Source organism: Micromonospora sp. NRRL B-16802 (assembly GCF_001279555.1).
In the GTDB taxonomy this organism is placed as follows: Bacteria; Actinomycetota; Actinomycetes; order Mycobacteriales; family Micromonosporaceae; genus Micromonospora; species Micromonospora profundi.
This window is the reverse complement of sequence record NZ_LGEB01000056.1, coordinates 1-56863: the sequence shown is the minus strand read 5'-3', so window position 1 is coordinate 56863 and position 56863 is coordinate 1. Positions and strand designations below refer to the sequence as shown.

At 72.0% G+C, this 56863-nt stretch carries 57 protein-coding genes and 1 pseudogene (1 of these 58 cut by a window edge); 8 read left to right on the top strand and 50 right to left on the bottom strand.

What is annotated here, in order from left to right; genetic code table 11:
* The 9 genes from pheT to ADK66_RS14075 all read right to left on the bottom strand — a co-directional run.
* Positions 1-476, bottom strand: partial view of a phenylalanine--tRNA ligase subunit beta gene (gene pheT / locus ADK66_RS14115; protein WP_053655497.1) — the start only. It extends 2104 nt beyond the left edge of the window; 476 of the gene's 2580 nt are visible here — the first part of the coding sequence; the start codon lies at positions 474-476; its stop codon lies off the left edge, out of view.
* 41 nt (positions 477-517) lie between these two features.
* Complete coding sequence (gene pheS, locus ADK66_RS14110; protein WP_053655496.1) at positions 518-1585, bottom strand: phenylalanine--tRNA ligase subunit alpha; 1068 nt, start codon at positions 1583-1585, stop codon at positions 518-520.
* A gap of 219 nt (positions 1586-1804) precedes the next feature.
* Complete coding sequence (locus ADK66_RS14105; RefSeq protein WP_053655495.1) at positions 1805-2602, bottom strand: RNA methyltransferase; 798 nt, start codon at positions 2600-2602, stop codon at positions 1805-1807.
* A gap of 83 nt (positions 2603-2685) precedes the next feature.
* Positions 2686-3078: a 50S ribosomal protein L20 gene (gene rplT / locus ADK66_RS14100; RefSeq protein WP_007458417.1), complete on the bottom strand. Its 393-nt coding sequence runs from the start codon at positions 3076-3078 to the stop codon at positions 2686-2688.
* A 32-nt stretch (positions 3079-3110) separates the two neighbouring features.
* Positions 3111-3305: a 50S ribosomal protein L35 gene (gene rpmI, locus ADK66_RS14095; RefSeq protein WP_007458415.1), complete on the bottom strand. Its 195-nt coding sequence runs from the start codon at positions 3303-3305 to the stop codon at positions 3111-3113.
* Between the two features lie 20 nt (positions 3306-3325).
* Complete coding sequence (gene infC, locus ADK66_RS14090) at positions 3326-3973, bottom strand: translation initiation factor IF-3 (RefSeq protein ID WP_053655494.1); 648 nt, start codon at positions 3971-3973, stop codon at positions 3326-3328.
* A gap of 395 nt (positions 3974-4368) precedes the next feature.
* On the bottom strand, positions 4369-4839 hold the full coding sequence (locus ADK66_RS14085; RefSeq protein WP_053655493.1) for a PH domain-containing protein: 471 nt from the start codon (positions 4837-4839) through the stop codon (positions 4369-4371).
* 225 nt (positions 4840-5064) lie between these two features.
* Positions 5065-5910, bottom strand: a complete 846-nt coding sequence (hisG, locus tag ADK66_RS14080) for an ATP phosphoribosyltransferase (protein ID WP_053655492.1) — start codon at positions 5908-5910, stop codon at positions 5065-5067.
* Positions 5911-5956: 46 nt separating this feature from the next.
* Positions 5957-6238: a phosphoribosyl-ATP diphosphatase gene (locus tag ADK66_RS14075; RefSeq protein WP_197281520.1), complete on the bottom strand. Its 282-nt coding sequence runs from the start codon at positions 6236-6238 to the stop codon at positions 5957-5959.
* 138 nt (positions 6239-6376) lie between these two features.
* On the opposite strand from ADK66_RS14075, the gene ADK66_RS14070 reads away from it, so the two are divergent.
* From ADK66_RS14070 to ADK66_RS14060, 3 genes are read left to right on the top strand one after another with little or no spacing between them, the layout of a single operon-like run.
* Positions 6377-7240, top strand: coding sequence for a transporter substrate-binding domain-containing protein (locus ADK66_RS14070; RefSeq protein ID WP_053655490.1), 864 nt, complete (start codon positions 6377-6379; stop codon positions 7238-7240).
* Positions 7237-8082 (top strand): amino acid ABC transporter permease, encoded by an 846-nt coding sequence (locus ADK66_RS14065; RefSeq protein ID WP_053655489.1) that lies wholly within the window; start codon positions 7237-7239, stop codon positions 8080-8082. Before ADK66_RS14070 ends, ADK66_RS14065 begins: the two co-directional genes overlap by 4 nt.
* Before the next feature lie 2 nt (positions 8083-8084).
* The gene (locus ADK66_RS14060) at positions 8085-8828 is read left to right on the top strand and encodes an amino acid ABC transporter ATP-binding protein (RefSeq protein ID WP_053655488.1); all 744 of its coding nucleotides are present in this window, start codon (positions 8085-8087) and stop codon (positions 8826-8828) included.
* Between the two features lie 10 nt (positions 8829-8838).
* Here the strand turns inward: ADK66_RS14060 and ribH are convergent, their stop codons facing one another.
* From ribH to rpe, 7 genes are all read right to left on the bottom strand, one after another.
* Positions 8839-9339: a 6,7-dimethyl-8-ribityllumazine synthase gene (gene ribH / locus ADK66_RS14055; protein ID WP_053655487.1), complete on the bottom strand. Its 501-nt coding sequence runs from the start codon at positions 9337-9339 to the stop codon at positions 8839-8841.
* Between the two features lie 2 nt (positions 9340-9341).
* The gene (locus tag ADK66_RS14050; protein ID WP_053655486.1) at positions 9342-10628 is read right to left on the bottom strand and encodes a bifunctional 3,4-dihydroxy-2-butanone-4-phosphate synthase/GTP cyclohydrolase II; all 1287 of its coding nucleotides are present in this window, start codon (positions 10626-10628) and stop codon (positions 9342-9344) included.
* Positions 10629-10704: 76 nt separating this feature from the next.
* The gene (pnuC, locus tag ADK66_RS14045; protein ID WP_053655485.1) at positions 10705-11394 is read right to left on the bottom strand and encodes a nicotinamide riboside transporter PnuC; all 690 of its coding nucleotides are present in this window, start codon (positions 11392-11394) and stop codon (positions 10705-10707) included.
* Complete coding sequence (locus ADK66_RS14040) at positions 11394-12029, bottom strand: riboflavin synthase (RefSeq protein WP_053655484.1); 636 nt, start codon at positions 12027-12029, stop codon at positions 11394-11396. The genes pnuC and ADK66_RS14040 overlap by 1 nt, the downstream gene beginning before the upstream one ends.
* 1 nt (position 12030) lies before the next feature.
* Complete coding sequence (gene ribD, locus ADK66_RS14035) at positions 12031-13092, bottom strand: bifunctional diaminohydroxyphosphoribosylaminopyrimidine deaminase/5-amino-6-(5-phosphoribosylamino)uracil reductase RibD (protein WP_053655483.1); 1062 nt, start codon at positions 13090-13092, stop codon at positions 12031-12033.
* A 402-nt stretch (positions 13093-13494) separates the two neighbouring features.
* Entirely contained in the window at positions 13495-14451 is a 957-nt protein-coding gene (locus ADK66_RS14030; protein WP_053655482.1) for a response regulator, read from the bottom strand.
* Between the two features lies 1 nt (position 14452).
* Positions 14453-15133, bottom strand: a complete 681-nt coding sequence (gene rpe / locus ADK66_RS14025; protein ID WP_053655481.1) for a ribulose-phosphate 3-epimerase — start codon at positions 15131-15133, stop codon at positions 14453-14455.
* A 253-nt stretch (positions 15134-15386) separates the two neighbouring features.
* Here rpe and ADK66_RS14020 point away from each other — a divergent pair, with 253 nt between their 5' ends.
* Positions 15387-16277, top strand: coding sequence for a septum formation family protein (locus tag ADK66_RS14020; RefSeq protein WP_053655480.1), 891 nt, complete (start codon positions 15387-15389; stop codon positions 16275-16277).
* Between the two features lie 84 nt (positions 16278-16361).
* Positions 16362-17252: a septum formation family protein gene (locus ADK66_RS14015; protein WP_053655479.1), complete on the top strand. Its 891-nt coding sequence runs from the start codon at positions 16362-16364 to the stop codon at positions 17250-17252.
* Between the two features lie 82 nt (positions 17253-17334).
* On the opposite strand, the gene ADK66_RS14010 is transcribed toward ADK66_RS14015, so the two are convergent.
* The 4 genes from ADK66_RS14010 to ADK66_RS13995 all read right to left on the bottom strand — a co-directional run bounded on the left by ADK66_RS14010 (position 17335) and on the right by ADK66_RS13995 (position 22821).
* On the bottom strand, positions 17335-18813 hold the full coding sequence (locus tag ADK66_RS14010) for an RsmB/NOP family class I SAM-dependent RNA methyltransferase (protein ID WP_053655478.1): 1479 nt from the start codon (positions 18811-18813) through the stop codon (positions 17335-17337).
* Positions 18768-19694, bottom strand: a complete 927-nt coding sequence (gene fmt, locus ADK66_RS14005; protein ID WP_053655521.1) for a methionyl-tRNA formyltransferase — start codon at positions 19692-19694, stop codon at positions 18768-18770. Before fmt ends, ADK66_RS14010 begins: the two co-directional genes overlap by 46 nt.
* Before the next feature lie 5 nt (positions 19695-19699).
* Positions 19700-20257, bottom strand: a complete 558-nt coding sequence (gene def, locus ADK66_RS14000; RefSeq protein WP_053655520.1) for a peptide deformylase — start codon at positions 20255-20257, stop codon at positions 19700-19702.
* A 110-nt stretch (positions 20258-20367) separates the two neighbouring features.
* Entirely contained in the window at positions 20368-22821 is a 2454-nt protein-coding gene (locus ADK66_RS13995; protein ID WP_053655476.1) for a tetratricopeptide repeat protein, read from the bottom strand.
* A gap of 249 nt (positions 22822-23070) precedes the next feature.
* Between ADK66_RS13995 and ADK66_RS13990 the strand changes: the two genes are divergently transcribed.
* Entirely contained in the window at positions 23071-24351 is a 1281-nt protein-coding gene (locus ADK66_RS13990; protein ID WP_053655473.1) for a hypothetical protein, read from the top strand.
* Between the two features lie 70 nt (positions 24352-24421).
* Here the strand turns inward: ADK66_RS13990 and ADK66_RS13985 are convergent, their stop codons facing one another.
* The 16 genes from ADK66_RS13985 to pyrR form a co-directional block, all read right to left on the bottom strand.
* The gene (locus ADK66_RS13985; protein WP_053655471.1) at positions 24422-25405 is read right to left on the bottom strand and encodes an AAA family ATPase; all 984 of its coding nucleotides are present in this window, start codon (positions 25403-25405) and stop codon (positions 24422-24424) included.
* 242 nt (positions 25406-25647) lie between these two features.
* A complete protein-coding gene (locus ADK66_RS13980; RefSeq protein ID WP_053655469.1) occupies positions 25648-27594 on the bottom strand; it encodes a primosomal protein N' in 1947 nt (648 codons plus the stop codon).
* A 59-nt stretch (positions 27595-27653) separates the two neighbouring features.
* Positions 27654-28847, bottom strand: coding sequence for a methionine adenosyltransferase (metK, locus tag ADK66_RS13975; protein ID WP_053655467.1), 1194 nt, complete (start codon positions 28845-28847; stop codon positions 27654-27656).
* An 89-nt stretch (positions 28848-28936) separates the two neighbouring features.
* On the bottom strand, positions 28937-30145 hold the full coding sequence (gene coaBC / locus ADK66_RS13970) for a bifunctional phosphopantothenoylcysteine decarboxylase/phosphopantothenate--cysteine ligase CoaBC (RefSeq protein WP_053655465.1): 1209 nt from the start codon (positions 30143-30145) through the stop codon (positions 28937-28939).
* A gap of 14 nt (positions 30146-30159) precedes the next feature.
* The gene (gene rpoZ / locus ADK66_RS13965; protein ID WP_007075826.1) at positions 30160-30423 is read right to left on the bottom strand and encodes a DNA-directed RNA polymerase subunit omega; all 264 of its coding nucleotides are present in this window, start codon (positions 30421-30423) and stop codon (positions 30160-30162) included.
* Between the two features lie 64 nt (positions 30424-30487).
* Complete coding sequence (locus ADK66_RS13960) at positions 30488-31021, bottom strand: guanylate kinase (RefSeq protein WP_053655463.1); 534 nt, start codon at positions 31019-31021, stop codon at positions 30488-30490.
* 25 nt (positions 31022-31046) lie between these two features.
* Positions 31047-31364, bottom strand: a complete 318-nt coding sequence (mihF, locus tag ADK66_RS13955) for an integration host factor, actinobacterial type (RefSeq protein WP_053655462.1) — start codon at positions 31362-31364, stop codon at positions 31047-31049.
* 178 nt (positions 31365-31542) lie between these two features.
* A complete protein-coding gene (gene pyrF, locus ADK66_RS13950) occupies positions 31543-32379 on the bottom strand; it encodes an orotidine-5'-phosphate decarboxylase (protein ID WP_053655461.1) in 837 nt (278 codons plus the stop codon).
* 74 nt (positions 32380-32453) lie between these two features.
* Positions 32454-33728, bottom strand: coding sequence for an adenosylmethionine--8-amino-7-oxononanoate transaminase (locus ADK66_RS13945; protein WP_053655519.1), 1275 nt, complete (start codon positions 33726-33728; stop codon positions 32454-32456).
* Complete coding sequence (locus ADK66_RS13940; RefSeq protein ID WP_053655460.1) at positions 33725-33952, bottom strand: hypothetical protein; 228 nt, start codon at positions 33950-33952, stop codon at positions 33725-33727. The genes ADK66_RS13945 and ADK66_RS13940 overlap by 4 nt, the downstream gene beginning before the upstream one ends.
* Positions 33953-34176: 224 nt before the next feature.
* Complete coding sequence (locus ADK66_RS13935; RefSeq protein ID WP_053655458.1) at positions 34177-35223, bottom strand: quinone-dependent dihydroorotate dehydrogenase; 1047 nt, start codon at positions 35221-35223, stop codon at positions 34177-34179.
* On the bottom strand, positions 35220-38567 hold the full coding sequence (carB, locus tag ADK66_RS13930) for a carbamoyl-phosphate synthase large subunit (RefSeq protein WP_053655456.1): 3348 nt from the start codon (positions 38565-38567) through the stop codon (positions 35220-35222). Before carB ends, ADK66_RS13935 begins: the two co-directional genes overlap by 4 nt.
* Positions 38560-39741: a glutamine-hydrolyzing carbamoyl-phosphate synthase small subunit gene (carA, locus tag ADK66_RS13925; protein WP_053655454.1), complete on the bottom strand. Its 1182-nt coding sequence runs from the start codon at positions 39739-39741 to the stop codon at positions 38560-38562. The genes carB and carA overlap by 8 nt, the downstream gene beginning before the upstream one ends.
* The gene (locus tag ADK66_RS13920; protein WP_053655452.1) at positions 39738-41015 is read right to left on the bottom strand and encodes a dihydroorotase; all 1278 of its coding nucleotides are present in this window, start codon (positions 41013-41015) and stop codon (positions 39738-39740) included. Before ADK66_RS13920 ends, carA begins: the two co-directional genes overlap by 4 nt.
* Positions 41012-41932, bottom strand: coding sequence for an aspartate carbamoyltransferase catalytic subunit (locus ADK66_RS13915; RefSeq protein WP_053655450.1), 921 nt, complete (start codon positions 41930-41932; stop codon positions 41012-41014). Before ADK66_RS13915 ends, ADK66_RS13920 begins: the two co-directional genes overlap by 4 nt.
* On the bottom strand, positions 41929-42513 hold the full coding sequence (pyrR, locus tag ADK66_RS13910; protein ID WP_053655448.1) for a bifunctional pyr operon transcriptional regulator/uracil phosphoribosyltransferase PyrR: 585 nt from the start codon (positions 42511-42513) through the stop codon (positions 41929-41931). The genes ADK66_RS13915 and pyrR overlap by 4 nt, the downstream gene beginning before the upstream one ends.
* A gap of 287 nt (positions 42514-42800) precedes the next feature.
* Here pyrR and ADK66_RS13905 point away from each other — a divergent pair, with 287 nt between their 5' ends.
* Positions 42801-43289, top strand: a complete 489-nt coding sequence (locus tag ADK66_RS13905) for a transcriptional regulator (RefSeq protein ID WP_007458348.1) — start codon at positions 42801-42803, stop codon at positions 43287-43289.
* A gap of 62 nt (positions 43290-43351) precedes the next feature.
* Here the strand turns inward: ADK66_RS13905 and nusB are convergent, their stop codons facing one another.
* The 4 genes from nusB to aroB form a co-directional block, all read right to left on the bottom strand.
* Complete coding sequence (gene nusB / locus ADK66_RS13900; protein ID WP_197281519.1) at positions 43352-43762, bottom strand: transcription antitermination factor NusB; 411 nt, start codon at positions 43760-43762, stop codon at positions 43352-43354.
* A 23-nt stretch (positions 43763-43785) separates the two neighbouring features.
* Entirely contained in the window at positions 43786-44343 is a 558-nt protein-coding gene (efp, locus tag ADK66_RS13895) for an elongation factor P (protein WP_053655444.1), read from the bottom strand.
* Between the two features lie 519 nt (positions 44344-44862).
* Entirely contained in the window at positions 44863-45294 is a 432-nt protein-coding gene (aroQ, locus tag ADK66_RS13890; RefSeq protein WP_053655518.1) for a type II 3-dehydroquinate dehydratase, read from the bottom strand.
* Positions 45291-46370, bottom strand: a complete 1080-nt coding sequence (gene aroB, locus ADK66_RS13885) for a 3-dehydroquinate synthase (protein WP_053655442.1) — start codon at positions 46368-46370, stop codon at positions 45291-45293. The genes aroQ and aroB overlap by 4 nt, the downstream gene beginning before the upstream one ends.
* A 129-nt stretch (positions 46371-46499) precedes the next feature.
* Between aroB and ADK66_RS13880 the strand changes: the two genes are divergently transcribed.
* Entirely contained in the window at positions 46500-47228 is a 729-nt protein-coding gene (locus tag ADK66_RS13880; RefSeq protein ID WP_053655440.1) for an alpha/beta fold hydrolase, read from the top strand.
* Positions 47229-47291: 63 nt separating this feature from the next.
* On the opposite strand, the gene ADK66_RS13875 is transcribed toward ADK66_RS13880, so the two are convergent.
* The 10 genes and pseudogenes from ADK66_RS13875 to ADK66_RS31880 form a co-directional block, all read right to left on the bottom strand.
* On the bottom strand, positions 47292-47795 hold the full coding sequence (locus tag ADK66_RS13875; protein ID WP_053655438.1) for a shikimate kinase: 504 nt from the start codon (positions 47793-47795) through the stop codon (positions 47292-47294).
* Positions 47795-48973, bottom strand: a complete 1179-nt coding sequence (aroC, locus tag ADK66_RS13870) for a chorismate synthase (protein WP_053655436.1) — start codon at positions 48971-48973, stop codon at positions 47795-47797. The genes ADK66_RS13875 and aroC overlap by 1 nt, the downstream gene beginning before the upstream one ends.
* Positions 48974-49105: 132 nt before the next feature.
* A complete protein-coding gene (locus ADK66_RS13865; protein ID WP_053655435.1) occupies positions 49106-50035 on the bottom strand; it encodes a glycosyltransferase family 2 protein in 930 nt (309 codons plus the stop codon).
* Positions 50032-50706, bottom strand: a complete 675-nt coding sequence (locus tag ADK66_RS13860) for a glycosyltransferase (RefSeq protein WP_053655433.1) — start codon at positions 50704-50706, stop codon at positions 50032-50034. The genes ADK66_RS13865 and ADK66_RS13860 overlap by 4 nt, the downstream gene beginning before the upstream one ends.
* Entirely contained in the window at positions 50703-51182 is a 480-nt protein-coding gene (locus tag ADK66_RS13855) for a polysaccharide biosynthesis protein (protein WP_053655431.1), read from the bottom strand. The genes ADK66_RS13860 and ADK66_RS13855 overlap by 4 nt, the downstream gene beginning before the upstream one ends.
* Positions 51183-51396: 214 nt before the next feature.
* Positions 51397-52659, bottom strand: a complete 1263-nt coding sequence (locus ADK66_RS13850) for a hypothetical protein (RefSeq protein ID WP_053655429.1) — start codon at positions 52657-52659, stop codon at positions 51397-51399.
* Positions 52656-53558 carry a sulfotransferase domain-containing protein gene (locus ADK66_RS13845; RefSeq protein ID WP_053655427.1) on the bottom strand — a complete coding sequence of 301 codons (903 nt, stop codon included), beginning with the start codon at positions 53556-53558 and terminating at the stop codon, positions 52656-52658. The genes ADK66_RS13850 and ADK66_RS13845 overlap by 4 nt, the downstream gene beginning before the upstream one ends.
* 8 nt (positions 53559-53566) lie before the next feature.
* Complete coding sequence (locus ADK66_RS13840) at positions 53567-55162, bottom strand: lipopolysaccharide biosynthesis protein (protein WP_053655425.1); 1596 nt, start codon at positions 55160-55162, stop codon at positions 53567-53569.
* Complete coding sequence (locus tag ADK66_RS13835; protein WP_053655517.1) at positions 55159-56493, bottom strand: O-antigen ligase; 1335 nt, start codon at positions 56491-56493, stop codon at positions 55159-55161. The genes ADK66_RS13840 and ADK66_RS13835 overlap by 4 nt, the downstream gene beginning before the upstream one ends.
* A 30-nt stretch (positions 56494-56523) precedes the next feature.
* Positions 56524-56863 (bottom strand): annotated as a pseudogene (locus ADK66_RS31880) (lipopolysaccharide biosynthesis protein); the annotation flags it as partial.

Sequence of the window (56863 nt, the reverse complement as noted above, 5' to 3'; positions counted from 1 at the left end):
GGCCGCGCGTCGTCGCCCGGCTTGGCGGCCACGTCCGGCGGCAGCACGATGATGCCGGAGTGGTCGTCGCCCAGGCCCAGCTCCTTCGCCGAGCAGATCATGCCCGCCGAGTTGTGCCCGTACGTCTTGCGCGCGCCGATGGCGAACCCGCCAGGCAGCACACCGCCGGGCAGGATCACCACCACCCGGTCGCCGACGGCGAAGTTGCGCGCCCCGCAGACGATCTCCTGCGGCTCACCGGTGCCGTTGGCGTGACCCACGTCGACGCGGCAGAACCGGATCGGCTTCTTGAAGCCGGTGAGCTCCTCGATCTCGCGGACCTCACCGACGACGAGCTGACCGGTGACCGACTCGCGCAGGTCCACGACGGACTCGACCTCGATGCCGAGGTCGACAAGAGCCTGCTCCAGGTCGCCGGTCGGCAGGTCGGCGGGCAGGTCGACGTACTCCCGCAGCCAGCTGACAGAAACTCGCATGACTTCAGACCACCGTTCCCGTGTCTCGTACCCGCATCGCCCTACGCTCCGGTCCCGAACGCCCGGCTGAACCGCACGTCGCCCTCGAAGAGGTGGCGGATGTCGCTGACCCCGTGCCGGATCATCAGGGTCCGGTCGATGCCCATGCCGAAGGCGAACCCGGAGTAGACCTCCGGGTCGACGCCGCAGGCGCGCAGCACCCGGGGGTTGACCATGCCGCAGCCGCCCCACTCGACCCACTGCGGACCGTCGCGGTGCTCGGGGAACCACACGTCGAACTCCGCCGACGGCTCGGTGAACGGGAAGTAGTGCGGCCGCCACCGGGTCTTGGCCTCCGGGCCGAACATGGCGCGGGCGAAGTGGTCGAGCGTGCCCCGCAGGTGCGCCATCGTGATGCCCTTGTCGACAACCAGGCCCTCGGCCTGGTGGAACACCGGGCTGTGGGTGGCGTCGATCTCGTCGGTGCGGTAGACGCGGCCAGGCACGATCACGTAGATCGGCGGCTTACGGCTGAGCATCGTGCGGGTCTGCACCGTCGACGTGTGCGTTCGTAGAACAAGGCCCGAGCCCTGCGGTGCGATGTGGAAGGTGTCCATCAGCCCTCGCGCCGGGTGGTCGGCGGGGATGTTCAGCGCGTCGAAGTTGACCCACTCCAGGTCGACCTCGGGGCCCTCGGCCACCTCGTAGCCCATCCCGACGAAGAGATCACTTATCGACTCCATGAGGGTGCTCAGCGGATGCCGGGCACCACGCGGACGCCGGGCGTACGGCAGTGTGACGTCCACCCGTTCCTCGACCAGCACCCGCTCGGCCTGCTCGCGCTCCACCACCTCGGCGCGCTCGGCGTAGGCGGCCTCGATGGCGCGGCGGGCCTCGTTTACCCGCTTACCGGCGTCGGACTTCGCAGCCGGCGGCAGCGCGCCGATCTCCCGGCGCGCGAGGGACACCGGGGACCGGTCACCGAGGTGCGCGGGGCGCAGCGCGGTCAACGCGTCCGGGTCGGCGGCGGCCTCGAACGCCTTCGTGGCGTCGGCGACGGCCTCGGCCAGGGCGGTCGGGTCGAGCAGGGCGACCTGCTTCGGGTCGTACGGATCGTTGCGGTAGCTCATGGCGTACGGGCACTCCCTCACGGCGGCGCCAGCCCTCACCGGGGCGGCTAGGCGAGTCTACGGACGCGCGGCTGTGCCGCAGCCCGCCGGTAGGAGTTACGCAGGGAGCAGGTCAGGCCCGCCGCCCGCCGACACCGGCGGGCTGGCTAAACGAACGCCGTTGCGCGTTCATCGAGTGAGGCTCTCCCCTGCGGTCGGTCGCGCCGGGTGTGGTCACCATCAGCGCTGCGCTCTCGCTGAAGCGTACAGGCAGACCGCCGCGGCGGCAGCCAGGTTGAGGCTCTCGGCGCGCCCGTACAGCGGCACCCGCACGCGGGCGTCGGCGGTGGCTGTCAACTCCTCGGGCAGACCGTGCGCCTCCGAGCCGAACAGCCAGGCGGTGGGCCCGACGAGCCGCCCGTAGTCGGTAAGATCGTCGAGATCGCTGTCGCCGTACCCCGTGGTGGCGAAGATCGACAGCCCGGCGGCGCGCAGCGCGTCGACAACGGCGACCGGGTTGGGCGCGCGGACCACGTCGACGTGGAAGAGGCTGCCGGCGGAGGCTCGCACGCACTTGCCGTTGTACGGGTCGACGGCGTCGCCCGCGAAGATCACCGCGCCGGCCCCGGCGGCGTCGGCGGTGCGCAGCACGGTGCCGGCGTTGCCCGGGTCGCGGATCTCGGCGAGCACCGCCACCAGGCGCGGCGCGCTGGCGAGGGCCTGCTCCAGCGGCACGTCCAGGTGCCGGCACACGGCGACCAGACCCTGCGGGGCGACGGTCTCGGCCAGCGCGGCGAGGGCGTCGTCGGTCACCTCGGAGACGGGCACGTCGGCGCGGGCCGCCGTGGCGGCCAGCTCCGGGTGCCGGTCGAGGGCTGCGGGCGTACCGAACAACTCGGTGACCACCCCCGGCCGCGCGAGTGCCTCGCGGACCGCCTGCGGCCCCTCGGCCAGGAACCGGCCGGCGGCGTCGCGGTCCCGGCGGCGCTGCAAGCGGCGGGCGGCGACAACCCTTGGGGTACGCGGGGTGAAGGCCATGGTGTGGGCTCCTCCGGCACGATTGAGGCGCCCCCCGGACGGCGGTGCCGACACAGGAGACGCCTCGCTCTGGTGCGTGGGGATCAGGCGGCCTGAGCCGCCGCGCCGCCGGTGCCCTCGGCCGTGACCGCAGCCCGGGCCAGCTCCACGATCGCCGCGAAGGAAGCGGCGTCGTTGACAGCCATGTCGGCCAGGATCTTGCGGTCGACCTCGATGCCGGCCAGACGCAGGCCCTGGATCAGGCGGTTGTAGGTCATCCCGTTCGCACGGGCACCCGCGTTGATCCGCTGGATCCACAGCTGCCGGAAGTCGCCCTTGCGGTCACGACGGTCCCGGTAGGCGTACTGCATCGAGTGCAGCACCTGCTCCTTGGCCTTGCGGTACAGCCGGGAGCGCTGACCGCGGTAACCGCTCGCGGTCTCCAGCAGGGTACGACGCTTCTTCTGGGCGTTCACAGCCCGCTTGACGCGTGCCATCTCAACTCCTTATTACGTAAAGGTGGCGCGCGTCAGCGGCCGAGCAGCTTCTTGATGCGCTTGACGTCGGCCTTGGCCAGCACGACCGTGCCGGTCAGCCGGCGGGTCTGGGTGGAGGGCTTCTTCTCCAGGTTGTGGCGAAGGCCGGCCTGCTGGGCAACGATCTTGCCCTTGCCGGTGACCTTGACCCGCTTACCCATACCCGTGTGGCTCTTCATCTTCGGCATGTGGAACGTCTTCTCCCCTGTTACTGGCCGCTGGTGTCGGCGGCGGTGCCGCTGTCCACGGCTGCTGCGGTCTCGCCCGCCGCTGCGGTCTCGTCGGCTGCCGGGGCAGACTCGTCCCCTGCCCGCTCCCGAGGTGCACCACGGGACGCCGTAGCGGCGACCGCGGAGGCCTTGACGGCCCGATGCGGAGCGAGAACCATGATCATGTTTCGGCCGTCCTGCTTGGGAGCGGCCTCGACGTATCCCAGTTCCGTGATCTCCGATTCGAGCCGACGCAGGAGCCGGTAACCCAGCTCAGGGCGGCTCTGCTCGCGACCGCGGAACATGATCGTCACCTTGACCTTGTCGCCCGCCTTGAGGAACCGCACCACGTGACCCTTCTTGGTCTCGTAGTCGTGCGGGTCGATCTTCGGCCGAAGCTTCATTTCCTTGATGACGGTCTGCTGCTGGTTACGCCGCGCTTCGCGCGCCTTGAGTGCGCTCTCGTACTTGAACTTGCCGAAGTCCATGAGCTTGCACACCGGCGGGCGCGCCATCGGCGCAACCTCGACCAGGTCCAGATCGACGTCCGCGGCCAGCTGAAGGGCGCGCTCCAGCGGGACGATGCCCACCTGCTCACCCTCGGGGCCGACCAGTCGGACCTCACGTGCCCGGATCTGCTCGTTCACGCGTGGTTCGACGCTGATGGGGCCTCCTCGAGTCGTTTCTGCTCAGTGCCGACCCCTGCGGCCCCCGGGTGGGGGTCATCCTGGAAAGCAGAAGGCCCCGGCATATGCCAGGGCCCGCTCGACCGGTCGGCACGATCACAGGATCGCGCATCCGACGCCGGGACATGCCCGGAATCGGGGACCGGACCCGGCCACCGTAGCGGCGACTCGGGTGGGAGCAGGCGCTCCGCTTTCGTGGCTGCCTGCTCGCATGCGGAGACAGCCTGGTCGACTTGACAAGACTACACCGCCGCCCTGGTCACCCCCAAACCGGGCACGCCCTCCGCGCGCCGCTCCCCCGGCCAGCGGTAGGCGGAGCTGGAGGCTGACCGCGCGATCGGTCAGCGAGGCGGCTTCTAGCGGTCGGCGCGCTCGGCGAGACGGGACTTGTGCGCCTCGTGCAGTCGGCGCAGGGCGCGGACGCCCTCGACGGCCGACTCCTTGTCGGCGGCCTGAAGGGCGATAAGCGGCAGCAGATCGTCGTCGTGCAGCTCCAGGCTGGCCCAGGGCGCGCCCCGGTCGAAGCGGACACCCCGGATGACCTCCCAGGGCAGCTGGTACGAGCTGATGACGTTACGCACCCGCACGCCGTGGGCGTCGGCCTCCACCCGTGGGCGGGTGAAGAGCAGGAAGCCCAGCGCGCCGAACACGCCCAGGCCGACCATGGCGAGCTGATCGCCGCGCTGGAAGGTGCCGTAGCCGTTGCCTGTCGGGCCGCTCAGCGATGTGGCGACGGCCCCGAACACCACCACCAGGGCGACCGCCGCAGACCAGCAGACCACCCGGATGCGGCGGGGCTTCAGGCGGACCAGCTCTGTTTCACTCACCTCACCAGTCTGCCACCCACCTCAGGGCGACGACCGCACCACCCGCCGAGCGTCGCCACAGCCACCCGTCGAGCCACCCGCGGCGGGCCGACCACCGCAGGCGCAGCGATGATCGTGCTCGAAACAGGATGCAGTGGGCTCGGTGGCACCGGGAGGCCACTACATCCTGGATCGAGTGTGATCGTCCCGCCGACGGCGGACCCCAGCCGGCGGGTCAGAGGCGGGTCAGAGGCGGCAGGCGTGGATGTTCGTGACGAGGATCGCGCGGGCGCCCAACTCGTACAGCTCGTCCATGATCCGGTGGACGTCGTCGCGGAGCACCATTGCCTGCACGGCCACCCAGCCCTCGCGGTGCAGCGGCGACACTGTGGGCGACTCGATGCCGGGGGTCAGGCCGCTGGCGCGGTCCAGCAGACCGGCCGGTACGTCGTAGGCGAGCATCACGTAGCGGCGGGCTACCAGCACGCCGTGCAGGCGGCGCAGCAACTGCTCGGCCTGTGCGTGCGACGGCGCGCCGGCCCGGCGGACCAGCACGGCCGACGAGCGCAGCAGTGGCTCGCCGAACACCACAAGGCCGGCCTGACGCAGTGTGGCGCCGGTCTCCACCACGTCGGCGACGACGTCGGCGACGCCGAGTCGGACGGCGTTCTCGACAGCGCCGTCGAGGCGGATCACGTCGGCCTTGACGCCAAGCTCGCTGAGGTGCCGCTCGACAAGCCCCGGGTACGCGGTGGCGACCCGGTGCCCGCCGAGATCCTGCACGGAGGCGATGTCGTCAGGGCGGGCGGCGAAGCGGAAGGTGGCCCGGCCGAACGCGAGGTCGACGACCTCCTCGGCCGGTGCGGCCGAGTCGATCAGCAGGTCCCGGCCGGTGATGCCGAGGTCGAGGTCACCGGAGCCGACGTAGGTGGCGATGTCCTTGGGACGCAGGTAGAAGAATTCGACGTCGTTGGCCTCGTCGCGGCAGACGAGGTCCTTGGGGTCGGTGCGCTGGCGGTAGCCCGCCTCGCGCAGCATCTGGGCGGCCGGCTCGGCCAGGGTGCCCTTGTTGGGAATGGCGACACGCAGCATGACGGAGTGCTCCTTCAGATCGGATGTGATCAACGACGGGGCGCACTCACAGATGTCGGTAGACGTCCTTGAGGTCGAGACCGGTGGCGAGCATCAGCACCTGGACCTGGTAGAGCAGCTGGGAGATCTCCTCGGCGGTACGCTCCGGCCCCTCGTGCTCGGCGGCCATCCACGACTCGGCCGCTTCCTCGACGACCTTCTTGCCGATGAAGTGCACACCCTTGTCGAGGGCGGCGACGGTGCCCGAGCCCGGGGTGCCGGCAGCGGCCTTGGCCTGCAGCTCGGCGAACAACTCCTCGAACGTCTTCACGGAAGGCGATTCTTCCAGCCGCCCCAGCCGGGTACCGCCCCCGGGTCCGAATGGTCCACCTCCCGGACGCCCGGAGGGCGGCGTCGGGAACAATTCCACACCAGGATGGTGGGAAGATCTTCAAGCAGGCCTGTCGATGCCTCTACGCTGACCGCCATGGCCAGCCGCTCACGTCTCCTCGCGCTCACCCTCGCCGGCTTCGTCGTCGCCGCCACCGCCGGATGCGCTCCCCAGGACGAGGAACCCACCCCCACCGTCACCGCCGCCGGCTCCTGCACCAAGGACAGCCTGCCCACGCGGACGCCGGGCAAACTCACCATCGCCACCGACCAGCCCGCCTACGAGCCGTGGTTCCGGCAGGACAAGCCGGACAACGGTGAGGGCTTCGAGGCCGCCGTCGCGTACGCGGTGGCCGAAAAGTTGGGCTACGCCCGCGCCGACGTCACCTGGACCCGGGTCAAGTTCGACACGGCTATCGCGCCCGGCCCGAAGAGCTTCGACTTCGACATCAACCAGTTCTCCATCACCGAGGAGCGCAAGCAGGCTGTCGACTTCTCCGCGCCGTACTACCTGGTGCGGCAGACAGTCATCGCGTTGAAGTCCTCGAAGATCGCCGGCAAGACCTCGCTGGCCGACCTCCGCGACGCCCGCCTCGGCGCCCAGGTCGGCACCACCAGCTACCAGGCGATCACCGACGTGGTCAAGCCGACGACCAAGCCGCAGGTCTACAACAGCAACGACGACGCCAAGAAGGCCCTGCAGAACGGGCAGATCGACGGTCTCGTGGTGGACCTGCCGACCGCCTTCTACATCACCGGCACGGAGATCACCGACGCGATGGTCATCGGGCAGGTGCCGCAGGTCGGGGTGCCCGAGGCGTTCGGACTGCTGCTGGACAAGAACTCCCCGCTGACGTCCTGCGTGAGCACCGCGGTCGGGCAGCTCAGCGAGGCGGGCGCGCTCGGTGAGTTGGAGCGCAAGTGGCTCGCGCAAGTGGCGGGAGCGACCGAGCTCCGGTGACCCTGCTGGAGCACACCCCGTCCGAGGCGCAGCTGCGGCGCTCGGCGTACCGCCGCCGGCAGACCGTGTACAGCGTGCTGGTCGCGGCCTCCTCCACGGCGGCGCTCGGCACGCTGCTGGTGGTGGCGGTGACCGGCGCGCCGGGCTGGGACCGGGTGCGGCAGTCGTTCCTGGACCCGGAGATCGCCCGGGACGCGCTGCCGGCCGTGCTGACCGGGCTGTGGCTCAACGTCCGGCTGCTCGTCTGCTGCGCGGCGGGCGCCCTACTGCTCGGGCTGGTGATCGCCGTGCTGCGCACGCTGCGCGGGCCGATCTTCTTCCCGGTACGGGCGCTGGCCGCCGGCTACACGTACACCTTCCGTGGTCTGCCGTTGATCATCGTGCTGTACCTGCTCACCCTCGGCGTGCCCGGGTTGCGCCTGCAGGGCATGCCGCCGGTGCTGGTGCTCGGCGGGCTCGCGCTGGTCCTCACCTACGGCGGCTACCTCGCCGAGGTGTTCCGGGCCGGCATCGAGTCGGTGCACCCCAGCCAGCTCGCCGCGGCCCGCTCGCTGGGTCTCACCTACCGGCAGACGATGCGGCACATCGTCCTGCCGCAGGCCGTGCGCCGGGTGGCCCCACCGCTGCTCAACGACGTGGTGGCCCTGCAGAAGGACGTCGGGCTGGTCTCGCTGGCCGGGCCGATCGACGCGGTACGCGCCGCCCAGATCGCCACCGCCCAGTCGTTCAACTACACGCCGTACGTCGTGGCCGGGGTGCTGTTCGTGCTGCTGGCGATCCCGCTGATCGCTGTCACCGACTGGGTGACGCTGCGCTCGGCCCGTCGACAGTCGGGAGGCTGACAGTGGAACTGCTGCGCTGCCGCGGACTGCGCAAGGAGTTCGGCGGCCACATCGTCCTGGACCGGCTGGACCTGACCGTCGCCGAGCACCGGGTGGTGGCGTTGATCGGCGCCTCCGGGTCGGGCAAGTCGACACTGCTGCGGTGTGTGAACCTGCTGGAGGACCTCGACGACGGCACCATCGAGCTGGACGGGGAGGACATCTCCGACCCCCGGGTGGACCCCGACCAGGTCCGGCGGCGGATCGGCATGGTGTTCCAGGCGTACAACCTGTTTCCCCACCTGAGCGTGCTGGAGAACATCACCCTCGCGCCCCGGCGGGTGCATCGGCGGGATCGGGCCGACGCCGAGGCTCAGGCGCGGGACCTGCTCGACCGGGTGGGGCTGGGCGACAAGGCGCACGCCTATCCGGACCGGCTCTCCGGCGGGCAGCAGCAGCGGGTGGCGATCGTCCGGGCGCTTGCCAACTCCCCCCGGCTGATGCTTCTCGACGAGGTGACCTCGGCGTTGGACCCGGAGCTCGTCGGTGAGGTCCTGTCGATGATCCGGGACCTGAAGGCTGACGGGATGACAATGGTGCTGGCCACCCACGAGATGGGCTTCGCCCGGGAGGTGGCCGACGAGGTCTGCTTCCTCGACGCGGGCCGGGTCGTCGAGAGCGGCCCGCCCGAGCAGGTGCTCGGCGAGCCGACACAGCCGCGTACCCGGCAGTTCCTGCGCCGGATCATCGAAGCCGGCCGCCTGTGACGGCCCCGGGTCAGCCGCCGAAGCCGACCCGCTGGACGTTGCCGGTGGCCACGCTCCGCACGGCCAGCGCCGCGTCGAGCGCCGCCACCGTCGCCGACCAGCCCTTGTCCTCCGCCGAGCCGGGCAGCCCCGCCCGGTCCCGGGCCTGCTCGATGGTCTCCACTGTCAACACACCGTGCGCCACCGGCTTGCCCTCGTCCAACGCCACACGGGTCAGACCGTCGGTGACCGAACGGCACACGTAGTCGAAGTGGGCGGTGGCGCCGCGCACCACCACGCCGAGCGCGACCACCACGTCACAGCGGCGCGCCAGGGCCTGCGCGACCACCGGCAGCTCGACGGAGCCGGCGACGCGGGCCACCACGGACCGCGCTCCGCACGCCTCCGCCGCCGCCACCGCGCGCTCCAGCATGTGGTCGGTCAGCTCTCCGTGCCACCGGGCGGCCACCACCCCGACGGTCAGCCCCGCGGCGTCCACCGCGTCGACTCCCGGCTCACCGAAACCCGCCATCGTCATGCTCCGATCTCGTCGTCGACGACCGGACGCCCCAACGGCGCCTCGGACATCTCGTCCAACTCGTCAAGCAGGTGACCCATCCGGTCCCGCTTGGTGCGCAGGTAGCGCAGGTTCTCCGGATGCGCGCCGACAGGCAACCCTTCCCGCCCGGTGATGGTCAGCCCGTAGCCCTCCAGACCGGCCCGCTTGGCGGGGTTGTTCGTCAACAGTCGCATCGACCGCACGCCCAGGTCGTAGAGGATCTGCGCGCCGGTGCCGTAGTCGCGGGCGTCGGCAGGCAGACCCAGGTCGAGGTTCGCGTCCACAGTGTCCCGGCCCTGGTCCTGCAACTGGTACGCCTGCAACTTGTGCAGCAGCCCGATGCCGCGCCCCTCGTGCCCGCGCACGTAGAGCACCACGCCCCGGCCCTCACGCCCGACCCGGGCCAGCGCGGCGTCCAACTGCGGGCCGCAGTCGCAGCGCAGTGAGCCGAACACGTCCCCGGTCAGGCACTCGGAGTGGACCCGGACCAGCACGTCCTGGCCGTCGCCGAGGTCACCCAGCACCATCGCCACGTGCTCGGCCGAGTCGTGCTCGGCGCGGTAGCCGAGCGCCCGGAAAACCCCGTGCCGCGTGGGCATCCGGGCGTCCGCGACCAGCTCGACCTGCTTTTCGGTACGTCGCCGGTAGGCGACCAGGTCGGCGATGGTGACGAGGGTGAGCCCGTGCTCGGCGGAGAACTTCTCCAGGTCCGGCAGGCGCATCATGGTGCCGTCGTCGTTGACCAGCTCGCAGAGCACGCCCGCGGGACGCAGCCCGGCCAGCCGGGTCAGGTCCACCGCGGCCTCGGTGTGCCCCGGCCGGCGCAGCACCCCACCCTCGCGGGCTCGCAGCGGCACCACGTGCCCCGGTCGGGCCAGATCGGTCGGGTCGGTGCTCGCGCTTGCCAGCAGCCGGATGGTGTGCGCGCGGTCGGCCGCCGAGATGCCGGTGCTGACACCCTCCCGGGCATCAACGGTCACCGTGTACGCGGTGCCCCGCCGGTCCTGGTTGGTGTGGTGCATCGGCGGCAGGTCGAGCCTGTCGCACTCGCTCTCCGTCAACGGCACGCAGACGTACCCGGAGGTGTACCGCACCATGAACGCCAGCAGTTCCTGCGTGGCCAGCTCGGCCGCGAAGATCAGGTCGCCCTCGTTCTCCCGGTCGGCGTCGTCGACCACGACGACCGGCCGCCCGGCGGCGATATCGGCGACCGCCTGCTCGATGCTGCCAAAGCTGCTGACTCGCTCGCTGCGCTCGCTCATGCCGACACTCCGCTTCGCTCCGTGCCACCATGAGGCACCCCCGCGCTGAACCTGCTGACTCGCTCGCTGCGCTCGCTCATGCGACGGCCTCCGTGTAGGTGGGCGGACGTACGGATCTCGGCCGGGTCACGCGCGACGTGCGCCACCAGGCGACGAAACCCCAGGCGCAGAAGGCGCCGTAGACCAGGTACATGGCGGCCGACGGGTAGAAACCACCGCGCAGCAGCAGCGGCACGCCCACCGCGTCGACAGCGATCCAGACCAGCCAGAACTCCACCCAGCCGCGAGCCATGCCGTAGGTGGCCAGCAGGCTGCCGGTGAGGATCCAGGCGTCCGGCAGCGGGCCCCACGAGCCCAGGGCGGCGAGCACCGGATACGCGAGCGCGGTGCCCACCACTGCGGCCAGCAGCATCGCCAGGCGTTCCCGACCGGTGGCCCAGCGCGGCACCACAGCGGCCTGCCCGGCGTCGGTGCGGCGGTTGCGCCGCCAGCGCCACCACCCGTAGACGCTCACCGCGAAGAAGAACACCTGCCGGCCGGCCTGCCCGTACAGGTCGTGGGCCTGCGGGGTGGCGAACACCCCGCCGAGGAAGACGGTGAGCAGCAGCGCGTTGCCGATCATGCCAACCGGCCAGGCCCAGACCACCCGGCGCAGCCCGAGCAGCGCGGACAGCAGCCCGAAGCCGTTGCCGACGATCTCCCGGACCAGCACCGGCGAGCCGGCCACCTGCACCTGGGCGTCGAGCAGCCAACCGAGCGGGCCCATCAGGCCACCCCGCCCGTGCTGCCGGTCAGCCCGGCGTCGGTGAGCCGAGCGCCGAGCAGCCGCTCGACGTACTTGGCCACCACGTCGACCTCCAGGTTCACCGGGTCGCCGACGCCCTTCGCGCCGAGGGTGGTGAGCTTCAGGGTGGTCGGGATCAGCCCGACGGCGAACTCGTCCGCGCCCACCTCGGCCACGGTCAGCGAGACGCCGTCGATGGTGATCGAGCCCTTCTCCACCACGTACCTCGCCAGGGCGGCGGGCAGCCGGAACCGGACCGTCTCCCACTGCTCGGCCGGTTCCCGGGAGATCACCTCGCCGACGCCGTCGACGTGGCCCTGCACCAGGTGCCCGCCGAGGCGGCTGCCCAGCGCGGCGGCCCGCTCCAGGTTGACCGGGTCGCCGGCGCGCAGCGCGCCGAGCGCGGAGCGGCGGAGCGTCTCACCCATCACGTCGGCGGTGAAGACGCCGTCGGCCGCCTCCACGACGGTCAGGCAGACGCCGTTGACGGCGATGGAGTCGCCGTGCCGGGCGTCGGACGTGACGAGCGGGCCGCGTACGGCGACGAGCGCCGAATCGTCAGCCGTCGGCGTCACTCCGACGATTTCGCCCAACTCCTCGACAATGCCGGTGAACATGTCAGCCCTCCCTCTTCCGGGGCAAAGCGGTTATCCGTAGATCCGGACCGATCTGCGTAACGTCGACGAACTCCAGATCGATTGCCTCAGCGATGGTCGTCACTCCCGCGTCGACGAGGGCGGTCGGACCGGCGCCGAGCAGCCGGGGCGCGACGTACCCGACGATCTTGTCGACCAGGCCGGCGGCCAGGAACGCGCCGGCCAGCCGAGGGCCGCCCTCCAGCAGGACCGCGCGGACCCCGCGCCGGTGCAGCTCCGCGAGCAGCGCCGGCAGGTCGACCCGGCCGTCCGGGCCGGCGCCCACCTCGGCGGCGGTCGCGATCCACGTCCGTGCGGCGCCGTCGCGGACCTGGGCGTCGGAGGGGGTACGCCCCGAGCTGTCCACCACCACGCGCAGCGGCTGCCGGATGGCAAGGCTGCCGTCGCGCAGGTTGCGGGCTGTCAGCCGGGGATCGTCGGCGAGCACGGTGCCGACCCCGGCGACGACCGCGTCGACAGTGCCGCGCAGCGCGTGCACATCGATCCGGGCCGCCTCCGAGGTAATCCACATGCTGGTGCCGTCGGCCGCCGCGGACCGCCCGTCCACAGTCGCGGCGTACTTCCAGATGACGTACGGCCAGCCCCGGCGCATCGAGGTCAGCCAGGCGACGTTTCCGGCCTCGGCCTCGTCGCCGCGCACCCCCAGATCGACACGGACCCCGGCGGAGCGCAACGTGGCGGCGCCACCGGAGGCCACCGGGTTCGGGTCGGGTACGGCGATCACCACCCGGGCCACGCCGGCCTGGACGAGCGCGGTGCTACAGGGGCCGGTGCGGCCGGTGTGGTCGCAGGGTTCCAGTGTGACGACAGCGGTGCCGCCCTTGGCCCGCCGCCCGGCCTGGGCCAGCGCGACGATCTCGGCGTGCGGCCCGCCGGCGTAGGCGTGGAAGCCCTCGCCGACGACCTCGCCGTCCGCGTCGAGCAGCACACAGCCGACCACGGGGTTGGGGCTTGTGGTGCCCAGACCGCGCGCCGCCAGCTCGATCGCACGCCGCATCGCCTCATCGACGGAGACGCTGGCCATCGCCCTGCCCTCTCGCTCGCCAGTGCGCGCGGCGGGTCGGGAGGCGGCATGGGCCGCGGGCAGGCGGCGGCGGATTCCGGGAACGGCACAGCCGCCCCCGGGAGGTCGGCACGGCACGCTGAAGCCAGCGGCCGGCTCGGACCCGTCCGTCCCGCGCGCTGTCTCCCATCCGGACTGTCTGGGGGCAGGCGAGCCGCCCCCAACCGTCGGCCCCGGAGTTTCACCAGGTCCACCGGGCGGCAGAGCCGTCCGGGTCGCGGGCTGACCACGGTCTGGACCGTGGATCACCGCCGGTTCGGAATTTCACCGAGTCCCGCCAGCGCGTGGTGGGTACCCCGAAGTCTTACACGCCGACGGGGTTCCGTCTTCCTTCAGGCGAGCTACTTCACAGCCTCGTCATGCTCACGGGACACCACGGCGGCGGTCCACAGCGACGTACGACCCGGGTTGGCTCTTGGCGACCGTCTTCATCTCCGAGGCCACAGCGATGGCCTCGAGGGGGTCGGTGAATCGCTTGCCCGCGTCGGATAGTGAGACGCCGATGGAGAGGGTGACCAGGGCGGCCCTGCGGATGGTGCCCCGGCGGTCCTTCAGCTCGACGAAACCGCGCTCGCGGTCGGTGGGGTCGTAGAGGGTGTCGGCGGAGTTCTCGAAGTCGACAACCGCCCGGGAGGTCAGCGGGCGCACCTGGCCCGGGGTGCAGACGATGACGAAGTCGTCGCCGCCGACGTGGCCGAGGAAGGCCGGCGGCAACCCGACCGCCACCACCGCTCGGTGCAGGCTGCGCGCCAGCGTGGAGATGAAGTCGTCGCCGCGGACGAAGCCGTACCGGTCGTTGACGCTCTTGAACCTGTCGATGTCGACGTAGCCGACCGCGTAGTCCACCCCCTGCCGGACCCGGTCGCTGATCTCCCGGCGGATCCTGCTGTTGCCGGGCAACCCGGTCAACGGGGAGACCTCGCGGAACTCCTTGTTGCGGCGCAGCGTCGAGGAGACCCGGGCCACCAGCTCGGCGGTGTCGAAGGGCTTGACGAGGTAGTCGTCGGCGCCGGCGCTGAGCCCGTGGACCTTGTCCACGGTCATCCCCTTGGCCGTCAACATGATCACCGGCAGGGCGGAGGTCATCGGGTCGGCGCGCAGCCGCCGGGTCAGCTCCAGACCGTCGATCCGGGGCATCATGAGGTCGACCACCGCCAGGTCGGGTCGCTCCCGCTCGATGACGTCCAGAGCCTCCTGGCCGTCGCTGGCGAGGATCACCTCGAAGCCGTGCACGCGCAGATTGAACTCGACGAACCGAGCGATGTCCTCGTCGTCGTCGACGACGAGGATGACGTCCTTACGGTCGCCGTCGGGCTCCACCTCAGGCGCCGGGGGCCGCGCGCTCCGCCAACGCCCGCAGGTGCCGGACCGCCTCCGCCGGGTCGGCGGCCCCGTAGACGGCGGTGCCGGCCACGAACGCGTCGGCGCCGGCGGCAGCGGCCTGCTCGATGGTGTCGGCGGCGATCCCCCCGTCCACCTCGATGCGCAGCTCCAGGTGCCCGGCGTCGACGTGCCGGCGCACGGCGCGGACCTTGTCCAGCATTTGCGGGATGAACCGCTGCCCGCCGAAGCCGGCCTTGATCGTCATGATCAGCAGGGTGTCGAAGCTGGGCAGCAGGTCGAGGTACGGCTCGATCGGCGTGTCCCGGTCGATGGCGAGCCCGGCCTTTGCGCCGGCCGCCCGCAGGTCCTTGGCGAGCGCCACCGGGTCGTCGGCCGCCTCGGCGTGGAAGGTGACGTTGTAGGCGCCGGCGTCGGCGTAGCCGGGGGCCCACCGACGCGGGTCCTCGATCATCAGGTGCACGTCGAACGGCATCGTGGTGGCGGCACGCAGGCTCTGCACCACGGGGAGCCCGATGGTCAGGTTCGGCACGAAATGGTTGTCCATCACGTCCACGTGCAACCAGTCCGCGGCGTCCTCGACGGCACGGACTTCTTCGGCGAGGCGGGCGAAATCGGCGGCCAGGATGCTCGGCGCGACGATCGGCGGCGGTACGGTCACGGGGCCAGTGTACGAACGCGGTCACCCGTTGCCCGCATCGCGGCACCACTTGGAGCGCGTTGTGACCTGGCGGTGACCAACAGTGCAGAACTGGGCGACCCGGACCACCAAATCCGGACGAACAGACATCAGTGGCTGGCCGATCGACGGAAACGCGACGACACTCCAACGGGGATGGTGCCGTAGGCTGCACGCCCGCCGGGGACTCGCCGCGGGACGCGGGGACCGGCCGCCAGCTCCGGGAGGGCGGACGATGCGACGGTGGCTTGCAGCGCTGGCGCTGGCCGGCGTCACCGCGGTACTGCTGGCCGGCTGCGGGCCCGCGCGAGGCGCGGACGGTGACCTCACCGACGACTGGCCGGCGCTGAGCGCTCCGCGTCCGTTCACACCGGCCAGCGACACCTGCCTACCCCGGATCACCTCGATCGTGCAGGCAAGCACGTACGAGACGGTGGACTGCGCGCGCAGCCACCTAGCCGAGGCGATCCACGTCGGCACCTTCACCGGCCCCGCCGCGCTGGCCCCCGCCCGCCCGGGGCCCGGCTCGGCGGCACTGCGGGCGGCACGCGCCGAGTGCGACCAGCGGGCCCGGGAGATGCTCGGCGGTGACTGGCACACGGCGCGGCTCACCCTGTCGGTCTCGCTGCCCTCGGCCGCGGCCTGGTCGGGCGGAGCGCGCTGGTTCCGCTGCGAGCTCGCCGAGACCGACAGCATCGACAACACCCGTCCGGTGAACCGCGTCGGCAGCCTGCGCGGCGCGCTGATCGGCGACGCTCCCCTGTTCCACCGCTGCTTCGACCCCAAGCTGATCGGCGACAACCTCAACTACATGGCGCCGGTGCTCTGCACCGAGCCGCACCGCGCCGAGTTCGTGGGCGTCTACGAGGAACAGGACATGAGCTGGGCGGAGTTCGCCCGCTCCGGCGACCAGGCGCACCAGCGCTGCATGGAGTTGATCGCCACGTACGCCGCCGTACCGAACAACAGCGACCTGCCGTACCGGGCAGGGTCCATCTACTACCCACCGTCGCGGCGGGAGTGGGAGGAGGGTGACCGTGGCGTCAGGTGTTTCCTGTGGACGGACGACCGCAAATTCACCCGCTCCATGCGCGGTGCCGGCCCCGAGGGACTACCCGCAATCTGAGTCACGGTGCCGTATGCTGCTGCGCCGTGGCGCTACCGGTCGGCTGAGGGCTGGCGGGAGGCCACCAGCGGCGGGAGGTCGGAGATGCGACGGTGGTTGGCGGCGGTGGCCGGGGGCGCGGCGGTGGCCCTGGGCCTCGCTGGTTGTGGCGCACCCGCCGGAGTCGACCGGGACCTCGTCGACGACTGGCCGGCACCCGTCGCCGCGCAGCAGTTCGTACCTGAGGCCAACGTGTGCCACCACGCCTCCCAGCAGGTCGGCTTCCTCAGCGGCTACAACCCGATGGGGTGCGACGAGTCGCACCGGGTCGAGACCATGCACGTGGGCACGTTCACCGGCCCGGCCGCCGAGCGCGACACGCCCCCACCCCCCGGCTCGGCGGGCATGCGGGCCGCGCAGGACGCCTGCGAGGCCGAGGTCAGCAAGGCCCTCGGCGCCGACCGGCGCAGCGGTCGCCTCGGCCTGACCGTCGTCCTGCCGTCCGACCCCGCCTGGGCCGGCGGCGCGCGCTGGTACCGCTGCGACGTCGCGGAGATCGCCAGCATCGACGACACCGCCGTCGACCTGCGCACCGGCAGCCTCCGAGGGGCGCTGACCGGCGCGGCGCCGCTGGCGTACCGCTGCTTCAAGCCCAAGCTCGTCAAGGACAAGATCGAGGAGATGGTGGCGGTTTCCTGCACCGCCAAGCACCACGCCGAGTTCGTCGGGATCTGGCAGGCCCCGGACATCAGCTACGCGGAGTTCAACCGCACCGCCAAGCGGACGCACCGTGCCTGCCAGTCCTTGACAGCCAAGTACGCGAAGGTGCCGGACAACTCACAGCTCGACTTCCGCGTCGGAACGATCTTCTACCAGCCGTACGAGCAGGAGTGGAAGAACGGCAACCGGGGCGTGCAGTGCTTCCTGTGGATCAGCGACCGGGCATTGACCCGTTCGATGAAGAACGCCGGCACGAAGGGCCTCCCGGTCACCTGAGCTTCAAGCTGAGCTGAAAGGAAGGGTCCCTTGTTAACGCTGCGCGTTAACAAGGGACCCTTCCTTTCGCGTTGCCGCGGACTCAGCCTCGGCGCAGGACGGCCAGGAACATCGCGTCGGTGCCGTGCCGGTGCGGCCAGAGCTGCACAGTGGGACCGTCACCCAGGCCGGGCATGCCCGGCGGCAGCAGCGGCCGGGCGTCGACGAAATCCACCGACACGCCGCTGCGCCGCGCCGCCTCGGTCACCGTCACGTGCGTCTCCACCGTGTGCGGTGAGCAGGTGACGTACGCGACGAGCCCACCGGGGCGCACCGCGCGCAGCGCCGCCCCCAGCAGCTCGCGCTGCAACCGGGTCAGCTGCGGCAGGTCCGACGGCTGGCGACGCCACCGCGACTCCGGCCGGCGACGCAACGACCCCAGACCGGTGCACGGGGCATCCACAAGCACCCTGTCGAAGTGCCCCTCCGGCAGCTTCGGGTCCGCGCCGACCTCACGGCCGTCGGTGGCCAGCACTGTCACCGGCAGACCCCGGGTCGCCTGGGACACCAGCCGGGCCCGGTGCTCGGCCACCTCCACGGCCGTCAGCCGGGCATCGCGCTGCGCGGCAAGCGCACCGAGCAGACCGGCCTTTCCACCCGGACCGGCGCACAGGTCCAGCCATCGCCCGTCCGGGCCGTCCAGCGGTGCGTCGGCGAGCGCGACAGCCACGAGCTGGGAGCCCTCGTCCTGGACATGGGCGCGGCCGTCGACAACCGCCGGCACGTCACCCGGCGCGCCGCCGGGCAGATAGACCGCGTACGGCGAGAAGGCGCCTGGCGCACCGCCCACCTGGTCGGCCAGCTCGATCGGGTCGATGAGGCCGGGGCGGGCGCACAGGTGCACCGGAGGCCGCTCGTTGTCCTCGATCAGGAGCCGGGCCGTCTCGCCCAGGTCACCGTCGAGCGCCTCGGAGAAGGCCCGCACGATCCACTGTGGATGGCTGTACGCCAGCGCCAGGTGTCCGACCGGGTCGGTTTCCATGGGCGGGGCCAGCTTGGCCACCCACCCGTCGGAGTCGAGCGTGGACACCTCGCGCAGCACCGCGTTGGCGAAGCCGGTGGCACCCGGCGCAACTGAGCGGACCAGGTCCACTGTCGACGAGACCGCCGCGTGCGCGGGCACCCGTGTGTGCAGCAGTTGGTACGCCCCGATCCGCAGCGCGTCACGGGCCGGCGGGTCGATGCGCTCCACGTCCCGGCCGGCCGCGTCGCTGAGAATCGCGTCCAACGTGCCCAGGTGTCGCAGGGTGCCGTAGGTCAGCTCGGTGGCGAAGGCCGCGTCCCGACCGAACAGCCCCTCGTCGCGCAGGATGATGGGCAGCACCAGGTTGGCGAACGCGTCGTCGCGGTGCACGGCGGCCACCGCCTCGTACGCCGCACGCCGTGGCCGGTCCAGCGGGGGCCGGACGGGCCGGCGGTCCCCACCGCGGCCGGTCGACGGGCCTCCACGGCTCGGGCGGGTGCCCTCGGGGGCCGTCACGCGAGGGCCTCGCCGGCGCTGACCCGGACGCCGCGCGCCCAGTCCGTCGCCGGCATGGCCCGCTTACCCGCGGCACGCACCTCGCCGAGGCGCACCGGCACGGTGGCCGTGCCGGCGAGTACCTGGGACTTCTCCACAAGCAGTTCCCCTGGCTTCAGGTCGGGGCCGTCGGGCACCGGCACGACGGCGCCGAGTTTCACCCGCTCGTCCCGGAAGGTCGTCCACGGCCCCGGCGCCGGAGTGCAGGCGCGGATCCGCCGGTCCACGGCGAAAGCAGGGTCAGCCCAGCGCACCCGGGCGTCCTCCACTGTCAGCTTCGGCGCCAGCGACACGCCGTCGGCGGGCTGCGGCTCGGCCCGGGCGGTGCCGTCGGCGATCGCGTCGAGCACCGCCACCAGCAGGCCGGCGCCGGAGTCGGCGAGCCGCTCCAGCAGGTCACCGGAGGTGTCGGAGGGACGGATCTCGTCGGTAAGGGTGCCGAAGACCGGCCCGGTGTCCAGACCCTGCTCCAACTGGAAGACGCTGGCCCCGGTCAGCTCGTCGCCGTGCAGCACCGCGTGCTGCACGGGCGCGGCGCCGCGCCAGGCGGGCAGCAGCGAGAAGTGCAGGTTGATCCAGCCGTACGTGGGGATCTCCAGCGCGGCCGGCGGCACCAGCGCGCCGTAGGCGACCACCGGCACGCAGTCCGGTGCCAGCTCGCGCAACCGGTCGAGGAACTCGGGGTCGCGCGGGCGGGCCGGGGTGAGCACCTCGACGCCGTGCTCGTCGGCCCACGCGCCGACCGGGGAGCGGGACAGGCCGCGCCCCCGTCCGGCAGGCGCGTCGGGCCTGGTGACCACTGCCACCAGCTCGTGCCGGGAGGCCGCCACGGCGGCCAGGGCGGGAACGGCCACGGCCGGCGTACCGGCGAAGATCACGCGCATCCGGGTCACCGCCCCAGACCGAAAGGGTCGCTGAGGTGCGGGCTCAGCTTGACCGTCGGCGGGGCTGCCGCGTCGTACCACTCGGCCTGACGGATCGCCTTCATAGCTTCCTTACGCCCCTCCGGATCGAGCCGGTCGAGGAAGAGCACCCCGTCGAGGTGGTCGGTCTCGTGCTGCACACAGCGGGCCATCAGGCCGGTACCGACGATCTGCATCGGGTCGCCGAACGAACTGAAGCCCTTGGCGATGACGTTCTGCCGGCGCTTGGTGTCGAAGTAGAGCCCGGGGATCGACAGGCAGCCCTCCGGGCCGTCCTGCTCCTCCTCGTCGGGAAACTCCAGCACCGGGTTGATCAGGTGCCCGAGAACGTCGTCGACGTCGAAGGTGAACACACGCAGGCTCACACCGAGCTGCGGCGCGGCCAGGCCGGCGCCGCCCTGCTCACGCATCGTGTCGGTGAGGTCGGCCACAAGCCGACGCAGCTCGGCGTCGAAATCGACCACCGGATCGGCCGGCGTGCGCAGCACCGGATCCCCGAACAGACGGATGGGCTGGACGGTCACGCGGGACGGCTCCTTCATGGGTGGGACGTGCAGTGCCGTACCAGTCTACGGAGTGCGCGGTCGCGCGCCGGTCGGCGTACCTCGATCGGCAGCCATCGGTGTGCCCAGCGTCACCGGCCCGCCCCCGGGCACGGCTCTGACGCGGCACGGGTCAGCAGGTCGCGGACCCGCTCGCCATCGGGGTGGCCCAGATCGTCGAAGATGCCGACAGCACGCCGCCAGGTACGGGTGGCGCCCGCCACGTCCCCCGCCATGTGCCGGCTCTCGCCCAGCCGGGACAGGGTGTCCGCCTCGTCGTAGCGGTCGCCGATCCGCCGGTACAGGGCGAGCGCCCGCCCGTAGCAGCGGATCGCCTGGTGGTGGTCGTCCAGCCGAGCGTGGATGAAGCCGACGCTGTCCCAGGTGTTCGCCTCGCCGTGCCGGTCACCGGTCCGGCGCAGCAGCGCCAGCGCCTGCTCGCAGTGCGCGAGCGCCGGGGCGTACTGGCCGAGTTGGGCATGGGCCCAGCCGACCGCGTTGCGGGCGCTTGCCTCGCCAGCCAGGTGACCGGCGGCCCGGTACAGCGCCAGGGCCCGCTGCGCGTGGTCCAGCGCCTCGGCGTACCGGCCGAGCCAGTCGAGCATCGCGCCGAACGCGCGATGGGTACGCGCCTGCCCGGTGTGGTCACCGAGCCCTTCGGAGATCACCAGAGCCTGCCGGTAGTTTCTCGCCGCCTCGTCCACCTGACCCAGCCGGGACAGCACCCGGGCGAGGTCGCGGTGCGCGTTGGCCTGCCCGTGTCGGTCACCGGCCCGGACCGCCCCGGCCAGGGCCGTCCGCTGCGCGACTGCCAGGTCCGGCCAGCGTCCCCGTCGTTGCAGGAAGTCGACAAGGGTCCAGGCCAGCTGCCAGGCGTGGCCGTCGAACCCGGCCCGCCGCGCGTGGGTGACCGCCGCCAGGAGCACCGGGTACTCGACGGTGAACCAGGCGAGCGCCTGAGGGTGGTCGGTGATTTCCTCGGGCAGCACTCCCGGCGCGGCGGCGGCAAGGGCGACCGGATCCCGGCCCGGTTGCAGCAGCAGCGCGGCGGCGTGGGCGGTGTGCAGGTAGTGGTCCAGCCCGCGCCGGATCGCGGCCCGCCGTTCCTGCGCCGGTTCGAGGCGTTCGGCCTGCTCGGCCGCGTACGCCCGGAGCAGGTCGTGCGCGCCGAACCGGCCGGAGGCGTGCTCGGTGACGAGGTGCGCGTGAGCCAGCTCGGCCAGCAGCCGAGGCACCTGGTCCCGGGGCAGGCCCGCCAGGCTGGCCGCTGCCGCAACCCCCAGCTCCGGCCCCGAGTGGCAGCCGAACAGCCGGAACAGGCGGGCCGCCGCGGGTGTCAGACTCCGGTACGACCAGGAGAAGACGGCCTGTACGTCGGTGCCGGCGTCCCCACCGTCGAGCGAGTCCAGCGGGCGCGGCGCCTCGCGCAGCTCGGCGGCGAGGGTGGTCAGCGGGAACGCCGGGTTCGCCGCGCCCCGGGCGGCGAGCACCGCCAGCGCCAGCGGCAGCCGTGCACACCGCTCGATGATCTCGTCCACCGCACTCGGCTCGACGGCCAGCCGGTCGGTGCCGAGCCTGCGGGCCAGCAGTTGCCACGCCTCGGCGGTGCTGAGCAGGTCGACGCCGATCGGCCGGGCGCCTTCGGCGGCGACCAGGCCGGCGAGCCGGTTGCGGCTGGTGACCAGGACCACGCAGCTCGGGTTGCCGACAAGCAGGGGTCGGACATGGTCGGCGTCTCGCGCGTTGTCGAGCAGCACCAGCATCCGCCGGCCGGCGAGCAGGCTGCGGTAGAGGCCCACCTGCGCGGGCAGGTGGGTGGGGATCCGCTCGGGTGGCACTTCGAGGGCTTCGAGGAAGCCGCGTACCGCCTCGACGGGGGTCATCACCGAACCGGTGGAGTCGAACCCGCGCAGGTCGACGTAGAGCTGGCCGTCCGGGAAGCGGTCGGCCACCCGGTGCGCCCAGTACACGGCGAGCGTCGTCTTGCCGACCCCTGCCGTGCCGGACAGCGTCATCACGGTGACGGGGGCCATCCCGCCGTCGCCGCAGGCCCCGGACGCGGCATCGAGCTGGGCGAGCTGGGAGATACGTCCGATGAATCCGGGCAGCGCCGGAGGCAGTTGGCGGGGCACCGGGAACCGGGCGGACGTCGTACCGGCCCCCGGCCGCCCCGTAGGCACCGGATCCCGGTTCGGGCGCCGCCGCAGCTCCTCGACGCGGTCCCGAGCGGTGGCCAGCACGCCCTGCTCGGACGGCGTCGCCCCGAGCAGTCGGATGAGGGCGTCGAACCGCTCCGGCGGAGGCAGGATGTTGCCGGCGAAGTACTCCCCGATGATCCCCCGCGACCAACCGGTCTTCGCGGCCAACTGCCGGTACGTCAGCCGGGTTTCGCCCTGCTGGCGGGCCTCCCGGCGGCGCAGCTGGCGCAGCAGCCCGGCCAGGTCGTGCAGTGTCTGCGCCTCGGCGCCGCCGCGGGCCACCTCGAACGCTCCGGGCGACCCCTGCGACGCCTGACGCGCGCCAGGTGGCACCCGTTGGTCGGACATGCGGCAACCCACCCCCCGTCGCGGTCACCCGGCCGCCCCGGATGCCGACACGGGCAGGCTAGTTCCGACCCCGGGCTGTGAGATAGGTACGCGCCGATGTCTGACAGATCCACATCAGACCAATGCCCGTCCAGCGGTGTCCGGCGGTGTCCAGTCGCGTCCAGGATCCGCCGCGTTGATCCGGCGTCACGTGCCACCGTCCCGGTGCGGGTTCGGCCCGCACCACCAACCCTGGGGAAGGGGTACCTGATGATCCGTCCGCAACAGACCGCCCGACGGTCCTCGGCTATACTGCGTCGCATCGCCGTCACCGCGTGTGGCCTCGCGCTGCTCGTCACGGGCGTGAACGCCGCACCGGCCGCCGCCGCACCGGGTGGAAAGGCAACCACCACCGGATCGTTCGTCGACAGCGCGCCGGTGCCCGGCGGCTTCGCCTCCTGGACGGAGCTGCTCCGGTTGCAGCAGCGCATGAACACCGCCGCCGCGCGGATCACCAACGCGGCCCAGCGCAGCGCCAACTCCGGCTTCGCCGGTGTCGTGGCCGACCCCACCACCCGGCAACTCCAGGTCTACTGGAAGGGTGAGCCGCCGGCAAACCTGGTGGCCACCGCCCGGGCCACAGTCGCAACCCGGGTGCTGCCCGCCCCGTACTCCCAGCGGGAGCTCGTCGCCGCCGCCGCCCGGCTGCGCGCCGCGGCCGGCGACAGGATCACCACCGTCGGGCCGCGTGCCGACGGCGCCGGCCTGCTCGTCGGTACGCAGGACGGGTTGCTCGGCGCCACGAGCCTCGCCGGCGTTCCGGTGACAGTGCAGACCGGGGTCGCCGCCGCACCCGCAACCCGGTGGGACGACACGGCGCCGTGGTGGGGTGGCGCCGCGTGGCGCAACACCGCCACCGGAGGCGGCTGCTCGACCGGCTTCGGGGTCTTCCAGGGCGGGGTGGCTCGGATGCTCTCCGCCGCGCACTGCGCCAACCTCAACGTCGTCGCGGCCGACCCGACCGGGCAGACGATCGGCGTCGTCGGAACCCGCAACACCGGCACCGACACCCTGCTCATCGCGGGCAGCTCCGGCGGCCGGGTCTTCAACAACAGCACGAACGCTGCCGGCGGGGTGGTCAGCGAGTTCAGCAACCAGGTCATCGGCGCGCAGGCCAGCCAGGTCGGCAACTTCGTGTGCACCTCCGGCGCGTACTCCGGCACCCGGTGCTCGATCCAGGTGAAGGCCCGGAACCTGTGCATCAACGTGCGCAACTTCGGCACTGTCTGCGGCCAGGTGCAGGCCGAGAGCACCACCCGCACCAACGCCGTCGGTCAGGGTGACAGCGGCGGTCCCGTGGAGATCGTGAACGCGGCGAACACTCTCCAGGTCTGGGCGACAGGCACCAACACCGCCATCGACGACACCAACACCGCGACGGCCTGCACCGGCTACGTGACCACGGGCCGGGTCTGCGCCTGGCGGATGTACTACGAGGACATCTTCTCCGGCATGGCCGGTGTCGGCGCCTCGGGCGTGATCCTCGGCTGAGGCGACCGTCTCACCTCAGGTGGCCGGGTCGGTTGCACAGTCCGTGCGCCGGCCCGGCCGCCTGCTGGCTTCAGGCGCTGACGCCCGGCTCCCCGGCGAGGACGGCGTTGCCGCGAAGCAGCGCGGGCTCCGGCAACGGCAGTTGGATCTTGTGGGCGGACTCCCAGTCGTAGACCAGGCCGGGACGCACCTGCGCGGTGAAGTAGTCCACGGCGCTCATCCCACCCACGACCGGCTCGTCGACCTCAGCGACGAGCTGGGCCGGAACGAGGGAGAAACCGTTCTGCAGGGCGGCGCTGAGACGGCGGTGCCCGTCGACAACGAAGAAGTACTCGCCGGTGAAGCCGATCTTCAAGGGCTCCAGCGCCTCGTCACCGGCCTCGGCCACGTCGCCGACGAACTCGCTGTCCCACAGGTCGCGCAGGGTGGCGATGTCCTCGGTCGGGTAGACCCGGGCCGGGTCCAGCAGCAGCAGCGGCGGGGCATCCCGCAGCACGTCGACGCCGAGCGTGCCCTCGTACGCGGCGATGATGTGCTCGACCACCTCGGCGGCGGACGCCCGGGTGGTGTCACAGATCAGGTCGTAGTTGCGCAGGCGGGCCTTGTCCACCCCGTAGCGGACGATGAACCGGCTGCGCTCACTCTCGCTGCGCTCCCGGAGCTTGGCCTTGGCCTCCTCCAGCGAGGCGTAGCTCTCCGCCGGGCCGGACGGGCGGGCCAGCACCCGACGGGCCGCCTCCCCCGGCTCGGTGATCATGTGCACCTTGAGCGCGTCGGTGAAGAAGTGCCACGCCAGCCGGGAATCCATGATCAGGCTTTCACCGGAGGCGGCGATGTCCCGCTGGAGCTGGTCGACGTAGCCGTCGACGGCCTGGTCGAGCTCGGCGTGCAGGTTGAGTTGCAGGGCGGTCATCTGCCGCTGCTGCGCCATCTCCCGATAGAGGTCGCCCACACTGACCCGACGCATCCCGAGCCGGTTGGCGATCTCCACCGAAACCGTGCTCTTGCCGCTGCCGAGGTCGCCGTTGAAGACGATCGATTGTCGAACGGTCACGACTGGTCCACCCCTGATCACCGGCTCAAAGACATCATCGACATCGCGTCCGACCGACGCGTTCCCACGATCGGGCGAGGATCCAGCTCGGCGCGTCTGACGCCCCGTCGCGACCTGGAGCCGCCGTACGCCATGGCATGACGGGCGATGCTACCACTGCGACGCCACCACTTTGCCGCACGCAGTGTGCGAAGACACGCTCCCCGGCCAGGCCCGGCGCCCTCGGCACGCACCGGAAACGGTCAGAAGAGGCTCAGCGGATCGACCTGGAGACGGACCGGGTCGGCGGCCTTGCGGGCGGCCCGCGCACCGGCCGCCGAGTGCAGCGCCTCGGCGAGCGCGGCGGCCCGCGCGCGGGGCACCCGGACCAGCATCCGCTCCCGACCCTCGTCGGCCGGCACCGGACCGAGCACCTCGGCGTCGCCCGGCAGCCGGGCGGCGGCGAGCAGGTCGGCCACCGCCTCGGCCGGGCCTGTGACGCTCGCCATCCGCACCGCAGGCGGAAAACCCAACTCCCGGCGCTCAGCCAACTCCCGGCCGGCGAACCAGGCCGCATCCCACCGCAACAACGCCTGCACCGGGGCGAGCGCGCCGTCGGCGACCACCACCACCCGGCCGGCCGGAGCCGGGCGGGCCAGGGCCGCCGCCGCCATCCAGCGACGCAACGCCTCCTCACCCGCGCGCAGGTCCGCCCGGGTCAACAGCGCCCACGAGTCGAGCAGCAGCACCGCGCCGTAGCCGCCCTCGGCGACCGGCTCGGCCCCGGGCGTGGCCACCACCAGGGACGCGCCGCCCGGCACGTCGGTCAGCACCTCCTCCCGGCCCGAGGTGCGCACCGGCACGCCGGGAAACGCCCGCCCCAACTCCTCCGCCGTACGCCGAGCGCCGGTCACCGCCGCGCGCAGCCGCCGCCCACCGCACTGCGGGCAGGCGTACGCGGCGGCCACCCGGGCGCACCAGCGGCAGGCCGGGGTGCCACCGGCCGACGGCAGCGCCAGTGGGCCGGCGCAGTGCGCACAGCGGGCCGGGGTCCGGCAGTCGTCGCAGGAGATCGAGGGCAGATAGCCGCGTCGGGGCACCTGCACCAGCACCGGCAGGTCCGCCCGGACGGAGTCGCGGGCAGCCGTCCACGCCAGGCTGGGCAGCCGCGCGGTGGCCGCACCCGGGTCACGGGCCAACTGGGGGTCGTCACCGGTCGGCGCGATCGCGGGTACCCGGGCTCGTACCGTCGCCCGGTCGGCGACGACCTCCCGCGCCCACCCGGTCTCCAGCAGCAGCTGCGCCTCTGCGGTGCGGGCGTACCCGCCGACGAGCGCGCCGGCCTCGGCCAGCTGGGCTCGGGTGAGCAACACATCGCGGGCGTGCGGATAGGGCGCCCGGGGCTCGGAATGCAGGTCGTCGCCGTCGTCCCAGACAGCGACCAGACCGAGGCGGTCCACCGGGGCGAACATCGCCGCGCGGGTGCCGATCACCACCGGCACCTCCCCCCGCCGGGCGGCGAGGAACGCCCGGTAGCGCCGGGCCGGCCCGAGCGCGGCGGAGAGGCTGACGTGCCGGTCCGGCCCGAGCACGCTTGTCAGCGCGGCGTCGAGCCGGTTCAGGTCACGGGCGTCGGCCACCACGACCACCGCGCCACGCCCTCCGGCGACGGTGGCGGCCACCGCGTCGGCGTAGCGGGCGGCCCAGTCCTCGCCGGGCAGCGCCGACCAGACCGCCCGGGGTGCCCGACCGTCGGTGAGCGCCGCCAGCAGAGCCGGTCCGGTCGGGTAGTCGCGCCATCCGCGCGGATCCACCGGCGGCTCGGATCCGGCCGCCGCGACCGCGTCGACGCCGGCGGCGTCCTCGGCTGGGGCGGGTTGGTCGGCGCGGGCTTCCTTCTCCACGCGGGCGTGCCGGGGCGGTACGGCGAGCCGGAGCACGTCGGCGAGGTTGCCCGCGTACCGGTCGGCGACCGCCCGCGCCAGCCGGGCGACTTCGGGCGACAGCACCGGCTCGGGCGAGACCACCTTCTCCAGGTAGGCGAGCCGGCCGGTGTGCCCGGAGTCGTCGGCGCGGGCCAGCAGCCACCCGTCGACGAGTTGCCCCGCGAAGCGCACCTTCACCCGGGTGCCGGGCACCGCCACCTCGTCCAGGTCGGCCGGCACCAGATAGTCGAACGGCCGGTCCAGGTGTGCCAGACCGACGTCCACGCAGACGCGCGCGACCGGCGACCCCTCTGCGGGTCGCCGGTCGCTACGCCTGGTGGCGGTCAGGCTCCCGCGGCCGACTTGAGGTCGGCGGCCCGGTCGGTGCTCTCCCAGGTCAGGTCCGGCAGCTCCCGGCCGAAGTGGCCGTACGCGGCGGTCTGCTGGTAGATCGGGCGGAGCAGGTTGAGGTCGCGGATGATCGCGGCCGGACGCAGGTCGAACACCTCGCCGACGGCCTTCTCGATCGAGGCAACCGACACGGTCTCGGTGCCGAACGTCTCGATGAACAGGCTCACCGGGTGTGCCTTGCCGATGGCGTAGGCGACCTGCGCCTCGCACCGCTCGGCCAGGCCGGCGGCGACCACGTTCTTGGCCACCCACCGCATCGCGTACGCCGCGGAGCGGTCCACCTTGGACGGGTCCTTGCCGGAGAAGGCACCGCCGCCGTGCCGGGCGTACCCGCCGTAGGTGTCGACGATGATCTTACGGCCGGTGAGGCCGGCGTCACCCATCGGACCGCCGATCTCGAACCGACCGGTCGGGTTGACCAGCAGCCGGTAGCCGTCGGTGTCCAGACCCAGGCTCTCCAGCTCCGGGGCGATGACGTGGTCGCGCACGTCGGGGGTGAGCAGCGACTCCAGCGAGATGTCAGCGGCATGCTGGCTGGACACGACGACGGTGTTCAGCCGGACCGGGCGCAGCCCCTCGTACTCGATCGTCACCTGGGTCTTGCCGTCCGGGCGCAGGTACGGGATCGTGCCGTCCTTGCGCACCGCGGCGAGGCGACGGGCCAGCCGGTGGGCCAGGGCGATGGGCAGCGGCATCAGCTCGGGGGTCTCCGAGCAGGCGAAGCCGAACATCATGCCCTGGTCGCCGGCGCCCTGCGCGTCCAGCGCGCTCTCCGACGCACCGGTACGCAGCTCGAAAGCGTTGTCCACGCCCTGCGCGATGTCCTCCGACTGCGCCCCGATGGAGACGCTGACGCCACAGGACGCGCCGTCGAAGCCCTTCTTCGACGAGTCGTAGCCGATGTCGAGGATGGTCCGGCGCACAATCGTCGGGATGTCGGCGTACGCCTTGGTGGTGACCTCACCGGCGATGTGCACCTGGCCGGTGGTGATCATGGTTTCCACCGCAACCCGGCTGTGGGGATCCTCGGTGAGCAGCGCATCGAGGATGCCGTCGCTGATCTGGTCGGCGATCTTGTCCGGGTGGCCTTCCGTGACCGATTCGGACGTGAAGAGGCGGCGTGTCACGGCACTCCTAAGCGTGTGAAGTCATTCTGCGGCAGTCTAATCACCACTGCGGCCAGTGTCGGGACTCGGAGCTTGCTGTGTTCCACCCGTCAGGAGCGGTCGGTCAGCCGCGCCACGACGAGATCCCACACGGTGTCGGCCACAGCCTCCTTGACCTGCTCCGGCAGGCGGCTCACCGAGCCGTCCGCTCCGATGACCGTCACCGTGTTGGTGTCGGCACCGAAGACCTTGTCGGGCCCGACCTCGTTGACCACGATGAGGTCGGCCCGCTTGCGGGCGAGTTTCGCCCGCGCGTTGGCCTCCGCGTCGCCGGTCTCGGCGGCGAACACCACAAGCACCTGATCCGGTCGCTTGCGCTGGCCGAGCTCCGCCGCGATGTCCGGGTTCGTGACGAGCTCGATGGTGGGCGCGACACCGTCGTCCGACTTCTTGATTTTGCCAGGCGCGTACGTCGCCGGCCGGAAATCGGCAGGAGCCGCCGCCATCACGACAGCATCGGCCTCGACGGCGGCCTTCAGGGTGGCCTCCCGCAGCTCCGCGGTGGAGCCCACCCGGACCAGGTCGACACCGGCCGGGTCGGCGAGGGAGACGTTCGCCGCGATCAGCGTGACCCGGGCGCCCCGGGCCACCGCCGCACGGGCGAACGCGTAGCCCTGCTTGCCCGAGGAGCGGTTACCCAGGAAGCGGACCGGGTCCAGAGGTTCCCGGGTGCCGCCCGCTGTCACCACCACGCGGCGACCGGTCAGGTCGGCAGGGGTGGTGCCGCCACGGGCCAGGATCCGGCGGGCGACCGCGAAGATCTCGGCTGGATCGGGCAGCCGGCCCTTGCCTGTGTCGACGCCGGTGAGCCGCCCGACGGCCGGCTCGATGACCCGGACGCCCCGGGAGCGCAGCGTCGCGACGTTGGCGACAGTGGCCGGGTGCTCCCACATCTCGGTGTGCATGGCCGGGGCCAGCAGCACCGGGCAGCGCGCGGTCAGCAGCGTGTTCGTCAACAGGTCGTCGGCGAGCCCGTGGGCGGCCTTCGCGAGCAGGTCCGCTGTTGTCGGAGCGACCACCACCAGGTCGGCCTGCTGGCCGAGCCTGACGTGCGGCACCTCGTGGACGTCGGACCACACGTCGTCGGCTACCGGCTGGCCGGACAGCGCCGCCCAGGTCGGCGCTCCGACGAACCGGAGCGCCGCCGCGGTAGGTACGACGCGGACCCGATGACCTGATTCGGTGAAGAGCCGCAGGAGCTCACACGCCTTGTAGGCGGCGATGCCACCGCCGACCCCGAGGACGATCCCGGCGGACATCGACGTGCCGACGCTTACGGCTGGTCGGTCGGCTCGGCGGTGAGCAGGCCCGCGTTGATCTCACGCATGGCGATGGAGAGGGGCTTCTCCTGCGGGGTGGTCTCAACGAGCGGGCCGACGTACTCCAGGAGGCCCTCACCGAGCTGGCTGTAGTAGGCGTTTACCTGACGCGCCCGCTTGGCGGCGAAGATCACAAGCGCGTACTTCGACGTCGTCTTCTCGAGGAGCTCGTCGATCGGCGGGTTGGTGATGCCTTCGGGGTTGGCGATGGATCCCACGAATTAACCTCTGCGTCTTTCGAGCCGCGCGGACGCGGTGCTGAGTCTCAACGGCGGCCGGCCGTCAGCCACGCACGCGCGACCAGGCCGGATCCGGATAAGAAGAACCGAGTAAGCCTACCAGCTCGTCAGCCACCCGCCCGGTGTGGTCGTGCGTCAGGGCGTGGTCGAAGGCCGCCGCCACGGCGGCGTCGGGCCGGTGCCCCGGCGGGCTCAGCAGCACCAGCCGGGCGTCGGGCAGTCTCGCCCGGACCAGCTGGGCGCCGGCGACGTCGAGCGAAAGTAGGACCGCCTGCCCGGCGTCGAGCCGGGCGCGCAGCGGGGGGTACGGGGTGCCCCTGTGGTACGGACCGATCCGGGACCATTCGAGCAGGTCATCGGCGGCCGCCCGGCGCTCGAACTCCGCGGCGGAGAGAAAGACCCGGTCTTCCCCATCGATCTCGGACTCCCGGCGCGGCCTGGTAGTTGCCGGCACCGGGATCCACACGGACGGAGAACGCGCCCGGACAAGCTCGACGACACTCTCCCTGCCGGAACCCGAAGGTCCAGCCAGGACAGTGAGCCGAGCCGCCGGGCGCGCCTCGTCATCCGTGCTCACTGCTTGTTTCTACACGCTGCCAGGTTCAGTTGGCGGCGAACTCTCCAAGCAGTGCCTTGCGCTGCTGCTCGCCGAGGCCGCGCAGGCGACGGCTGTCAGCGATCTTGAGCTTCTCCATGATCTGGGTAGCCCGGATCTTGCCAATGCCCGGCATCGCCTGGAGGACGGCCGAAACCTTGAGCTTGCCGACGACGTCGTCGCCCTCGGCCCGTTCGAGGACGGCACCGAGGGTGGTCTTGCCCTGCTTGAGCTGTTCCTTCAGCTCGGCACGGGCCTTGCGGATCTCCGCAGCCTTCTCGAGCGCGGCAGCGCGCTGTTCGGGGGTCAGTGACGGGAGCGGCACCAGTTCTCCTCAGGTCCCTATCGCGGCGGGCGGGGCGCACCGCCGCATCTGTGAAACGTGGTGTCGCTGTGAACCAAGGGGTCCGTGGTTCCCAGCGCGGGGAAAACTAGCGGTCAACGGAACTTTCGGCAACGTGGGCACGCGATGATCATCGGAGAGTGACCGAGCCGTCAGTCAGTCACCGGGCAGCCAGAACGGCCCGGCACTCGGCCAGCACCCGGTCCGCGGCGGCCCGCAGGGCGGTGCCGTCCGGACCTGCCGAGAGCACCTCCCGGGAGTACGACGGGAGCACTGCGGGAAGGCTGGAACCGAACACTGTGCGTAGGTCCGCGGCCCCTGCACCCTGTGCTCCGAGCCCCGGCGCGAGCAGCGGACCACCCACGCCGGAGAGGTCATGACCGGTGTCTCCGATGGTCGCGCCGACCACCAAACCGAAGCTCCCGAGGGGGTCTGCACCCCTGTTGAGCTGGGAAATCTCGTCAATCACGGTCTGCGCGACGGTGCGCCCGTCGGCCGTACGGGCACGCTGGACGGCGGCGCCCTCGGGGTTCGAGGTGAGGGCGAGCACGAAGACACCGCCGCCGTGCTGGGCAGCGAGTTCGAACATCGGGGCCAGCGAACCTACTCCCAGGTAGGGGCTCGCGGTGACGGCGTCGACATACAAAGGGCTGGATGGATCGAGGTACGCGGAGGCGTACGCGCTGACCGTTGAGCCGATGTCGCCACGCTTGACGTCCAGCAAAACGAGCGAACCGGCTTCCCGTAACTGTCGGATAGTTGACTCAAGGATCGCCACACCGCGGGACCCGAACCGCTCGAAAAAGGCCGACTGAGGCTTGACCACCGCAACCCGGTCACCGAGGGCGTCAACGACGGTCCGGGTGAACCGGTCAAGACCGTCAACGTCGTCGGCGAGACCCCAACGGGCCAGCAGACCGGGATGCGGATCGATGCCCACACAGAGCGGCCCCCGCTCGGTGATCGCCCGGTGCAGCCGGGTGCCGAAGGTCTCCATGGGAGTGTTCTCCTCTCCTCGTCCGGGCGGCAGCCCCGCCCGGGTCACACCGTCGACCCGGTGAACGGGCCCTCTCAGCCGTACGTCACCGCCGCCGCCACCCCGGCCGCGATGCGGGCCAGGTCGGCGTCGTCGGTGACGTACGGCGGCATCGTGTAGATCAGGTCGCGGAACGGTCGTAGCCACACGCCTCGGTCGATGGCCGCCGCGGTGGCCGCCCCGAGGTCCACCTCGTGATCGAGCTGGACCACCCCGATCGCGCCGAGCACCCGTACGTCGGTCACGCCGGGCGTGCCGCGCAGGGGCTCCAGACCGGCGCGCAGGCCCGCGCCGACCCTGGCGACCTGTCCCGCCCAGTCCCCCGCTTGCAGCAGCCCGAGGGAGGCGTTGGCGACGGCACAGGCCAGCGGGTTGCCCATGAAGGTGGGCCCGTGCGCCAGGACACCCGCGGCGGAGATGCCCCGGGCGATCTCCGGGGTGCACAGGGTCGCGGCCAACGTCAGGTAGCCGCCGGTGAGCGCCTTGCCCACGCACATTACGTCCGGGGACACCCCGGCGTGCTCGGCGGCGAACATCGTGCCCGTACGGCCGAACCCGGTGGCGATCTCGTCGAAGATCAGCAGCACGCCGTGGGCCTGGGTCACCTCGCGCAGCACCCGCAGGTACCCGGGATGGTGGAAGCGCATCCCGCCGGCGCCCTGCACCACCGGCTCCACGATCACCGCGGCCAGTTCGTCGGCGTGCCGTTCGACGGCGTCGACCAACGCGGCCACGTACGCCTCGTCCGGCGGATCGGCGAACCCGCCCGGCGGCACCGGGGCGAAGACCTGCCGGGGCAGCACGTCGCCCCAGAGGTGATGCATCCCACCTTCGGGGTCGCAGACGCTCATCGGGTGGAAGGTGTCACCGTGGTAGCCGCCTCGCCACGTCGCGAGCCGGCGCCGCTGCGGCCTGCCGATCGCCCGCTGGTACTGCAGGCACATCTTCATCGCCACTTCGACGCTCACCGAGCCGGAGTCGGCCAGGAACACGTGCTCCAGACCTTCCGGGGCCAGCTCGACAAGGGCCCGGGCGAGCTGGACCGCCGGCTCGTGGGTGAGGCCGCCGAACATCACGTGGCTCATCCGGCCGAGCTGGTCGGTCACCGCCGCGTCCAGCACCGGGTGCCGGTAGCCGTGGATCGCCGCCCACCAGGACGACATCCCGTCCACCAGTTCCCGCCCGTCGGCCAGACGCAACCGCACTCCCTCGGCGCTGCTCACCACGTACGGCTGGTTAGCCGATGGCAGCGCCGTGTACGGGTGCCAGACGTGCGCCCGGTCGGCGGCCAGGATCTCCTCGGGCGTCACGCGCACTCCTTCCAGAGCTGGACGGGCCGGTCACCGCAGACGGGCCGCCGCCACCGACCAGCCCGGTCCGTCGACGCGGCCCGGTCCGTCGACGCGGCCCGGTCCGTCGACGCGGCCCGGTCCGTCGACGCGGCCCGGTCCGTCGACGCGGCCCGGTCCGTCGACGCGGCGCGGAGGCCGGGCACCGCCCGGACGGCAGGCACGGCGCGGCCGCGCCGGACCACTTGTGCGCGTCCTTTGCTCTGCTTCAACCCACGCAACGGCCAGCGTCCGGTATCCGGACAACGGGTGGTGCGTCGGGTGAAGCAGAGCAAAGGACGCGAGGACAGGTCGGCGGCCGGAGCGGCACGACGCACGATCACGCCACCCGACACGCAAACCGGAGCGGCACGGCCCACGAGCAGGCCACCCGACACGGAGGCCGCAGTCGGCTCGACCGCCCCTGCGGTCACCGGCCGGCGACCGGGTCAGGTGCTCCCGTGGTGGCCTTCGCGCGGGCGACGGCCCGGACCAGGGCGGGTCCCCGGTAGATGAAGCCTGTGTAGAGCTGCACCAGGGCGGCGCCGGCGTCGAACATGCGAGCGGCGTCGTCCGGGTCCAGCACTCCGCCGACCCCGATGATCGGCAGCCGGCCACCGGTCTCCCGGTGGACGAAGGCGACCACCTCCCGGGCCCGACCGGTCAGCGGACGGCCGGACAGCCCGCCGGTCTCCGCACCGCGCTGCGCGTCCGTCGGGGCAAGCCCGTCACGGCCGAGCGTGGTGTTGGTGGCGATCACCCCTGCCGCGCCCCGGGCCAGGCAGACCTCCAGCAGTTCGGCGATGGCCGCCTCGGTCAGATCAGGGGCGATCTTGACCAGGACCGGCTTCTCCCCCACCAGGGCCGCGAGCAGCGCATCCAGGTGCGTACGGTCCTGCAACGAGCGCAGGCCCGGTGTGTTCGGTGAGGAGACGTTCACGGCGAAGTAGTCGCCGTGCCCGCGCAGCGCACGGTACGAGGTGAGGTAGTCCTCGACAGCCTCGTCGAGCGGGGTCACCTTGGACTTGCCGAGCGAGATGCCCAAGGGCACACCGATCGGGCGCGGCAGCGCGGCCAGCCGGGCGGCCAGCGCGGCGGCACCGGCGTTGTTGAAGCCCATCCGGTTGACCACCGCCTCGCTGGCCGGCAGCCGGAACAGGCGCGGCCGGGGGTTGCCCGGTTGCGCGTGTGCGGTGACAGTGCCCACCTCGACGAAGCCGAAGCCGAGCGCCGGCCACGCCGCCAGCGCCGCGCCGTCCTTGTCCATGCCGGCGGCCAGCCCGACCGGGTTCGGGAACCGGACTCCGAAGACCGTGCGCGGCGCGCTCACCGCGTACCGGGTGCGCAGGGCGGCGAGCGCGGCGGGCCGCCGGGACAGCGCGGCCAGCCGCCGCAGTGTCCACTCGTGCGCGGCCTCCGCGTCGCCACCGCCGAGCCGGAACAGCCAGGGCCGTACCGCCCGCTCGAACACTGTCACTGGGCGGCCCGCAGGGTGGCGTGCAGGTCCTGCAGGGGGCGTACCTGCATGTCGCCCCGGATCCGCGCCTCGATGCCCATCACCGCTGCGGCAGCGCCGGGGACCGTGGTGATGCAGGGGATGTCCCCGGTGACGGCGGCGCTGCGGATCTCGTAGCCGTCGGAACGGGCGCTGGCACCCGAGCCCTGCGGCGTGTTGATCACCAGCGCCACGTGACCGCCGAGGATCAGTGACACCGCGTCGTCGCTCTCGCCGGCCTCGTAGTGCTTGCGGACCTGCTCGCAGGCGATGCCGTGCCGGCGCAGCACCTCGGCGGTGCCGGTGGTCGCCACGATCTCGAAGCCCAGATCGGCAAGCCGCTTGATCGGGAAGATCATGCCGCGCTTGTCCCGGTTGGCCACCGAGACGAAGATCTTCCCGGCGGTCGGCAGCGAGCCGTACGCGGCCGACTGGCTCTTGGCGAAGGCATGCCCGAAGTTGGTGTCGATGCCCATCACCTCGCCGGTGGACTTCATCTCCGGCCCGAGCAGCGAGTCGATGCCCTTGCCGGCGCGGGTCCGGAAGCGCTTGAACGGCAGCACCGCCTCCTTGACCGCTACCGGCGCGTCGGCGGACATCGTGCCGCCGTCCCCGGTCGCCGGCAACAGTCCCTCGGCCCGCAGCTCGGCGATGCTCGCGCCGAGCGCGATCCGTGCCGCCGCCTTGGCCAGCGGCACGGCCGTCGCCTTCGAGACGAACGGAACGGTCCGCGAGGCGCGCGGGTTGGCCTCCAGGACGTAGAGCACGTCGTCCTTGAGCGCGTACTGCACGTTGAGCAGGCCACGGACGCCGACGCCACGGGCGATGGCCTCGGTGTAGCGGCGGACCTCGGCCAGGTGCGACCCGGCGAGGGTGATCGGCGGCAGCGCGCACGACGAGTCGCCGGAGTGGATGCCGGCCTCCTCGATGTGCTCCATCACCCCACCGATGTAGACCTCGCCGTCGGCGTCGCACAGCGCGTCCACGTCGATCTCGATGGCGTCGTCGAGGAACCTGTCGACCAGCACCGGGTGGTTCGGGGAGATGTCGGTGGCCCGGCCGATGTAGTCACGCAGCGTCGGGTCGTCGTAGACGATCTCCATGCCGCGACCGCCCAGCACGTACGACGGCCGGACCAGCACCGGGTAGCCGATCTCGTCGGCGATCGCCTTGGCCTCGTCGTAGGAGGTGGCCATGCCGTGCGCCGGCGCGCGCAGCCCGGCGCGGGCCAGCACCGCACCGAACGCGCCCCGCTCCTCGGCAAGGTGGATCGACTCCGGGGAGGTGCCGACGATCGGCACACCGGCGTTCTTGAGTCGCTGCGCCAACCCCAGCGGCGTCTGCCCGCCGAGCTGCACGACCACACCGACCACGCCCGGCCCGCCAGCCGCGCGACCCGAGGAGTCCTCGGCGTGCCAGACCTCCAGGACGTCCTCGAAGGTCAGCGGCTCGAAGTAGAGCCGGTCGGCGGTGTCGTAGTCGGTGGAGACCGTCTCCGGGTTGCAGTTGACCATGACGGTCTCGTAGCCGGCCGACCGCAGCGCCTGCACGGCGTGCACGCACGAGTAGTCGAACTCGATGCCCTGTCCGATCCGGTTCGGGCCGGAGCCCAGGATCAGCACCTTCGGCCGGTCCGACGGCACGACCTCGGTCTCCGAGTCGTACGTCGAGTAGTGGTACGGCGTGGTCGCCTCGAACTCGGCCGCGCAGGTGTCCACAGTCTTGTAGACCGGGCGTACGTCGAGGCGGTGCCGCAGGGTGCGGACGCCGTCCTCGGCGGCCAGCTCCGGGCGCAGCGCGGCGAGCTGCCGGTCGGACAGGCCGGCCCGCTTGGCGCGGCGCAGCAGGTCGGCGTCGAGCACCGGGGCGTCCACGATCTCGGCCCGCAGCTCGATCAGGGCGACGATCTGGTCCAGGAACCACGGGTCGATGCCACCGGATGCGGCGCTGACCTCGGCGATCGACGCGCCGAGGCGCAGTGCGCGCTCGACGGTGTACAGCCGGCCGTCGTGCGGGATGCGCAGCGCGGCCAGGGTGTCGGCGAGCGTGACGCCGGCCGGGTCGGGCTGCGTCCAGAAACCAGATGATTTGGTCTCCATCGAGCGCATCGCCTTGTTGAGCGCCTCGGAGAAGTTGCGGCCCAGGCTCATCGCCTCGCCCACCGACTTCATGGTGGTGGTCAGCTCCGGGTCCGCGCCTGGGAACTTCTCGAACGCGAACCGGGGGATCTTCACCACCACGTAGTCCAGGGTCGGCTCGAACGCCGCCGGGGTCTTCAACGTGATGTCGTTGGGGATCTCGTCGAGGGTGTAGCCGATGGCCAGCTTCGCGGCGATCTTGGCGATCGGGAAGCCTGTCGCCTTCGACGCCAGCGCCGACGACCGGGACACCCGCGGGTTCATCTCGATCACGACGATGCGGCCGTCGACAGGGTTGACCGCGAACTGGATGTTGCAGCCGCCGGTGTCCACACCGACCTCGCGCAGGACCGCGATGCCCAGGTCACGCAGACGCTGGTACTCCCGGTCGGTGAGCGTCATGGCCGGTGCCACTGTGACGCTGTCTCCGGTGTGCACGCCCATCGGGTCGATGTTCTCGATCGAGCAGACCACCACCACGTTGTCGTGCCGGTCGCGCATCAGTTCGAGCTCGTACTCCTTCCAGCCGAGCACGCTCTCCTCGATGAGCACCTCGTGCACCGGGCTGGCGGCCAGACCGTCACCGGCGATGCGGGCCAGGTCCTCCGGGGTGTGTGCCATGCCCGAACCCAGACCGCCCATTGTGAACGACGGCCGGATCACCACAGGCAGCCCCAGATCGGCGACGGTCTCCTCGACCTCTTCCATCGAGTGGCAGACCCGGGAGCGGGGCACCAGCGCGGCCGGGTCCTCGACGCCGAGCCGGACACCGGCCTTGGCGACGATCTCCTTGAACAACTGGCGGTCCTCGCCCCGGTTGATGGCGTCGATGTTCGCGCCGATCAACTCGACGCCGTACTTCTCCAGGACGCCGTTCTCGTGCAGGGCGACGGCGGTGTTCAGCGCGGTCTGCCCACCGAGGGTCGCCAGGATCGCGTCCGGGCGTTCCTTGGCGATGACCAGTTCCACGAACTCCGGGGTGATCGGCTCGACGTACGTGGCGTCGGCGAACTCCGGGTCGGTCATGATCGTCGCCGGGTTGGAGTTGACCAGGCTGACCCGGATCCCCTCACTGCGCAGCACCCGGCACGCCTGGGTGCCGGAGTAGTCGAACTCGCAGGCCTGCCCGATGACGATCGGCCCGGAGCCGATCACCAGGATGTGCTTGAGATCGCTCCGCTTAGGCATTGCTGCGCCCCTCGCTGTGGGTCGGGTCTGCACTGGTCTGCCGGCCCTCGATCAGCTCGGCGAAACGGTCGAAGAGGTAGTCCGCGTCGTGCGGACCGGCCGCCGCCTCCGGGTGGTACTGCACGGTGAACGCCGGTACGTCCACGGCCCGCAGCCCCTCGACCACGTTGTCATTGAGGCAGACATGGGACACCTGAACGCCACCGAACTCGGTCTGGATCACCTGGTCGGGGACCACCGCCCCCTGCCCGGCGCCCGGCACCTGCACCGCGAAGCCGTGGTTGTGGCTTGTCACCTCGACCTTGCCGGTGACCCGGTCGAGCACCGGCTGGTTGATGCCGCGGTGGCCGTAGCCCAGCTTGTAGGTGCCGAAGCCCAACGCCCGCCCGAGGATCTGGCTGCCGAAGCAGATGCCGAACAGCGGGATGCGGCGGGTCAGCACCTCCCGGGCCAGCGCCACCGGCCCGTCGGCGGTCGCCGGGTCACCCGGGCCGGGCGAGAAGAACACCGCGTCCGCGCCGGTGGCGAGCAGGTCCTCGATGCTCGACGAGGCGGGCAGCACGTGGGTGGTCACCCCCCGCTCGGCGAGCCGCCGCGGCACGTTGCGCTTGATGCCCAGGTCCAGCGCCGCGACGGTGAACCGCCGCTCGCCGACGGCCTCGACGACGTACGGCTTGGCGGTGGTCACCTCGGCGCTGAGGTCCGCGCCGACCATCTGCGGTGACGCGAGGACCCTGGCCAGCAGGCTCTGCGGGTCCGTGTCGATGCTGGAGATGCCCACCCGCATGGCGCCCCGGTCGCGCAGGTGCCGGGTCAGCGCCCGGGTGTCCACCCCGCTGATGCCCACCACGCCCTCGGTGGCGAGCCGGTCCTCCAGACTGCCGGTGGCCCGCCAGTTCGAACCGATGCGGGCCGGGTCGCGCACCACGTACCCGGCCACCCAGATCCGGTCGGACTCGTCGTCCTCGCCGTTGACGCCGGTGTTGCCGATGTGCGGCGCGGTCTGCACGACGACCTGGCGGTGGTACGACGGGTCGGTGAGGGTCTCCTGGTAGCCGGTCATGCCGGTGTTGAAGACGGCCTCGCCGAAGGTCTCCCCGACACTGCCGTACGCCTCGCCGTGGAAGATGCGCCCGTCCTCGAGTACGAGAATCGCGGGTCTGCGCTTGCTCACTTGACAGCCTTTCCGTCCAGAACCGTCGGCTCGCCGCGCAGGAAGGTCGCCACGATGCGACCTGGCAGCGTCATGCGGGCATACGGGGTGTTGCGACTGCGACTGGCCAGCTCCGCCGGCTCGATGGTGCGGCGGACGGCCGGGTCGACAAGGGTCAGGTTGGCCGGCACACCGGGCGCCGGGTCGACGCCGTGCCCGGTCAGCCCGGCGATCCGGGCAGGCGTGCGGGACATCCGCTCGGCGATCAGGTCCCACTCGGGGCCGAGCACGTCGAGCGCGATGGACAGGGCGGTCTCCAGACCGAGCATCCCCGGCCGGGCGTACGCCCACTCGCACTCCTTGTCCTCCACGGCGTGCGGGGCGTGGTCGGTGGCGATGATGTCGATGACGCCGTCGGCGAGCGCGGCGCGCAACGCGGTGACGTCCGCGGACGTCCGCAGCGGCGGGTTGACCTTGAAGACGGGGTCGTAGCTCTCCGCGCGCTCGTCGGTGAGCAGTAGGTGGTGCGGGGTGACCTCGGCGGTGACGCGTACCCCACGGGCCTTGGCCTGACGCAGCACCTCGACGCTGCCGGCGGTGGAGACGTGGCAGACGTGCAGGCGGCTGCCCACGTGCTCGGCGAGCAGCACGTCCCGGGCGATGATCGCCTCCTCGGCGACCGCCGGCCAGCCGATCAGCCCGAGCCGGGTGGAGACCTCACCCTCGTGCATCTGGGCGCCCTCGGTGAGCCGGGGCTCCTCGGCGTGCTGGGCGATGATCCCGTCGAACGCCTTGACGTACTCCAGTGCCCGGCGCATCAGCAGCGGGTCGGCCACGCAGTGCCCGTCGTCGGAGAACATCCGCACCTGGGCCGCCGAGTCGGCCATCGCGCCCAGCTCGGCGAGGCGCTCGCCGGCCAGCCCGACGGTGACCGCGCCGACGGGCTGCACGTCGACCAGCCCGGCCTCCCGGCCGAGCCGCCACACCTGCTCGACCACACCCGCGGTGTCGGCCACCGGAGAGGTGTTGGCCATCGCGCAGACCGCCGTGTAGCCGCCCAGCGCCGCCGCCCGGGAGCCGGACTCGACGGTCTCGGCGTCCTCCCGACCCGGTTCGCGCAGGTGGGTGTGCAGGTCGACAAGGCCGGGCAGGGCGACCAGCCCGGTTCCGTCGATGACCGTCGCGTCCGGCGCGGACAGCCCCGCACCGACCTCGGCGACGACGCCGTCGCGGATCAGCAGGTCCGTCGGCGCGGCGCCGACGACGCTCACGCTGGTGATGAGGTACGCGGTCACCGGTTGTTCCCTCCGAGCAGCAGGTACAGGACGGCCATCCGCACGGAAACCCCGTTGGTGACCTGTTCGACGATCGTGGAGCGGGGTGAGTCGGCCACCTCGGGGGTGATCTCCATCCCCCGGTTCATCGGGTGCATGACGATGGCGTGCTCCGGCAGCCGGCGCATGCGGGGCCCGTCCAGCCCGTAGCGGCGGGCGTACTCGCGGGCGGACGGGAAGTAGGAGTCCTTCATCCGCTCCCGCTGCACCCGCAGCATCATCACCACGTCGACGTCGGGCAGCACCGAGTCGAGGTCGTAGGAGACGTCGGTGCCGGGTGCGAGGGCGCCGGCGATGTCGACCGGGATGAGCGTCGGCGGGCCGACGAGGGTCACCTTCGCGCCGAGGGTCGACAGCAGCAGGACGTTCGAGCGGGCGACCCGGGAGTGCAGCACGTCTCCGACCACGGCGACCGACAGGCCGGCGAGCCGACCCAGCCGGGCCCGCATCGTGTACGCGTCGAGCAACGCCTGGGTGGGGTGCTCGTGGGTGCCGTCGCCGGCGTTGACCACCGAGCCGTCCACCCAGTTGGCGAGGCGGTGCGGGGCGCCGGAGGCGGGGTGCCGCACGACCACCGCGTCAGCGCCCATCGCCTGCAGGGTCAGCGCGGTGTCCTTCAGGCTCTCGCCCTTGGCGACGCTGGAACCCTTCGCGGAAAAGTTGATCACGTCGGCGCTGAGCCGCTTCGCCGCCGCCTCGAACGAGATCCGGGTACGTGTGGAGTCCTCGTAGAAGAGGTTCACGACAGTACGGCCGCGCAGCGCGGGCAGCTTCTTGATCTCGCGGCCGGCGACAGTGGCCATCTCGGCGGCGGTGTCCAGGATCTCGGTGGCGGTGTCGGCGTCCAGGTCCGCGCCGGAGAGCAGGTGCTTGATCATGCGGTTGCCCCTCCGTACAACTTGACCTCGTCGACACCGTCGGTCTCGGCGAGCGTGACCTTCACGCTCTCGGCGAGCGAGGTCGGGATGTTCTTGCCGACGTAGTCGGCGCGGATCGGCAGCTCCCGGTGGCCCCGGTCGACAAGGACCGCGAGCTGCACCGACGCCGGGCGACCCACGTCGTTGAGCGCGTCGAGCGCGGCCCGGACAGTGCGGCCGGAGAACAACACGTCGTCGACGAGGATGACCCGCTTGCCGTCGATGCCGCCGGTGGGCACCTGGGTGGGGCCGACCGCGCGGGTGGCGTGGCGCCGCAGGTCGTCACGGTAGAGCGTGATGTCGAGCACACCCACCGGGATGTCGACGGCCTCGAAGGTGCTGATGCGGGCCGCGAGCCGTCGCGCGAGGGGCGCGCCACGGGTGGGAATCCCCAACAACACGGTGTCGGCGGCGCCCTGGGTCTTCTCCAGGATCTGGTGCGAGATGCGGTCGACCACGCGCTGCACGTCGGCGCTGTCGAGGATGACCTTCACCGAGGGTTGTCGTGGTGGTGACGAGCGGGCAGCCGGTGGGTACGCCACGGCAGACCTCCTTCCCCGCCTCACGGGACGGGTCGTTAAAGGATGTCGGGCAACTCCGGTCGGACCGCGTACAGACCCGGACCGGGGCTTCACGCCACGTTACCAGTGGTCACCCGGCCGATGGACGGCGGCTGCTGACCACCGGATCAGGCCGACGAATGGGGATAACTCCCCCGGTGGCCCTCAACGGTAGGGTCGCGACCACTTGACCACGTGTCGCATTCCCCGTACCGTCACGCTCCGTAGCGATCGACGGGAGAACCCCGAGCAGCACTGGGAGTGTCCGAATGCCCTCTGAATACGCCAAATCTCTGGGCGCCCGCCTGCGCTCCATCCGCCAGCAGCAGGGCCTGTCCCTGCAGGGTGTGGAGGAGAAGTCGAACGGGCGGTGGAAGGCCGTGGTGGTCGGCTCGTACGAGCGTGGCGACCGCGCCGTGACGGTTTCCCGTCTGGCCGAGCTGGCCGAGTTCTACCGTGTCCCCGTCTCGGAGCTGCTGCCCGACGGCAGTGGTGTCCGTCACGAGCCCACCAGCAAGATCGTTCTGGACCTGGAGCGGCTCTACGACGAGGCCTCCGAGGACCTGGCCTACGTCGCCCGCTACGCCCGCGCCATCCAGCAGCAGCGTGGTGACTACAACGGTCGGGTGCTCTCCATCCGCGCCGACGACCTGCGCGCGCTCGCGATCGTCTACGACGCCTCGCCGTCCGGGCTGATCGAGCGGCTCACCGAGCACGGTGTGCTGGTCGCCGACCCGCGGGCGTTCTTCGCCTCCTGAGTGTCGCTCCACCCGAAAAGGCCCGTGCCGGATGGCACGGGCCTTTTCGGTGGTGCCTGACCTCAGCGGGTGGCGTACTCGGCGATACGGCCGAGCAGACCGTTGAGGAAGCGCGGCGAATCGTCGGTGGACATCTGCCGGGCCAACTCCACAGCCTCGCTGATCGCCACCGCGTCGTCGATCTCGTCGACGTAGAGCAACTCGTAGACGGCGACCCGGGCCAGGTTGCGGTCGACCACCGGCATCCGGTCCAGGGTCCAGCCCTCGGCATAGCTGGCGATCAGCTCGTCGATCCGGTTGAGGTGTTCGGCGACCCCCTCGATCAGGCCCACCGCGTAACCCAGATGCTCCGGGCGGGGCTGTTCGATGCGCTGAAGGTAGCCGGCCAGCACCTCCACGGGCGGCCGGTCCCGCAGGTCGGCCTCGTAGAGGACATCCAGCGCCCGCTTGCGCGCCTTGCGGCGCGCCGGCATCTGCTGCTTGGGACCCTCAGCCATCAGGCGCGGCCGAGGTAACGGCCGTCGCGGGTGTCGACCTTGATCTTCTCACCGGTGGTGATGAACAGCGGGACCGGCACTGTGGCGCCGGTCTCGACGGTCGCCGGCTTGTTGCCGCCGGTCGACCGGTCGCCCTGCAGACCCGGCTCGGTGTACGTGACCTCGAGCACGACACTGGTGGGCAGCTCGATGTAGAGCGGCACACCTTCGTGGGTGGCGACTGTCGCCTCCGCCTCGGGCAACAGGTAGTTGGCTGCCTCCCCGACGGTGCCGCCGGGAACGGTGATCTGGTCGAAGGTCTCCAGATCCATGAAGACGTAGTCTTCGCCGTCGGCGTACAGGTACTGCATCGTGCGCTTGTCCACGGTCGCGGTCTCGACCTTGGTGCCCGCGTTGAAGGTCTTGTCGACCACCTTCCCGGACAGCACGTTCTTCAGCGTGGTGCGCACGAAGGCACCACCCTTACCGGGCTTGACGTGCTGGAACTCGACGACGGACCAGAGCTCGCCGTCAAGGTTGAGTACCAGGCCGTTCTTGAGGTCGTTGGTAGAGGCCATTTCCTGCCTTGATCATCAATTGGCGGACAGACCTGGCAAGTCTACAAGCTGCGCTGCGGCGCGTTACCCGCCGTGGTCGGCCGACCGTCCCGCCGCGCGGCCGGCATCCCGACGACGGTGACGGAACGTCATTTGCGGGTCACGGCCGTCCCATCCTTCCTGGCCCCTTTGCTCTGCTTCAACCCACGCAACAGTCACCCTCCGTAAGACGCGACAGGCAGGGCCGACCGACACCGGTGCCGGGTATGCGCAGCTCAAGGTCGGTGTCGCGTGGGTTGAAGCAGAGCAAAGGAGGCGACGAGGAGGGCGGCCGCCTGCACGCGGCCGGGATGCGGCAACCGACGGTGACGCCCTCCATCCAGTAGCGGTGTCACAGTAGGTAAGCCGACGCGACGAGGGCGGCGGAAGGCGCCGGTGGACCAGGGCTGCGGAAGCGCCGGTCGGCGTGGGTCAGCCGGCTTCGCTCCGGCCGACGTGGTCGGTGGCGGACTACAGCAGCGCCTACACCTGGGCGGCAGGTCAGGCGGTACGGGTGGCGAGGTGATGCAGGGCGAGCCGGTAGCCGTCGATACCGAGACCGCAGATCACCCCGGTGGCCACCGCGGAGACCACCGAATGGTGCCGGAACTCCTCGCGGGCGTGGATGTTCGACAGGTGCACCTCAACCAGCGGCCCGCGCAGCATCGCGCAGGCGTCGCGCACCGCGTACGAGTAGTGCGACCAGGCGGCCGGGTTGAGCACCACCGCCGCGCTCTCGTCGGCGGCGGCGTGCAGCCAGCCCAGCAGCTCGTGCTCGGCGTCGGTCTGCCGGACCGTCACGTCCAGCCCCAACTCACGGCCGGTCGCCTCGCAGAGCGCCACCAGATCGGCGTAGCTGGTCGAGCCGTAGACCGCCGGCTCCCGGGTGCCAAGCCGGCCCAGGTTCGGCCCGTTCAACACATAGACCTTCACGGCGCGCACACCTCGCGGTAGGCCGCTTCGAGCAGCGCGTCGTCCGGTCCCTCAAGCATCGCGGGGCGGGCCAGCCCGTCCAGCACCACGAAACGCAGCTTGCTGCCCCGGGCCTTCTTGTCCACCCGCATCGTGGCCAGCAGTCGTGGCCAGGCGTCGGCCGGGTAGCTCACCGGCAGGCCGAGCGCGACAAGGGTGCGGCGGTGCCGGTCGGCGGTCGGCGCGTCCAGGCGACCGGCGAGGCGGGCCAGCGCGGCGGCGTACACCAGGCCGACGGAGACGGCATGGCCGTGCCGCCAGCGGTAGCCCTCGTTCTGCTCGATGGCGTGCGCGAGGGTGTGCCCGTAGTTGAGGACCTCCCGCAGGCCGGACTCGCGCAGGTCGCCAGCGACCACGTCGGCCTTGACCCGGATGGCCCGCTCGATCAGCTCCCGGGCCACCGGCCCGCGCGGGTCGGTGGCCGCGGCCGGGTCGCGCTCGACCAGGTCGAGGATCACCGGATCGGCGATGAAGCCGCACTTGACCACCTCGGCCAGCCCGGCCGCCAGGTCGACGGCGGGCAGGCTGTCCAGGGTGGCAAGGTCGGCCAGCACCCCGACCGGCGGGTGGAACGCGCCCACCAGGTTCTTGCCGGCGGCGGTGTTGATTCCGGTCTTGCCGCCCACCGCGGCGTCCACCATGCCCAGCAGCGAGGTCGCCACCGGCACCCAGCGCACACCGCGCAGCCAGCAGGCCGCGACGAAGCCGGCCAGGTCGGTCACCGCGCCGCCGCCCACCCCGACCACCGCGTCGGTACGGGTGAAACCGGCCGCGCCCAGCCGGTCCCAGCAGGCGGCCGCCACGTCGATCTGCTTGCCCGACTCGGCGTCGGGCACCTCGATCGGCAGCGGCTCGATCCCGGCCGCGCGCAACCGTTCGCCGAGCGCGTCGGCGAGGGTCTTGAGCGGGGGCGTGTGCAGTACCGCCGCCCGGGTCGCGCCGGGCAGCAGGCCGGGCAGGGCGTCCAGCAGGTCGCGGCCGACAAGCACGTCGTACGGCCGCTCGCCGCCGACCGGGATCCGGGTCACGTCGTCCATCGCCGGCAGCCTAGTCCAGCGCGTGGCGCGGCGGCGGCGGGAGACGGCGGCGCCCACTGCGTGAAACCGGGCAGAACTGTCGGTGCGCGGTCGTAGGGTCGGCTCGACAACCGAGTTGAGGAGCGACATATGGCGACGTTCGTGCTGGTGCCGGGGTTCTGGCTGGGTGCCTGGGCGTGGCGGGACGTGACCGGGGCGCTGCGCGCGCAGGGGCACGAGGTCTACCCGATGACGCTCACCGGGCTGGCCGAGCGTGACCACCTCGCCGGGCCGGACGTCACCCTGGACACGCACACCACCGACATCGTCCGGCTGATCGAGGTCGAGGCGCTGCGCGACGTGGTGCTTGTCGGCCACTCCGGCGGCGGGATGCCGGTCGCCCAGGCGGCGGACCGCATCCCGGACCGCATCGCCCGGGTGGTCTACGTGGAGAGTGGGCCGCTGCCGGACGGCACGTCGCAGTTCGACACGGTGCCGCCGGAGGAGCAGCAGCGACTGCGGGCCCTCATCGGCGCCGGGCACCTGCTGCCGCCGCCGGCCTGGGATCCGGCGGCCGACCCGACCAACCTCGCTGGGCTTGACGATCCGACGTTGGCCCTGCTGCGCGCCCGCGCCACTCCGCAGCCGCTGCGCACCGCCACCGACCCGGTCCGCCGCACCGGCGGCCGCCCTGTGCCGACCGCCCTGGTCGCCAGCACCTTCCCGCTCACAGTTGTCCGCGAGATGATCGACCAGGGGCACCCGTTCTTCACCGGGCTGGCCGGGGGTCGGCTGTTCGAGGTGCCCACCGGGCACTGGCCGATGCTCAGCGAGCCGAAGGCCCTGGCCGACGTGCTCGACAGCGCCGCCCGCGACTGAACGGCGCGGGTCACCGGCTGACCGGTCAGCGCGGCGTCGGTCGGCGAGTCGCCGACCGACGGGTCAGCGAGGCAGCAGGGCGGCGATCTCGGCGGCGATCTCCGCCGGGGTGCGCCCGTCGGTGACGACCGTCTCGGTGGCCACCTCGGCGTAGAGCGGACGGCGCTGGTCCATCAGGTGCTTGAGGGTGGCGCGCGGGTTGATCGCCAACAGTGGCCGGCCCGCGCCGAGCCCGACCCGCTTCACGGCGTCGGGCAGCTCGACCGACAGGTGCACCACCCGATGCCCGATCAGGGCGGCACGGGTCTCCTCGGCCAGCACCGCGCCGCCGCCCAGGGCGAGCACACCAGGGCTGGCCGCCAACGCGGCGGCGACGGCGGCCCGCTCCAGGGCACGGAAGTGGTCCTCGCCCTCGTCGATGAAGATCTCCGGGATGGGCTTGCCGGCCATCTGCTCGATGTCGGTGTCGGTGTCGCGGAACTCCACACCGAGTACGGCGGCGAGGGCCTGCCCGACAGTGGTCTTGCCGCAGCCGGGTGCCCCGACCAGCACGACGACCGGCGCCATCAGCGGATGACCAGCGCGTCGAGGTAGCTGGCGAGGTTGCGGCGAATCTCGGCGACCGAGTCGCCGCCGAACTTCTCGGTGGCAGCTTCGGCGAGCACCAGGGCCACCATCGCCTCGGCGACGACCGCCGCGGCGGGCACCGCGCAGACGTCCGAACGCTGGTTGATGGCGGTCGCCGGCTCGCCGGTGGCGACGTCCACGGTGGCCAGCGCGCGGTTCAGCGAGGAGATCGGCTTCATGGCGGCGCGGACGCGCAGCGGCTCACCGGTGGTGATGCCGCCCTCCAGACCGCCGGCCCGGTCGGTGACCCGGCGGACACCGGTGGCCGACGGGATGATCTCGTCGTGCGCCTCGGAGCCACGGGAGCGGGCCTGCTGCCACCCGTCGCCGATCTCCACGCCCTTGATCGCCTGGATGGACATGAGCGCGGTGGCCAGCCGGGCGTCGAGCTTGCGGTCCCACTGCACGTGGCTGCCCAGCCCTGGCGGCACGCCGTACGCCAGCACCTCGACCACGCCACCGAGGGTGTCGGCGGCCTTCTTCGCGGCGTCGACCTCGGCGACCATCAGGGCGCTGGCCTCCGGGTCGAGGCAGCGCAGCGGGTCGGCGTCGATGCGGGCGGCGTCCTGGGGGCTCGGGCGCAGCCCGGGCTTCGCGGCGATCGGACCAAGCTCGATGACGTGCGAGACGATCTCGACGCCGAGTGCCTGCCGGATCAGCGCCTTGGCGACAGTGCCGGCGGCGACCCGGGCGGCGGTCTCCCGGGCGCTGGCGCGCTCCAGGATGGGACGGGCGTCGCTGTGGCCGTACTTCTGCATGCCGGCCAGGTCGGCGTGGCCGGGCCGGGGACGGGTCAGCGGGGCGTTGCGGGCCTGCCGGGCCAGCTCGTCGGGGTCGACAGGGTCGGCGGCCATCACCGTGCGCCACTTCGGCCACTCGGAGTTGCCCACCCGGATCGCCACCGGGCTGCCCAGTGTGACGCCGTGCCGCAGCCCGCCGAGCACCTCGACCTCGTCCTGCTCGAACGACATCCGGGCGCCCCGGCCGTAGCCCAGCCGCCGACGGGCCAGCTCACCGGCGATCTCGGTGGTGCTCACCTCGATACCGGCCGGCACCCCCTCCATCAACGCGACGAGGGCGGGACCGTGCGATTCACCTGCAGTCAACCAGCGCAACACAGCGGTCAGTCTGTCACGCCCGGCCGCCGGCCCGATGCGCTGCCCGCCGCGTCCCGCCCTACGGACGGCGACACACGGCGGGACCGCCGTCGGCAGTGACCCGGTGAAGCCCGGGCCGCCGCCGACGGCGGATCAGATTCCTCGGCCGCGCTTGTGCAGGGTGCGCAGCACCGCGTCGGCCCGCACCACCCGACCGGCGACCGCGAGCGCCAGGTAGGCGCGCGGCTCGCGGGGGTTGCGGCGCAGGGTTCGCCGCGCCCAGCGCAGCGCGCCCCGGCGGTCGCCGGACGCGGCCCGGGCGAAGGCGATCTGTCCGGTGACCCGCGCCTCGCCGGCCGGCTGGCCGGCGAACTCCGGGTAGCGGTGCAGCAGCCACTGCAACGCCTCGGAGATCGTGTCCCAGCGCTGGGCGAAGTACGAGCGCTTGTGCCACCGCACGAGCACCGACGGGGTACGCAGGTTGAGCAGCGGCGCGCTGCGGGCGGCCCGCAACAGGAACTCGTAGTCCTCGGCGTAGCTGCCCGGAATCTCCTCGTCGACAAGGCCGAACCCGTCGCGCAGCGCTGCCGCGCGGATCAGGAAGGTCGACGGGTGCAGCTCCGTCATCCGGTCCCGCAGCAGGTCGTCAAGGGTGATCCGGTCCTTGTCGAGCACCCGGTCGACGGTGTGCCCGTCGTAGGTGACCCGGATGCCGCAGCACACGAACTCGGCGGCCGGGTCGGCGGTCAACGCCTCGACCTGGGCGGCCAACTTGCCCGGCAGCCACTCGTCGTCGTCGTCGCAGAACGCGACAAGCTCACCCTCGGCAGCGAGGGTGCCGCTGTTGCGGGCGCCGGCGAGGCCCGGTGTGCGCTGGTTGCGGATCACCCGCACCGTACGGTCCGGACCGGTCAACCCGGCCAGATCGGTCAGCGACTCGTCGGGCGTGGACTGGTCGAACACGACCACCGCTTCGATGCCGCCCGCGTACTCCTGGGCGAGGATCGCCGCCAACGCGGCGCGCAGCAGCTCGGGCCGGTCCCGGGTGGGCACCACGACGCTCACTGTCGGCTGCCGGGTCATCGAATCTCCTCCGTACCCCGGCCGGAACGCGGCCAGGTCCGCCAGCGGGGGCGGCGCCGGGTCGACCGGGCCACCAGGTCCTCCACGATCTGTCCGACCCGGGCCACCGCCGCCCGGCGCGCCTCGTGCGCGTCCGGGTCGGCGGCCACCGCGTAGCGGGACGGGTCGGCGTGTCCGGCGTCGAGCGCGTCGTGCAGCGCCTCCCGGGTCTCGCAGAGCGCCACCAGGCCGGCCGCACCGAGCCTGCGGGCGAAGAGCTGCTGGTGGTCGTCGACGTGCTCGCCGTGCACTGGGTCACGGGGCACCACGATGGGCAGGTGGCCGTGCCTGCGGGCCTCCAGGATCGTCGCCGGGCCGCCGTGGCAGACCACCAGGTCGGCGTCGGCCATCGCCCGTTGCAGGTCGTCGTGGCCGAGGAACGGCACCGCACCGGGCAGCTGCGGCGCCTCGGTGTGCCCGTGCTGCACGGTAAGCGCGACCGGCCGATCGACCTTCGCGTGCCACTGGGCCAGCCAGTCGACGAGCCGGTCGAAGCGGTGCTTGTCGGTGCCGACCGCGACGAGCAGTCGGGTCTGCGCGGTCGGCCTGGTGTCGCGCTGGCGGGGCAGCCGGGCCGGCTCCGAGGTGCCTGCCGCGTACGGGCGCGGTGCGGTGCCGGCCTCCCCGTTCACAGAAGTGTCCCGACGACTGTGGCTTCCGGATACTGCCGGCGCTGCTCATCCCACTGCACGAGCATCGCGGACAGGAACGGGCGGCAGAGCCGGGCCGTCAGCGTCGGCGTGTCGATGCGGTCGTACACCTCGATGTAGACCGTCGGGATGCGGCGCAGGCGGGCCAGCACCACGAACGGCACCGCCACCCCGGCGCCGGTGGTGACCACGGCGGCGACCCGCCTACCGCGTAGCACCCGCCAGGCCAGCAGCGCGTTGCGCAGCAGGTTCGGCACGTTGCGGGTGGTCGGATGGTGCGCGGGCACCAGGTCCTCGCCGGCCAGCAGCGACACCGCCTCCGGGGTGTCGAAGGTGACCCAGCAGCGCCGCCACTGTTCGTACCAGGGCCGAAGGGCGAGCAGTTGCGCCAGGTGCCCGCCGCTGGATCCCACCAGCAGCAGCACCGGCGGCTCGCCGCCGTCGTTGTTCGCGTCCACGCGACTCCCCACAAGTTCGCTTGGAATTCAGGTTTAGACCAGCCAGAAGCAGATCACAGGTTCGTCGGCCGTTGAATAGCGCGACCGGCCGAGGTGACGATCTCCACCCGGGGTGTCCGGGTACACCGTCCGTCCTGGACCAATCGACATACATCACGACCTGCTAGTTCGTCGTCACCCTACGACACATTCCTGTCGTAGAGGTTTTCCCAGTTCAGGAGGTATGTCGTTTCTCGATGACGTCCAACAGTGCGGGATGCAGCGCGCCGTTCCAACCCGCTCCGGCGTCGGCCAACCGCCACGTCCGCAGCCACATCTCCACCAGATACGCGTCGGCCACCAGCCGGCGCTGCGCCGGGTTCAGGCCGAGCCGCTCACCGTGCCGGTCCAGATGCTCGTCCACGGCGGCAGCGGCCACGGCGGCCGGCTCCCCCCGCAGCACCAGCGAACGCTGGAACGCGTCGTGCGCCAGGTCGAAGCCGAGCGGCACGTCCGGGCCGCTGTGCTCCCAGTCCCACGCGACCAGCCGTCCGGCGTGCAGGCCCAGGTTCCACGGCACCCAGTCGCCGTGCCAGTGCCCGAACTCCACTGCGGTGTCACGGTGCCGGCGAGCCAGCGCGGCGACTGCGGCGACCGCCCGCGCGCCGGCCGGCTCGGCCACGGCCGCGCGGTCGGCAAGCTCTGTCAGTCGGGTGAGGAACGTCGAGGAGGCCAACGGTCGGGGCGCCTCCGCCGGAGCGCCCCGGCGGGCCACCGCGAGCAGGGCCGCGATCCGCGGCGGGTCGTCGACAGGTACGCCGCGCACCGCGGGCGGCAACGGCTCCACCACAGCGACCACGTGGTCGCCCCACACCGTCTCGGCGAGCAGCCCCGGAGGCGTCGGGTGGTCGGCGACGCCGGTCACCCCGCGCAGGTCCCGCAACGCCGCCGCCTCGGCGGTGACAAGCGCCCGGGTGGCGTCGTTCCAGCCGATCTTCGCGTAGCCACGCGGGCGACCGTCGGCGTCGAACAGTTGCAGGGTGGGCTTGCCGTTCGGGTCCGGTGGACGGACACCGAAGGCTGCCAGCAATGGCGTACCGCCGAGATCAGCGGCGAGCCGCTCGGTCAGCAGCAGGTCGACCGCCGGCACGCCCGCCGGCACCGAGACGGTGAGCGTCGGAAAGGGCGAAAGGCCCGCGCCGCCGAACCGGGCCAGCCCACCGATCGCCGCCCGCAACGCACGCACCTTCGGCGGACGCAACGCGTTGTACGCCAGCAGCGACGCCGCACCGGCCCGGGGAGCGCCAAGCGGCACCAGGAACCGTGCCCGGGCCACCGACGGCACCACCGCGTACCGGGCCACGGCCCGATGACCGGCCGGCAGGCCACCGCCCACGGTCAGGCCGACCCTGTCGTCCGGGAACACCGCACGACTGACCCAGCCCAGCCCGTCGGACCGGGATCGGGGATCCGTGTCCGAGGCGACCTCCGTGGTCACGCCGCCCGGTCCGCCCAGTCGAGGTCCAACCCGAGCCGCTCGCGCAGCGCGTCGTTGTACGGCCGGTAGTACTCGGTCAGTTCGGCGCGTACCGCGGGATCCAACGGCGCGGACCGCCTGTCGTTGTAGACCTTGAAGTCCGGCAGGTCGTGTGGCGGCAGGCCGAGGAAGTCGAGTGTGCGCCCGTAGGTGGCGCGGGCGTCGCGGTACAGGTCCTCGCTGGGCAGGAAGAGGATCTGCGACCTGTCGAAGCGCTCCAGCCACGGCTCCAGGTGCTCCAGGTAGCGCCCCCGGGCCCGGTACGTGTACCAGTCGTACGCCTCGCTGAACGACTCCGGCTCGGCGATCAGCCGCTCCCGCTCCCCCGCCGTCCGCTCCGGCTCGGCGGCCAGCGCGGCGGCGAAGTCCAGCGGCTCGATGCCGTGGGTGCGGCGTTCCTTCCAGTGCGAGTACGCCCGCTCCACCGGGTCCCGCAGGAGCACGATCAGCTTCACCGTCGGCATGAGCGCGGCCACCCGCTGCGCGGCGAGCGGGTGGAACATGTACAGCGGGGCCGCCTCGCCGACGCGGACCGGCCCGCCGTGCCGCCGCTGGAGCGCCTCGCGGTGTCGCTCGGTGGGGAAGTGCGACCTGTACCACGCCTCGCCGCGACCCCAGTGCTCCTCGAAGTAGTGCGCCGACTTCGTGTTCCACGCGGGAAAGAGCCGGGGAACGAGGGGGTGCTGGATGAGGTAGTTCCACAGGGAGGTGGTGCCGCCCCGCTTGGTGCCGATGATGAGGAAGTCCGGCAGGGGCCGTCGGTCGCTGGTGCGGACCCCGTAGTCGACGAGGGATTCCTTCACCCGGGTGGTCACCTGGGTCGGTACCAACTGCTTGACCCGGTCACGGATGGACGCCACGACGGACCTCACCTACCTTTCGTCGATGCCGGGGTCGCCCCGGCGGCAGTGGCCGCGTCGTCCCGCCCACGGATCTGCCTCATGGTCACTCGAATGCCGGCGCGCACCCGGGGCAACGTCAACAAGCCGACGCAGCCGGCGAGCAGAACTCCCAACGCCACCGCGACGCCGGGCAGGCCGCGCCCGCCGACCAGCACGCCGACGCCGGACGCCAGGCCCACGCCGGCGACAGTGGCCGCCGCCGCGCGCAGCGTCGCACCGTCGAACAGCGGTTCCCGGACCACCGACCGGGCGAAGCCGGCCGCGCTGAGGTTCTCGGTGGCGATGCCGGCGGCCCAGGCCAGAGCCGCGCCTGTCGCACCGTGCCCCGGGATCAGCAGGAACCCCAACGTGACGGTCATTGTCAGCCCGGCCAGGGTGGACACCAGGTGCAGCCCGCTGCGCCCACCCATCAGCAGCAGGCTCTGCACGTTGCCCACGCCCGTGTTCACGAGCATCGCCAGCGCGAGCACCGTCATCGCCGGCACCCCGGCGGTGAACTCCGGGCCGAACAGTTGCAGGAAGGCCAGCGCGAACACCGCCAGCAGCAGGTACACCGGCCAGGACAGCACCAGACCCCAGATGGTCAACTGCCGGTGCACGGCCGCCGCGGCGGCCCGCTCGCCCCGCCCGAGCAGCCGGGACATCTGCGGCGACACTGCCACCCGGAGCCCCTGCATGGCCAGTTGACCGGCCAGCACGTACCTGCCGACCGCGCCGAACACGCCAGCGTCCGCCGGCCCGGCCAGCACCGAGGTCAGCAGCACGCCCACCCACATGCTGCCCGCGTCGATGGCCGCCGAGGCGGCCCGGGGCAGCGCGAAGCGCCAGAACGTCGACCAGTCGGCGCGGTTGGACCGCAACGCCGCGCCCCGACCCAGCCCGAGCGGGCCGGCCACCAGGGTGAGGCAGACCAGCAGCGCCAGCGCCGCCGGCACCAGCCAGCCGGTCATGCCCGCGAGCAGGCCGCCGCCGGCCAGCGCGGCGGCGCCCACCAGCGCCGGGCGGGCCACCGGCAGCAGTAGGAACTGCACTCCGACGTACGCGCGGATGGGTCGCACGCAGCGCAGGGTGGCCAGCAGCAGGGTCATCGCCACCACCACCGGCACCGCCGCGAAGGTGACGGTGAGCAGCGCCCTACCGTCGTCGCCGGAGCCCTGGAGCAGCCGGGGTGCGAGCGCATCGGCGGCAAGCACACCGACAACGGCGACCAGGAGTCCGACCAGCAGCGGCGGGAGCAGCGCCACCGGGAGCATCCGGGCGGCGTCCCCCTGGCGGCCGATCCGACGCCGGGGCAGGGCCCACATGAGGCCGGTCTCGGCACCGAGCGTGCAGACCGCGGTGGCCACTGTGACGACACCGATCGCCGCGAAGAACGCACCCGAGCCTGCCGTGCCGTACGCCCGGGTGATGACCACTGCCAGTACGAAGCCGAACAGTCCGCTTGTCGCGGCACCGAGCAGCCCGGCCACGCCGCTACGCGCGCTGCGCCGGGTCTCCGCCGCACCGGCGTCGGACGGGTTGCTGGTGTCGGTGCCGGCCGCGCCCCGGGTGGCGGCGGTCATGCCGGCACCGCCGTACGCCGGGCGGCCTGCGGTTGCGACCCGTCCGACCGGGTGAGCCGTTCCCGTTCGGCGAGCGCCATCGCGAAGGCGACAGCGAAGAACGCGACTGCCAGATTCTGGTTTGCCATGCCGTAGAACGGGATCTGCACCAGGCAGACCACTGGCACCGCGGCCAGCCACTGACCGGCCGGCGAGGTCGCCCGCGCGCAGATCACCGCGGCGGCGACGAACCAGGCCAGGAAACAGATCAGCGCGGGTACGCCGTGACTGAACAGCACCATCCACAACTGCCCCTGGGTGCCGATCGGCGCGGCGGCGGAGACGGTGTCGACGTTCACCGGAGCGCCGTAGCCCAGCCACGGCGACTCCTGCACGCGGCGGATCACCTCGCTGTAGAGCGAGAGCCTGTCGGTGTTGGTGTCGCTGGAGTCGACCCGCTGGCTGATCAGGTCGGTGATCGGGATGACAAGCGTGGTGAGCGCGCCGATCACCACCACGCCGACGATGGACGCGGCGACCCGGACGTTGCCGCGCAGGCTGGCCCGCACCCCGAGCACCGCCAGTCCGGCGCCGAGGCTGAGGAACATGGCCCGGTTGAGGGTGAGGAACGCCGGCGCGAGCGACAGCGGCAGCGACACCAGCAGCGCCCACCGCAGCACTCCCCGCCGGCACAGCATGGTGAACGCCACCACGCAGGGCAGGGTCATGGCGTACGCGCTGCCGTAGTTGTTGGTGTACGCGAACGGCGCGGCCGGTCGGTAGATCGGGTTGAGCGAGCGAACGCTGTATTCGGCTGTGGTGAGGTGCACCATGTCCTGGATGAACGGGGTGCCGGCGACCCCGCCGGGCAGCAGCACTTCCAGCGGGGTGGTCATCTCCAGCCGGGGCACCAGCACCCCCAGCCAGCCCAGCACCACGAGCGCGAACCAGAACGCACAGAGCGGGATGAGCACCGGCACCAGGTCGGCGCGTTCCCGGGCGGCGGCGTAGACGTAGACGCCGACCACGAGCGCGGTCAGATAGAAGGCGAGCCGCAGGGTGAACGTCAACAGCGAGGCCGGTGACGTCAGTTGGGTGGCGCTCACCACCACGATGGCGAGGAACAGCAGCCAGATGCCGGCGGCCGGCGGCAGCGGCACCCGTCCCCGGGTGAACAGCAGCGCGAGCAGCAGCGCGCCCAGCAACGGCCAGCCGAGGTAGAACGCCCCGAGCAGCCACCAGAGCGGTACCAGGCCGAACATCACGGCAAGCGGCCACAGCGGCAGCTGGGCGGGGGGCGGGGTCGGCGGGATGGGCGCGCCTGCGGAGGGGGCGCCTCCGGGCGGCGGCACGGTCGCCGGGGCGCGGGTGACCGACACCCGTCAGGCCCGGCCATTGCGCGTGAGCACGAAGCCCAGCGGGGTGACGCCGGCGGCGCGCAGCCGCTCCACAAGTCGTCGCAGGTCGCTCTGCCGGGTGCGGTCCCGCTCGACGACCACCACCGCGTTGCCCTGCCGGGCGACAGCGACGCCGCGTTCGTCGGACTCCCCCGGTGGGGCGTTGTACAGCACGAGCCCGTGGTCGGCGCCCTGCCGCCAGGTGCCGAACCGGACGGTGCCCACGCCCACGGAAACCTCGTCCGGTGTGGCCGGCCGGCTGCTGTCGGTAAGGGCCGAGGTGACGCGGGGCAGCGTCAGGGTGGCATCCGGGTCGGTGGTCGGG

Excerpts from the sequence above, each read along its gene's own strand:
- pheS (WP_053655496.1), bottom strand. The coding sequence starts at position 1,585 with ATGAGCTACCGCAACGATCCGTACGACCCGAAGCAGGTCGCCCTGCTC.
- ADK66_RS14105 (WP_053655495.1), bottom strand. The coding sequence starts at position 2,602 with ATGGCCTTCACCCCGCGTACCCCAAGGGTTGTCGCCGCCCGCCGCTTG.
- rplT (WP_007458417.1), bottom strand. The coding sequence starts at position 3,078 with ATGGCACGCGTCAAGCGGGCTGTGAACGCCCAGAAGAAGCGTCGTACC.
- rpmI (WP_007458415.1), bottom strand. The coding sequence starts at position 3,305 with ATGCCGAAGATGAAGAGCCACACGGGTATGGGTAAGCGGGTCAAGGTC.
- hisG (WP_053655492.1), bottom strand. The coding sequence starts at position 5,910 with ATGCTGCGTGTCGCCATTCCCAACAAGGGCACCCTGGCCGAGCCGGCC.
- ADK66_RS14070 (WP_053655490.1), top strand. The coding sequence starts at position 6,377 with ATGGCCAGCCGCTCACGTCTCCTCGCGCTCACCCTCGCCGGCTTCGTC.
- ribH (WP_053655487.1), bottom strand. The coding sequence starts at position 9,339 with ATGGCGGGTTTCGGTGAGCCGGGAGTCGACGCGGTGGACGCCGCGGGG.
- ADK66_RS14050 (WP_053655486.1), bottom strand. The coding sequence starts at position 10,628 with ATGAGCGAGCGCAGCGAGCGAGTCAGCAGCTTTGGCAGCATCGAGCAG.
- pnuC (WP_053655485.1), bottom strand. The coding sequence starts at position 11,394 with ATGGGCCCGCTCGGTTGGCTGCTCGACGCCCAGGTGCAGGTGGCCGGC.
- ADK66_RS14040 (WP_053655484.1), bottom strand. The coding sequence starts at position 12,029 with ATGTTCACCGGCATTGTCGAGGAGTTGGGCGAAATCGTCGGAGTGACG.
- ribD (WP_053655483.1), bottom strand. The coding sequence starts at position 13,092 with ATGGCCAGCGTCTCCGTCGATGAGGCGATGCGGCGTGCGATCGAGCTG.
- ADK66_RS14020 (WP_053655480.1), top strand. The coding sequence starts at position 15,387 with ATGCGACGGTGGCTTGCAGCGCTGGCGCTGGCCGGCGTCACCGCGGTA.
- ADK66_RS14015 (WP_053655479.1), top strand. The coding sequence starts at position 16,362 with ATGCGACGGTGGTTGGCGGCGGTGGCCGGGGGCGCGGCGGTGGCCCTG.
- fmt (WP_053655521.1), bottom strand. The coding sequence starts at position 19,694 with ATGCGCGTGATCTTCGCCGGTACGCCGGCCGTGGCCGTTCCCGCCCTG.
- ADK66_RS13995 (WP_053655476.1), bottom strand. The coding sequence starts at position 22,821 with ATGTCCGACCAACGGGTGCCACCTGGCGCGCGTCAGGCGTCGCAGGGG.
- ADK66_RS13990 (WP_053655473.1), top strand. The coding sequence starts at position 23,071 with ATGATCCGTCCGCAACAGACCGCCCGACGGTCCTCGGCTATACTGCGT.
- coaBC (WP_053655465.1), bottom strand. The coding sequence starts at position 30,145 with ATGTCCGCCGGGATCGTCCTCGGGGTCGGCGGTGGCATCGCCGCCTAC.
- pyrF (WP_053655461.1), bottom strand. The coding sequence starts at position 32,379 with ATGGAGACCTTCGGCACCCGGCTGCACCGGGCGATCACCGAGCGGGGG.
- carB (WP_053655456.1), bottom strand. The coding sequence starts at position 38,567 with ATGCCTAAGCGGAGCGATCTCAAGCACATCCTGGTGATCGGCTCCGGG.
- ADK66_RS13915 (WP_053655450.1), bottom strand. The coding sequence starts at position 41,932 with ATGATCAAGCACCTGCTCTCCGGCGCGGACCTGGACGCCGACACCGCC.
- ADK66_RS13905 (WP_007458348.1), top strand. The coding sequence starts at position 42,801 with ATGCCCTCTGAATACGCCAAATCTCTGGGCGCCCGCCTGCGCTCCATC.
- nusB (WP_197281519.1), bottom strand. The coding sequence starts at position 43,762 with ATGCCGGCGCGCCGCAAGGCGCGCAAGCGGGCGCTGGATGTCCTCTAC.
- efp (WP_053655444.1), bottom strand. The coding sequence starts at position 44,343 with ATGGCCTCTACCAACGACCTCAAGAACGGCCTGGTACTCAACCTTGAC.
- aroB (WP_053655442.1), bottom strand. The coding sequence starts at position 46,370 with ATGGACGACGTGACCCGGATCCCGGTCGGCGGCGAGCGGCCGTACGAC.
- ADK66_RS13880 (WP_053655440.1), top strand. The coding sequence starts at position 46,500 with ATGGCGACGTTCGTGCTGGTGCCGGGGTTCTGGCTGGGTGCCTGGGCG.
- ADK66_RS13875 (WP_053655438.1), bottom strand. The coding sequence starts at position 47,795 with ATGGCGCCGGTCGTCGTGCTGGTCGGGGCACCCGGCTGCGGCAAGACC.
- ADK66_RS13865 (WP_053655435.1), bottom strand. The coding sequence starts at position 50,035 with ATGACCCGGCAGCCGACAGTGAGCGTCGTGGTGCCCACCCGGGACCGG.
- ADK66_RS13840 (WP_053655425.1), bottom strand. The coding sequence starts at position 55,162 with ATGACCGCCGCCACCCGGGGCGCGGCCGGCACCGACACCAGCAACCCG.